This window comes from Providencia sp. UF-224 (assembly GCF_058245955.1).
In genome coordinates this window covers 1-55,692 of sequence record NZ_JBSICC010000027.1, presented here as the reverse complement: position 1 = coordinate 55,692, position 55,692 = coordinate 1, and the positions used below count along the sequence as shown (strand labels likewise).

52 protein-coding genes are annotated in these 55,692 nt (G+C 41.4%); 32 read left to right on the top strand and 20 right to left on the bottom strand.

The window, feature by feature from the left end:
* Positions 1-292 precede the first annotated feature (292 nt).
* Positions 293-1,414: a ribosomal protein uL16 3-hydroxylase gene (locus AC4IFO_RS18925; protein WP_490736742.1), complete on the top strand. Its 1,122-nt coding sequence runs from the start codon at positions 293-295 to the stop codon at positions 1,412-1,414.
* 109 nt (positions 1,415-1,523) lie between these two features.
* On the opposite strand, the gene AC4IFO_RS18920 is transcribed toward AC4IFO_RS18925, so the two are convergent.
* Positions 1,524-1,769, bottom strand: coding sequence for a DUF2543 family protein (locus tag AC4IFO_RS18920; RefSeq protein ID WP_490736740.1), 246 nt, complete (start codon positions 1,767-1,769; stop codon positions 1,524-1,526).
* Positions 1,770-1,941: 172 nt separating this feature from the next.
* A complete protein-coding gene (locus AC4IFO_RS18915; RefSeq protein WP_490736738.1) occupies positions 1,942-2,253 on the bottom strand; it encodes a cupin domain-containing protein in 312 nt (103 codons plus the stop codon).
* A gap of 379 nt (positions 2,254-2,632) precedes the next feature.
* On the opposite strand from AC4IFO_RS18915, the gene AC4IFO_RS18910 reads away from it, so the two are divergent.
* The 4 genes from AC4IFO_RS18910 (at position 2,633) to AC4IFO_RS18895 (ending at position 5,819) form a co-directional block, all read left to right on the top strand.
* Positions 2,633-4,261: a DUF4139 domain-containing protein gene (locus AC4IFO_RS18910; RefSeq protein WP_490736736.1), complete on the top strand. Its 1,629-nt coding sequence runs from the start codon at positions 2,633-2,635 to the stop codon at positions 4,259-4,261.
* A gap of 74 nt (positions 4,262-4,335) precedes the next feature.
* Entirely contained in the window at positions 4,336-5,085 is a 750-nt protein-coding gene (gene ydfG, locus AC4IFO_RS18905) for a bifunctional NADP-dependent 3-hydroxy acid dehydrogenase/3-hydroxypropionate dehydrogenase YdfG (protein WP_490736734.1), read from the top strand.
* Positions 5,086-5,166: 81 nt separating this feature from the next.
* Positions 5,167-5,541: a DUF1283 family protein gene (locus AC4IFO_RS18900; RefSeq protein WP_490736732.1), complete on the top strand. Its 375-nt coding sequence runs from the start codon at positions 5,167-5,169 to the stop codon at positions 5,539-5,541.
* A gap of 44 nt (positions 5,542-5,585) precedes the next feature.
* A complete protein-coding gene (locus AC4IFO_RS18895) occupies positions 5,586-5,819 on the top strand; it encodes a DUF1161 domain-containing protein (RefSeq protein WP_490736730.1) in 234 nt (77 codons plus the stop codon).
* Positions 5,820-5,889: 70 nt separating this feature from the next.
* Here the strand turns inward: AC4IFO_RS18895 and bioD are convergent, their stop codons facing one another.
* The 3 genes from bioD to AC4IFO_RS18880 all read right to left on the bottom strand — a co-directional run bounded on the left by bioD (position 5,890) and on the right by AC4IFO_RS18880 (position 8,920).
* Positions 5,890-6,564, bottom strand: a complete 675-nt coding sequence (gene bioD / locus AC4IFO_RS18890; protein ID WP_490736728.1) for a dethiobiotin synthase — start codon at positions 6,562-6,564, stop codon at positions 5,890-5,892.
* A gap of 142 nt (positions 6,565-6,706) precedes the next feature.
* Positions 6,707-7,918: an ROK family protein gene (locus AC4IFO_RS18885; RefSeq protein ID WP_490736726.1), complete on the bottom strand. Its 1,212-nt coding sequence runs from the start codon at positions 7,916-7,918 to the stop codon at positions 6,707-6,709.
* A 96-nt stretch (positions 7,919-8,014) separates the two neighbouring features.
* The gene (locus AC4IFO_RS18880; protein ID WP_490736724.1) at positions 8,015-8,920 is read right to left on the bottom strand and encodes a LysR family transcriptional regulator; all 906 of its coding nucleotides are present in this window, start codon (positions 8,918-8,920) and stop codon (positions 8,015-8,017) included.
* 114 nt (positions 8,921-9,034) lie between these two features.
* Here AC4IFO_RS18880 and AC4IFO_RS18875 point away from each other — a divergent pair, with 114 nt between their 5' ends.
* The 3 genes from AC4IFO_RS18875 to tus all read left to right on the top strand — a co-directional run bounded on the left by AC4IFO_RS18875 (position 9,035) and on the right by tus (position 11,991).
* Complete coding sequence (locus AC4IFO_RS18875; RefSeq protein ID WP_490736722.1) at positions 9,035-10,306, top strand: MFS transporter; 1,272 nt, start codon at positions 9,035-9,037, stop codon at positions 10,304-10,306.
* 82 nt (positions 10,307-10,388) lie between these two features.
* Positions 10,389-10,967, top strand: coding sequence for a lytic polysaccharide monooxygenase (locus AC4IFO_RS18870; protein WP_490736720.1), 579 nt, complete (start codon positions 10,389-10,391; stop codon positions 10,965-10,967).
* A gap of 115 nt (positions 10,968-11,082) precedes the next feature.
* Entirely contained in the window at positions 11,083-11,991 is a 909-nt protein-coding gene (gene tus / locus AC4IFO_RS18865; protein WP_490736718.1) for a DNA replication terminus site-binding protein, read from the top strand.
* A gap of 56 nt (positions 11,992-12,047) precedes the next feature.
* Here the strand turns inward: tus and fumC are convergent, their stop codons facing one another.
* Positions 12,048-13,445, bottom strand: a complete 1,398-nt coding sequence (fumC, locus tag AC4IFO_RS18860) for a class II fumarate hydratase (RefSeq protein ID WP_490736716.1) — start codon at positions 13,443-13,445, stop codon at positions 12,048-12,050.
* A gap of 179 nt (positions 13,446-13,624) precedes the next feature.
* Here fumC and manA point away from each other — a divergent pair, with 179 nt between their 5' ends.
* The 3 genes from manA to add all read left to right on the top strand — a co-directional run bounded on the left by manA (position 13,625) and on the right by add (position 17,747).
* Positions 13,625-14,800 carry a mannose-6-phosphate isomerase gene (manA, locus tag AC4IFO_RS18855; protein ID WP_490736714.1) on the top strand — a complete coding sequence of 392 codons (1,176 nt, stop codon included), beginning with the start codon at positions 13,625-13,627 and terminating at the stop codon, positions 14,798-14,800.
* 106 nt (positions 14,801-14,906) lie between these two features.
* Positions 14,907-16,553: a YdgA family protein gene (locus tag AC4IFO_RS18850; protein ID WP_490736712.1), complete on the top strand. Its 1,647-nt coding sequence runs from the start codon at positions 14,907-14,909 to the stop codon at positions 16,551-16,553.
* 192 nt (positions 16,554-16,745) lie between these two features.
* Positions 16,746-17,747 (top strand): adenosine deaminase, encoded by a 1,002-nt coding sequence (gene add, locus AC4IFO_RS18845; RefSeq protein ID WP_490736710.1) that lies wholly within the window; start codon positions 16,746-16,748, stop codon positions 17,745-17,747.
* Between the two features lie 241 nt (positions 17,748-17,988).
* On the opposite strand, the gene AC4IFO_RS18840 is transcribed toward add, so the two are convergent.
* The gene (locus AC4IFO_RS18840; protein ID WP_490736744.1) at positions 17,989-18,963 is read right to left on the bottom strand and encodes a bile acid:sodium symporter family protein; all 975 of its coding nucleotides are present in this window, start codon (positions 18,961-18,963) and stop codon (positions 17,989-17,991) included.
* A 393-nt stretch (positions 18,964-19,356) separates the two neighbouring features.
* Between AC4IFO_RS18840 and AC4IFO_RS18835 the strand changes: the two genes are divergently transcribed.
* The 12 genes from AC4IFO_RS18835 to nadS all read left to right on the top strand — a co-directional run bounded on the left by AC4IFO_RS18835 (position 19,357) and on the right by nadS (position 29,766).
* Positions 19,357-19,797 carry a DUF2569 domain-containing protein gene (locus AC4IFO_RS18835; RefSeq protein WP_490736708.1) on the top strand — a complete coding sequence of 147 codons (441 nt, stop codon included), beginning with the start codon at positions 19,357-19,359 and terminating at the stop codon, positions 19,795-19,797.
* A gap of 88 nt (positions 19,798-19,885) precedes the next feature.
* The gene (rsxA, locus tag AC4IFO_RS18830; RefSeq protein WP_490736706.1) at positions 19,886-20,467 is read left to right on the top strand and encodes an electron transport complex subunit RsxA; all 582 of its coding nucleotides are present in this window, start codon (positions 19,886-19,888) and stop codon (positions 20,465-20,467) included.
* On the top strand, positions 20,467-21,081 hold the full coding sequence (gene rsxB, locus AC4IFO_RS18825) for an electron transport complex subunit RsxB (protein WP_273804840.1): 615 nt from the start codon (positions 20,467-20,469) through the stop codon (positions 21,079-21,081). The genes rsxA and rsxB overlap by 1 nt, the downstream gene beginning before the upstream one ends.
* Positions 21,074-23,392, top strand: coding sequence for an electron transport complex subunit RsxC (rsxC, locus tag AC4IFO_RS18820; protein WP_490736704.1), 2,319 nt, complete (start codon positions 21,074-21,076; stop codon positions 23,390-23,392). The genes rsxB and rsxC overlap by 8 nt, the downstream gene beginning before the upstream one ends.
* An 11-nt stretch (positions 23,393-23,403) precedes the next feature.
* Positions 23,404-24,483 carry an electron transport complex subunit RsxD gene (gene rsxD, locus AC4IFO_RS18815; RefSeq protein WP_490736702.1) on the top strand — a complete coding sequence of 360 codons (1,080 nt, stop codon included), beginning with the start codon at positions 23,404-23,406 and terminating at the stop codon, positions 24,481-24,483.
* Positions 24,484-24,492: 9 nt separating this feature from the next.
* Entirely contained in the window at positions 24,493-25,122 is a 630-nt protein-coding gene (gene rsxG, locus AC4IFO_RS18810; RefSeq protein WP_490736700.1) for an electron transport complex subunit RsxG, read from the top strand.
* The gene (locus tag AC4IFO_RS18805) at positions 25,122-25,835 is read left to right on the top strand and encodes an electron transport complex subunit E (RefSeq protein ID WP_490736698.1); all 714 of its coding nucleotides are present in this window, start codon (positions 25,122-25,124) and stop codon (positions 25,833-25,835) included. The genes rsxG and AC4IFO_RS18805 overlap by 1 nt, the downstream gene beginning before the upstream one ends.
* Before the next feature lie 20 nt (positions 25,836-25,855).
* Positions 25,856-26,497 (top strand): endonuclease III, encoded by a 642-nt coding sequence (gene nth, locus AC4IFO_RS18800; protein ID WP_219247821.1) that lies wholly within the window; start codon positions 25,856-25,858, stop codon positions 26,495-26,497.
* 132 nt (positions 26,498-26,629) lie between these two features.
* Entirely contained in the window at positions 26,630-28,573 is a 1,944-nt protein-coding gene (locus AC4IFO_RS18795; protein WP_490736696.1) for an exoribonuclease II, read from the top strand.
* 200 nt (positions 28,574-28,773) lie between these two features.
* Positions 28,774-28,992, top strand: a complete 219-nt coding sequence (gene osmB / locus AC4IFO_RS18790; RefSeq protein WP_472533844.1) for an osmotically-inducible lipoprotein OsmB — start codon at positions 28,774-28,776, stop codon at positions 28,990-28,992.
* A gap of 155 nt (positions 28,993-29,147) precedes the next feature.
* The gene (locus AC4IFO_RS18785; RefSeq protein ID WP_490736693.1) at positions 29,148-29,480 is read left to right on the top strand and encodes a type II toxin-antitoxin system RelE/ParE family toxin; all 333 of its coding nucleotides are present in this window, start codon (positions 29,148-29,150) and stop codon (positions 29,478-29,480) included.
* A 1-nt stretch (position 29,481) separates the two neighbouring features.
* A complete protein-coding gene (nadS, locus tag AC4IFO_RS18780) occupies positions 29,482-29,766 on the top strand; it encodes a NadS family protein (protein ID WP_273839553.1) in 285 nt (94 codons plus the stop codon).
* 57 nt (positions 29,767-29,823) lie between these two features.
* Here nadS and yciH read toward each other — a convergent pair whose 3' ends face one another.
* From yciH to AC4IFO_RS18755, 5 genes are all read right to left on the bottom strand, one after another.
* Positions 29,824-30,150, bottom strand: a complete 327-nt coding sequence (gene yciH, locus AC4IFO_RS18775) for a stress response translation initiation inhibitor YciH (RefSeq protein ID WP_490736690.1) — start codon at positions 30,148-30,150, stop codon at positions 29,824-29,826.
* Complete coding sequence (gene pyrF / locus AC4IFO_RS18770) at positions 30,147-30,872, bottom strand: orotidine-5'-phosphate decarboxylase (protein ID WP_490736688.1); 726 nt, start codon at positions 30,870-30,872, stop codon at positions 30,147-30,149. The genes yciH and pyrF overlap by 4 nt, the downstream gene beginning before the upstream one ends.
* Before the next feature lie 45 nt (positions 30,873-30,917).
* On the bottom strand, positions 30,918-32,090 hold the full coding sequence (lapB, locus tag AC4IFO_RS18765; protein WP_490736686.1) for a lipopolysaccharide assembly protein LapB: 1,173 nt from the start codon (positions 32,088-32,090) through the stop codon (positions 30,918-30,920).
* A 6-nt stretch (positions 32,091-32,096) separates the two neighbouring features.
* The gene (locus tag AC4IFO_RS18760; protein WP_490736685.1) at positions 32,097-32,414 is read right to left on the bottom strand and encodes a LapA family protein; all 318 of its coding nucleotides are present in this window, start codon (positions 32,412-32,414) and stop codon (positions 32,097-32,099) included.
* A 127-nt stretch (positions 32,415-32,541) separates the two neighbouring features.
* Entirely contained in the window at positions 32,542-33,282 is a 741-nt protein-coding gene (locus tag AC4IFO_RS18755; protein ID WP_490736683.1) for a phosphatase PAP2 family protein, read from the bottom strand.
* 218 nt (positions 33,283-33,500) lie between these two features.
* On the opposite strand from AC4IFO_RS18755, the gene ribA reads away from it, so the two are divergent.
* Together ribA and hemB are read left to right on the top strand one after the other, a co-directional pair.
* Positions 33,501-34,097, top strand: a complete 597-nt coding sequence (ribA, locus tag AC4IFO_RS18750) for a GTP cyclohydrolase II (protein WP_219249412.1) — start codon at positions 33,501-33,503, stop codon at positions 34,095-34,097.
* Between the two features lie 183 nt (positions 34,098-34,280).
* On the top strand, positions 34,281-35,258 hold the full coding sequence (gene hemB / locus AC4IFO_RS18745; protein WP_490736680.1) for a porphobilinogen synthase: 978 nt from the start codon (positions 34,281-34,283) through the stop codon (positions 35,256-35,258).
* A 110-nt stretch (positions 35,259-35,368) separates the two neighbouring features.
* On the opposite strand, the gene AC4IFO_RS18740 is transcribed toward hemB, so the two are convergent.
* The 5 genes from AC4IFO_RS18740 to cysB all read right to left on the bottom strand — a co-directional run bounded on the left by AC4IFO_RS18740 (position 35,369) and on the right by cysB (position 40,936).
* Entirely contained in the window at positions 35,369-35,812 is a 444-nt protein-coding gene (locus tag AC4IFO_RS18740; protein ID WP_490736678.1) for a hypothetical protein, read from the bottom strand.
* A 270-nt stretch (positions 35,813-36,082) separates the two neighbouring features.
* Positions 36,083-38,755: an aconitate hydratase AcnA gene (acnA, locus tag AC4IFO_RS18735; protein WP_490736676.1), complete on the bottom strand. Its 2,673-nt coding sequence runs from the start codon at positions 38,753-38,755 to the stop codon at positions 36,083-36,085.
* A 214-nt stretch (positions 38,756-38,969) separates the two neighbouring features.
* Entirely contained in the window at positions 38,970-39,482 is a 513-nt protein-coding gene (locus tag AC4IFO_RS18730; RefSeq protein ID WP_490736674.1) for a GNAT family N-acetyltransferase, read from the bottom strand.
* Positions 39,479-39,778, bottom strand: a complete 300-nt coding sequence (locus AC4IFO_RS18725; protein WP_490736672.1) for a type II toxin-antitoxin system TacA family antitoxin — start codon at positions 39,776-39,778, stop codon at positions 39,479-39,481. The genes AC4IFO_RS18730 and AC4IFO_RS18725 overlap by 4 nt, the downstream gene beginning before the upstream one ends.
* 183 nt (positions 39,779-39,961) lie before the next feature.
* Positions 39,962-40,936 (bottom strand): HTH-type transcriptional regulator CysB, encoded by a 975-nt coding sequence (gene cysB, locus AC4IFO_RS18720; protein WP_206086092.1) that lies wholly within the window; start codon positions 40,934-40,936, stop codon positions 39,962-39,964.
* Positions 40,937-41,246: 310 nt separating this feature from the next.
* On the opposite strand from cysB, the gene AC4IFO_RS18715 reads away from it, so the two are divergent.
* Positions 41,247-43,280 (top strand): M13 family metallopeptidase, encoded by a 2,034-nt coding sequence (locus AC4IFO_RS18715; RefSeq protein WP_490736670.1) that lies wholly within the window; start codon positions 41,247-41,249, stop codon positions 43,278-43,280.
* A gap of 433 nt (positions 43,281-43,713) precedes the next feature.
* Here AC4IFO_RS18715 and sodC read toward each other — a convergent pair whose 3' ends face one another.
* The gene (gene sodC / locus AC4IFO_RS18710; protein WP_490736668.1) at positions 43,714-44,238 is read right to left on the bottom strand and encodes a superoxide dismutase [Cu-Zn] SodC; all 525 of its coding nucleotides are present in this window, start codon (positions 44,236-44,238) and stop codon (positions 43,714-43,716) included.
* Between the two features lie 516 nt (positions 44,239-44,754).
* Here sodC and AC4IFO_RS18705 point away from each other — a divergent pair.
* Both AC4IFO_RS18705 and AC4IFO_RS18700 read left to right on the top strand, forming a co-directional pair.
* On the top strand, positions 44,755-46,107 hold the full coding sequence (locus AC4IFO_RS18705; RefSeq protein WP_490736666.1) for an MFS transporter: 1,353 nt from the start codon (positions 44,755-44,757) through the stop codon (positions 46,105-46,107).
* A gap of 78 nt (positions 46,108-46,185) precedes the next feature.
* Complete coding sequence (locus tag AC4IFO_RS18700) at positions 46,186-47,031, top strand: phosphatidylinositol-specific phospholipase C domain-containing protein (protein WP_490736664.1); 846 nt, start codon at positions 46,186-46,188, stop codon at positions 47,029-47,031.
* A 69-nt stretch (positions 47,032-47,100) separates the two neighbouring features.
* Here AC4IFO_RS18700 and topA read toward each other — a convergent pair whose 3' ends face one another.
* Positions 47,101-49,707, bottom strand: coding sequence for a type I DNA topoisomerase (gene topA, locus AC4IFO_RS18695; protein ID WP_490736662.1), 2,607 nt, complete (start codon positions 49,705-49,707; stop codon positions 47,101-47,103).
* Positions 49,708-49,997: 290 nt separating this feature from the next.
* Between topA and AC4IFO_RS18690 the strand changes: the two genes are divergently transcribed.
* Positions 49,998-50,255 (top strand): DUF2498 family protein, encoded by a 258-nt coding sequence (locus AC4IFO_RS18690; RefSeq protein WP_273803175.1) that lies wholly within the window; start codon positions 49,998-50,000, stop codon positions 50,253-50,255.
* A 92-nt stretch (positions 50,256-50,347) separates the two neighbouring features.
* Here AC4IFO_RS18690 and sohB read toward each other — a convergent pair whose 3' ends face one another.
* Positions 50,348-51,394: a protease SohB gene (sohB, locus tag AC4IFO_RS18685; protein ID WP_490736660.1), complete on the bottom strand. Its 1,047-nt coding sequence runs from the start codon at positions 51,392-51,394 to the stop codon at positions 50,348-50,350.
* Between the two features lie 178 nt (positions 51,395-51,572).
* On the opposite strand from sohB, the gene AC4IFO_RS18680 reads away from it, so the two are divergent.
* The 3 genes from AC4IFO_RS18680 (at position 51,573) to AC4IFO_RS18670 (ending at position 55,560) form a co-directional block, all read left to right on the top strand.
* Positions 51,573-52,337, top strand: coding sequence for a YciK family oxidoreductase (locus tag AC4IFO_RS18680; protein ID WP_490736658.1), 765 nt, complete (start codon positions 51,573-51,575; stop codon positions 52,335-52,337).
* Between the two features lie 6 nt (positions 52,338-52,343).
* Entirely contained in the window at positions 52,344-52,934 is a 591-nt protein-coding gene (cobO, locus tag AC4IFO_RS18675) for a cob(I)yrinic acid a,c-diamide adenosyltransferase (RefSeq protein ID WP_490736656.1), read from the top strand.
* Between the two features lie 478 nt (positions 52,935-53,412).
* The gene (locus AC4IFO_RS18670) at positions 53,413-55,560 is read left to right on the top strand and encodes a two-partner secretion domain-containing protein (RefSeq protein WP_490736654.1); all 2,148 of its coding nucleotides are present in this window, start codon (positions 53,413-53,415) and stop codon (positions 55,558-55,560) included.
* The last annotated feature ends 132 nt before the right edge of the window (positions 55,561-55,692 follow it).

Below are 55,692 nucleotides of genomic sequence, written 5' to 3'. Positions count from 1 at the left end.
GGTCAACAGCAACCCCATTCTACCGCAATCACTCAGAACCCTTTTTAACATAGCGACATATCTATTATGCGAACCTAGGTATGAAATGAAGAAATCCAGCGTTCTGGCTGGTTAATCGTGTTGGTTCTTTTTCGGCTTTAAACTTAGTTTTATCTAATAAATCTTTCATTACCTTCGATATGCGCATTTATCTTCCCCTAAAGTTATTGACTGGCACTTGACGCCAAACAAAAATATGACGGTGCATTACCTCTATAATTATCAGCTTATTTACTCATATAGATGTGGTCACATGGTTAACAAACTAAATCTTAACTGGCCTGAATTTTTAGAAAAATACTGGCAGAAAAAACCCGTTGTATTGAAAAATGCATTTCCTGATTTTACTGACCCTATTACGCCAGATGAACTGGCCGGCTTGGCGATGGAGCCGGAAGTTGACAGTCGCTTAGTTAGCTTCATTGATAACAAATGGGAAGCGAGCCATGGCCCGTTTGAGGATTACAGCGAATTAGGCGAAAAAGGATGGTCATTGCTGGTACAAGCCGTCAACCATTGGCATGTTCCTGCCGCTGAACTGGTGAAACCATTCCGTGTGCTGCCTGAGTGGCGTCTTGATGACTTGATGATCTCCTATTCGGTACCCGGTGGTGGCGTTGGGCCACATATTGATAACTATGACGTTTTCATCATCCAAGGAATGGGACGTCGGCGCTGGCGTGTGGGTGATGCCCTTCCGATGCGTCAGTTCTGCTCACATCCAGCATTATTACATGTCGATCCGTTTGAGCCGATTATTGACGTGGAAATGACTCCCGGAGATATTTTGTATATTCCGCCCGGATTTCCTCATGATGGTTTCACCTTCGAAGATACCATGAATTATTCTGTTGGCTTTCGCGGGCCAACTGGACGTGACCTGCTGAGTAGTTTTGCTGACTACGCACTTGAACAGGATTTGGGGGGAATAAATTATGGCGACCCCGACCTGACCGTGCGCGAAAATGCAGGAACTATGGAAACTTATGAGGTTGAACGTCTACGCGCCATGATGATTGAAATGATCAATAAACCCGGTGATTTTGAGCAGTGGCTAGGTCGTTTTGCAACCACCCCACGCCATGAACTGGATATTGCTCCTCCAGAACCACCGTATCAGCCTGAAGAAGTATTGGGTGCGCTGAATGCAGGTGAAAAGCTAATACGGCTGAACGGATTACGCGTTATGCGTACCGGAGATTATTTCTTCGTTAATACAGAAAGCTGGATTACTACAGAAGTGAAAGGCGCAGATACATTATGCCAGTTTACAGAAGTTGGAAAGAATGAACTCGGTGAAGCACTGAAAAATCCTGATTTTGTCGCAGAATTAACCGAATTTATCAATCAGGGATTTTGGTATTTCGAAGAATAAGTCACATCTGCCTGACAAGATAAAACACCTGCTGACGGGTGTTTTATCCCTCTTTGAATAACACCAAAGAACTTCGATTAAATGGTGTGATACTTCCCTGCTCCGTTTTTTAGTCATTACCCCAGCTATTCAAAAACTCAGCTATATCATCAATATATTTTTTGTTGATACCTGCTTCTTTTGCCATTTCTTTTTGCATCTCTTCACTAATTTCTTCGTTATCAGCCAAACGGGTAAGCAATAACTGAAAATAGTGAGCCAGAGGGTCGAATTCCTCTTCAGTGACTGGAACTGCGGATTCCAGTGAATATTCTTCCACCATGTCATAATATTTAAATGGTATATAATGAGCCATTAAAAACCTCTGAAGTTAATCTGTACGTCCATATCTTATTGTTAGCCATATCTTACATGAGGAGTGGCACAAACTAAACACGATGCCGCAGATATGCTGATATTAGCCTCATACAGGTAATTCAGTTGTTTAGGCCATTTTATTTAAAAAGCGTTAGATAATGAAATGATCGTCACACTGAACCTTCTTTTTCGATAACTAAAATTCGAGCGGTACCAATCGGGTGTGCAACATGCTCACAACCTACATTGGCATAAAAAATATCACCTGTATTTAGGATCGCTTTTTTAACTTCGTTATTCTCTTTGTAGTGCATTTCTACTGAACCATCCATGACAGCGAAAACTTCTTGCCCATCATTGATGTGCCATTTATAAGGTTTATCAGTCCAATGTAAACGGACAGTTGTACCATCAAAATTAGCAATATCTTGAGCTTCCCACGCTTTTGAAGCTGTAAAACTAGCGCTGTTAAATATTTTCATTTTAACCTTTGAACTATTAATGATAGATTAATATAGCTTTACTTCTTTTTGTTTTACAAGGAAATTTCATGAGGTTAGAAACCATTTAATAAATATTTTATGGCTCATAACTGCTTCCTAATACTCCTCTAGTTTCACCGCCATCAATACTAGTCGCAATCCCTGCCATTCACCTTTGCCATATTTATTCAATTTTAGGCGGCATAATAATTCAACTTAAATTAAATAAAAATAGTCGAATAGATTACTGTTTCCTCTAAGAATTTGCAAAAATAAGCTGATTTTTAGGCTTTATCTGTTATCAAGTGGCAAGTGGATAAAATATGATGAGGAAATCGCCCATTTACCCAGTTTTGGTCTTTATACTTGGAGTTGAACTATGACGGTTTCCATTCGTATTGCAAGTGGCTTACTTTTGACATCACTTCTTGCCGCTAACCATGCGCTTGCGCAAGCAGAAAGTAATTTAAATCAAAGTGTTAAATTAAACCATGCGACAATATTTCTGCGTGGGGCTGAGTTGGATAATAATGTGACGCTGTCACTTAAACAAGGCCAAAACGACATCGTATTAACCAATATTGCAGCAAATATTGACCCGCGCACATTGTCAGTTAGCCTGAAAAATTATGATGTTATTATCCGCTCTATCAATGTTCAAAAAGTCGCTATATCCCCTGTTTATTCCCCTGAAATAATTGCCCTTCAAGAACAACAGAAACAGAATAACCAGCAAATTGAAAACTTGAATATTGCAATTAAAGTGGGTGAGGAACAATTATCTTTATTGAAAGATCAGCGTTTTTTTGGTGAAAGTAACAGCCAAACAATTGAGCAATCATCGCAGAAATTGAGTTTTATCCGCCAACAGATGACGCAAATACTGCAAGAACAGCAGCAAAACCAAACCTCAATTGATGCACTTGAAGAAAAAAATGCCTTACTACAAGCGCAGATTGACGAAAATACACCCGCTGTTGTCGGTCAGCAAACCCAAGTCGTTATGGTCATTGATGCTAAAAATGAGACCACAGCACAGATGCAACTTTCTTACCTTACCCCTGATGCTGCATGGTCCCCAAGTTATGATTTTCGTAGCCAAGATGCTGAATCCCCTATTGTTCTTACCTACAAAGCTAATATTGTGCAAAATACAGGGATTGATTGGAAAGACGTCAATTTAACCTTATCCTCGGTTAATCCGTCTAAAAATATTACACCACTTAACCTGCAACCGTGGCGATTATCGGTTTACGATGATAGCGTGCAGTATGAATCCCGAGCCCTAATGCAAGCGGCTCCGGCTCCTATTGCAATGGCAGAAACCAGTATGAGCGCAAGAAAAAAGCGTGATAGCTCAGGCATTGCCGATTTTGTCACTGCATCAAACAATGGCATTAATTTAAATTACGATATTTCATTACCTTATAGCCTAAAAAGCAGTACAAAACCCAACTCGTTAACCATCAAGCAAGCGGATGTGACAGGGAAGTACCAATACACAACGACACCAAAATTGGCTGAAGACGTCTTCTTACAAGCTGATATCGATAATTGGCAGGCGCTGAATTTACTCAATGGTAATGCCAACATTTATTATGGAAATACCTATATTGGTAATTTCCAAGTTGATACCAATCAACTGAGCGATACCCTATTCATTCCTTTTGGCATCGATAAAAATATTCAGATTTCTCGTGAAAGTAATGAAAAAATGAAGAAAAAACCAAGTTTTATTGGTTCGACTATTGAGCAGAAAGAAGGTTATTTAATTAAAGCCAAAAACATGCATGCGAAGCCAATTAATCTGACCATTATTGACCAATTACCGGTTAGCCAAGACAGTGAAATTAAGGTATCTGAAATAGATAATAAACAGGCGATAGTAAATAAAACAACAGGAGAATTAACTTGGAAAGTTGCTATAGAGCCCAACCAACAGATTGAAATTCCGTTTAATTATACGTTGAGCTACCCAAAAGATAAGCATATTTTAGGCCTTGAATAGTAACTTTTGTAGTTCCCTTTCGAAGGCGTTAGAATAAATTTACGCAATACAACAATAACAACTCAGAGGTTTCCATGATTATATTAGTGACAGGTGCATCATCCGGATTTGGTGAGTCTATCGCGCGTAAATTTATTCAGCAAGGTCATACCGTTATTGGCACTGGGCGCAGAACAGCGCGCTTAGTTGCTCTACAACAAGAATTAGGCGATAACTTTCACCCACTGACATTAGACGTTCAAGATAGAAAAGCAATTCAAGCCACTGTTGCTAATTTACCCTCTTCTTTAAAAAATATTGATGTTCTCGTCAATAATGCAGGGCTGGCATTGGGCTTGGAACCTGCTTTTGATGCAAATCCTGATGATTGGGAAGTCATGATTGATACTAACACCAAAGGATTGGTCAATATGACTTATGAAGTACTGCAAGGTATGGTGGCAAAAGATCATGGTCATATCATTAACATTGGCTCGACTGCGGCAAATTGGCCCTATAAAGGTGGAAATGTATACGGCGCCACTAAAGCGTTTGTTAAACAATTTTCATTAGGTTTACGCGCTGATTTACAAGGTAAAAAAATCAGAGTCACTGATATTGAACCTGGTTTAGTTGGCGGAACAGAATTCTCTAATGTGCGTTTTAAAGGTGATGACGATAAAGCTTCAAATACCTATAAAGGTGCAGAAGCCCTAACCCCTGAAGATATCGCAGAAACCGTCTTTTGGGTGGCAACACTTCCAGCCCATATGAACGTTAATACGCTTGAGTTAATGCCAGTTTGCCAAACATTCGCTGGTTTAACCATTCATAAACAACTTTAATTTTCGTACTATTCTCTACAGACGAAACAGTTTATTTTTGGCTATACTCAGTCTATAGACCCTGTTTAGTAAGGAATTTACATGAGCACACAGAATATTTTGAAGAAAGGCATCGCAGCAGTTTGTGTTTGTCTGCCATTACTTTGGGCTACAGCTGCACCAGCGGCTCAGGGGAATACCACAACCTCATGTACCGCGGGCAGTACTTGTGTTTCTGTTGGCAAAGGTGATGACACCTTAAACAAAGAGCAAGCCCGACAAGAGAAAGAGCAATGGGATAATACCCGCATGCTGCGTAATAAGGTCAACACACGTACTGAAAAAGAGTTCGATAAGATTGATGCGGCATTTGATGCAAAAGACAAATGTGAAAAAAGCTTAAATCTTAATGCTTATTGGGAGCCGAGTACAAAGCGTTGTTTAGATGTAGGTACTGGACGCCCAATTAACCCATAAGTTTTGATTTGTACTTTGTGGGATCATTTAATCAAGGAGGAAAGATGCAAAAGAAATTATTAATTCCATTATTCTTAGTGATGTTAGTACCGGCTTTTGCTCAAGCGTCATGTGAAAGCGTGATAGAGGAAATTAAACAGAAAATTATCAATAATGGCGTACCTGCCGATAATTTCAGTTTAGTTGCAGTTCCTAATGATGAAGTTGACCCTGCTAAAGGGCAAGTTGTCGGTCACTGCCAAAATGATTCATACAAAATTATTTATACTCGTCACTAGAGTTGAATAAACAACAAAATAAAGGGCGACTTCATAGTCGCCCTTTTTACTTGTCTTGTTATTCAATCGATTATGCAGGTACTGTGATAAATTCCTGCAATTTTTCGATATGCAAATAATGCCCTAAATCACGCTCTTCTGGTCGTAATAAATACGGAATTTCGCCAATCAATGGTGCCTTGATATGGTGCTGTAAACGTTCAATAATTTGCGCATAATGTGCAAGACCAGGATTAATTCGGTTAGCCATCCAACCAATTAATGGTAAACCATCCGCCCTAATTGCATCCGCAGTTAACAGAGCATGATTGACACAACCATGTTGAATTCCGACAACTAAGATGACACCAACTGATTGCCCTTTTAGCCAGTCTGTATAAAATGTATTATCATCAAGCAAATAACGCCAACCGCCATTTCCTTCGATGACCACCATATCACACTGATTATGCAAGTGTTCTAAACCTTGTTTTATCTTACTAAAATCTATGCTGTTCTCATGACTGTAGTTATCCGTAATACGAACAGGATTAACTTCATCATAAGAAACAAGGTCTTTAGACACGCTATGGATCAGCAAAGCATCTTTATTCCTGACTCCTTCAGGGGTATCAATGCATTGATCGGCAATAGGTTTGTATCCTACTGCTTTAATTCCTTGCCCATTGAGTGCTTGCAAGATTGCAAGCGTCGATACTGTCTTCCCGACATCTGTATCTGTCCCGGTAATAAATAGATTGATCATGGTCTTTTTCTATCCTGAAGTGACAGACTCGCACAGCAATAAGCTGCAAAAATGATATGGATTCAGTTTATGGGAATGGGAAAGTGATAAGTTTGCGTTAGCTCAATTTTGTGGTCGATAGTCAAAAGTTTATCGAATTGTTTTAACCTTGTAGCAATTGTAGCAATAGTGAACCATCATACAAAGCACGCTGAATTAATGTAGATTCACTCTCTACTATGGAAAAATTAGATTTTTCTATCAATAAATTAGCACTATACAGAGGAGATGCATTTTGTTGTATGTACTGATGTAACTGTTCAAATAATACCGTTGATGCAACATTTAAAGGTGAATTAATAAGGATTAATTCTGTACCAAGCAAATTCATCATAAGTGCCAATGGCTTTGCGAGTTGTTTTGCGACATCTTCCATTAGATAAACACAAAGGTCATCGCCCAATATTGCGCCAGCGCAAATTTTATCAATTGAAATTTCACTTTGGTGTAAAACGGTATTCGCGTAGTTATCGAGTAAAATATTAGCTTTTTGTTCGATAGCCGAAATAGAAACTTCCCTTTCTAAGCAGCCTTTGCCACCACAATAACACGTAACTTGGTAGGACTCATCAGATTGACTGTGCCCAAAAAGAAGAGGCTTTCGCGTGTTCGCATCTAAGGTTGACCCTTGGTTGAGGACAGTTACATTAACAACATCATGGAGTTGCAGGTAAATAATATTTTTTACCTGCCGTTTGGCGGAGAACGCGAAATGATCCATTAGCGCTAATGCATCTACTGTTGGGTGCAAGTAAACGGGTAACCCTGTTTGCTTCGTGAGGTGTTCAGAAATTGGCAGTGCTTTGATATCAAACCCCGCTAATTGGTGGATGGTGCCTTGGTACGGGTCTAAAATCCCTTCAGCTAAAATACTGATGGCGGTAAGTCGTTCAATTAAAGGTTGATGATCGGCAAAAAACTGGCTGATGAGCTCAAGTAACGCATGAATAAAAGCATCGTTACCCTTTACATCAAAAGGGTATTGGTTTTGAGCTAACGTCGTGCCGTTGATTTCCTTCAATGAAACAGTGATTTTACGTGGCTCAATAACCATTGAAAGAAATTGCCACCCTTCACTCTCAATCACCAGCCCCACAGCAGGACGCCCGCGTAACCCCAATACTGGGAATTCTAACTCTTTAATTAAATGAGCATCCATGAGCTCACGCGTGATTTTTGTAATGCTGGCAGGGGCGAGAGAGGCTTGCTTAGATAAGGCAATACGAGAGATAGGACCATGCTGATCAATAATTCGATACACGATACCCGTGTTTAATTGTTTAATTTGGTCAATATGGCCTGTTTGATTCAGCATGGTTATTGTTAAATCCTTTATAAAGCAATCAGTTATTATGCCTTATTATGTATATTAATGATTTCATATACATATTAATTGTGATGTTAGTCACGATTATTTACCCACAATATTGGAAATCAAAAGATGGGTGAGTTTTTTGGCCACCGCTGGCAACGTTCTACGGGTATTATAAACCAACCACACTTCAGATGATGCCTCAATATTAGTGAGTTTTACATACCTGACACCATCAACTTTCATGCGAGTGAATGACTCTGTAATAATCGAGATCCCCATTCCTGCGGAAACGAGGCCAAGTATTGTCATTGCTTCACCCGCCTCTTGGGAAATTTTTGGCACAATACCCGCAGAAGTCAATAAACGGTTAATTTCATCATAAAGAGCTGTACCAACTTCTCGTTCAAAAAAGATTAATGGGTAGTTTGCAAGCTGTTGAATATCAATGCCTTGCTTCTCATATTCGAGTAACGGATGCCCCTCATAAACAGCGACCATAAATGACTCTTTAAAGAGTAATTGGTAGTCAAGTTGCTCGGGCAAAATGGTATTTCGCATGATCCCCATATCAATTCGCCCCGTGATCAACGGCGCAATTTGCTGTTTCGTATTCATTTGGTGCATGTGTATTGATACTTCCGGGTAGGCTTCACGATATTGACGTAAACTCATCGTGACTTTATGCATAAATGGCGTAGTTGAAGTGAAACCAATTGAAAGTTCACCTAATTCACCTTTCTCCATTCGTGCTGCTTTTGTTGCCGCAGCGTCTACTTGAGAAAGTATCTGATAAGCTTCCTTTAAAAACATGTTACCTGCGGGGGTTAGCGCAACATTTCGATTATTTCGCTCTAATAATTTTGCATGTATATGTTCTTCAAGTGCTTGTATTTGCTGGCTTAAAGGTGGTTGGGAGATATGTAGGCGTTCTGCTGCTCGGCCAAAATGAAGCTCTTCCGCAACTGCAATAAAATAACGTAAATGTCTAAGTTCAATGTTCATTGGCTATTGATACTTTTAAAGTATTATTCGACATAATTAATATATTAGACAAAAAACATAGGAATTTCTATTCTTTGATCGAAATCAAACGAGTTGGTATGACAAGGAATACATATGGAACACTCATCTAATAGCCTAACTACTGAGCAACCTACTGAAAGGGAAAGAACCGACTCGGCAGTACATGTATCACCTAAAAAACATTATATTCAAAGAGATGATGCATTATATTTACGCGTAACACTTTCTTTTTTTACTGTAGGCTTTGCAACGTTTGCCTTGCTCTATTTTGTGCAGCCTATTTTGCCGTTGTTATCCGCTGATTTTAATGTTTCCCCTGCAACAGCCAGCCTGGCACTCTCATTAAGTACAGGGTTAATGGCTTTAGGCTTATTAATCACAGGGCCAATATCTGATGCGATTGGACGTAAAAACGTGATGGTAATCGCCTTAACCTGTGCGGCGTTATTTACATTATTAAGTTCAGTGATGCAAAGCTGGCAAGGCATTTTGATTGCTAGAGCCTTAGTTGGCTTGTCGTTAAGTGGTGTTGCGGCCGTTGCGATGACCTATTTAAGTGAAGAAATTCACCCAAGTTATGTGGCTCTTTCCATGGGACTTTATATCAGCGGTAACTCAATTGGTGGGATGAGTGGTCGCTTAATGACTGGGGTGGTTGCTGATTATTTTTCATGGCGTGTGGCTGTAGTGATTTTAGGTACTTTAGCGTTGATCGCAGCGATCGGTTTTTGGCGCTTATTACCCCCTTCACAGCACTTTCGTGCCAGTTCGTTAAAACCGAAAAACTTATGGGTTAATCTACATCTTCATTTTAGAGACAAGGGTTTACCTTGGTTATTTGTTGAAGGCTTCGTTCTGATGGGTGGCTTCGTCACAATGTACAACTATATTGGCTACCGTTTGTTAGAAGCCCCTTATAATTTTTCGCAATCTACCGTTGGATTTTTATCTATTATCTACTTAACAGGGACATACAGTGCAACGAAAACAGGTAGCCTAACCCAAAAATACGGTTTGGGTAATATTTTGATTGCCGCTATTGGCATGATGTTATTAGGTATTTTAGTGACACTGCATTCGAATGTGTGGGTTGTTTTATTGGGTATGACCTTACTAACAACCGGATTTTTCGCTGCACATTCTGTTGCAAGTAGCTGGGTTGGACGCAGAGCTAAACGAGCTCGCGGGCAGGCATCATCACTGTACTTATTCAGTTACTATGCAGGCTCAAGCATTGCAGGGACCGTTGGTGGCTTATTTTGGGCTTATTATGGTTGGAATGGTGTTGCTTTATTCATTGCAGGGATATTATTGGTTGGCGTTATTATTGCATACCGTCTAAAATCAGGCTGTTACGATCATTAGCTTAGACGCTGATAAAGGTTAAAATTTTCCTCACCTCGTTATTACTGGATGATATTACTTCTTTTAATAACGAGGAGTCCGTATGAAACAGATGTTGCTTGTCCCTATTCTATTCAGTTGTAGTTTCCTTGCTTGGTCTCATGGATATGTCGAATTTCCCGAAAGTCGTGCGTATTATTGTCAAAAAGGCGAAAATACCAATTGCGGCCCAGTGCAATATGAACCTCAATCTCTTGAAGGCCCTAAAGGTTTTCCTCAGGCAGGCCCAGCTGATGGTAAATTAGCAAGTGCGGGAATTGCTCGTTTTAGCCAACTTGACGAACAATCTGTAACTCGTTGGAAACGTTCAAAATTAGAGTATATCTCTATTGATTTTAGATGGAAAATAACAGCAAAACATAAGACAACAAAATGGGAATATTTTATTACTAAAAAAGATTGGAATCCAAACGCCCCCTTAACGCGTAACCAGTTTGAATCAACCCCTTTTTGTAAGGTTGACCAAGTAGGACCTGTGAATGATCAGGAAAGTCATAGCTGTCGTTTACCAGTGCTAAATCATGGGCCGCAAACTGTTTTAGCTGTTTGGACAATAGCAGACACACCAAATGCGTTCTATCAAGTAATTGATTTAAATATAGTTCTCACGCCTGTTAGTTAGAAATCATGTTAGAATAAGGGGAATAGCACTCCCCTTCCTTTTTTAGCCTCTTTTGTTTGTTTTAACTGGATGCGGATGTTATTCTAATTTAAACACATAGAATGTTGTAACTAATATGAATAAAAAACAGATATTACTAGAGTCATTTAACTTATTAGAGCTACAAATTAAACAACTTTCACACTTACTATCAGAACAAACCCACTATATTGCCCATGTTTTTACATTACCCGATACCGCTAAAGGTGACGAAAACAATGAGATAAGCGAAATTATTGTCGATAAGATTTCAGGAAAAGAAGCCATTGATAAAGTCATTACCCTACTCAATCTGTTATTTATTCACCATAAATCCGATGAGCTGAGTAATAAAACAGCAATTCGTTTACCGGGTGTTGTATGTATCCAAACAGATAATCAAGGCTACCAACAGTTTCATCAGTTAGTTACCGAAATAAATCAATTAAAGAGCACAATTAAAAATATTGTAACCCAGGTTGATGAAGCTCAGCGCTTTGATTTTATTCGTGAAAGTTTGCACGGCCTACTCACCCTCAATACTTATCGCACACTGACTGATTTAGTTGATATAGACACCTTGGGCTTTGGCTGGGCTAATAAAAAAGTGATCAATAAAATCACCAAAGAGGCTTTACTCGATAAATTACAATATAGTTTAGAGAGTGGCCGTTGCCCCGCGCATCTACCGAGAGAACATTGGCAGTTGCAGTTAAAAACAGAAATACAATTGATTGAGTCCCTTCCCCATGATGCCATTTTAAAAACACAGCGCCCGGTAAAAGTGCAGCCAATTGCGCGGGTTTGGGATAAAGCACAGCAAAAACAAACGCAATTTGCCTGTGCAACACCATTATTTGTTTTTGCCGTGGAGAAAACATTGGCAGAAATTAAGATTGGGGAGCTACCAGACTACCACGTGGACAATATTGCTTTACGTAATCGCCCTCGAGCGAAACCGGTTGAGTTATTGATCCCGCGATTAAACCTTTATATTGAGCGATAAAAAACACCCGCTGACTAATGCCACCGGGCGTTATAAATTTAATCTTAACGTTTAGTTTAAGATTTCATACTACCAACCATGTCCTCTGGACGAACCCAGTCATTAAACTGCTCTTCAGTTAAGTAGTTCAGTTTTAATGCAGACTCTTTCAGAGTTAGGCCTTCTTTATGTGCTTTTTTCGCAATTTCAGCGGCTTTATCATAACCAATGTGTGTATTTAGCGCGGTCACTAGCATCAATGATTCATGCAGTAATTTTTCAATGCGCTCACGGTTAGGCTCGATACCTACTGCACAGTGTTCGTTGAAACTGCGCATACCATCTGCTAATAAACGAACAGATTGCAGGAAGTTATCGATTAACATTGGGCGGAAAACGTTTAACTCAAAGTTACCAGAAGCGCCACCGATATTCACTGCTACATCGTTACCCATGACTTGAGCACACAGCATAGTTAATGCTTCACATTGTGTCGGGTTAACTTTACCTGGCATGATAGAACTACCCGGTTCGTTTTCTGGAATTGAAATTTCACCTATACCACAACGAGGACCAGAAGCTAACCATCTTACATCATTAGCGATTTTCATTAATGATGCCGCTAGACCTTTTAACGCACCGTGTGCATGAACTAAGCTATCACACGTTGCAAGTGCTTCGAATTTATTCGGTGCAGTAATAAATGGTTGCCCAGTTAATTCAGCGATTTTTTTCGCGACACGAACAGCATATTCCGGATGAGTATTCAACCCCGTACCGACCGCTGTACCGCCTAAAGCTAATTCACAGACATGAGGAACTGAATTTTCAATGTGCTTTTCACTGTGTGCTAACATCGCAGCCCACCCAGAAATTTCTTGGCCTAAAGTCAGCGGTGTTGCATCTTGTAAGTGGGTACGGCCAATTTTAACAATGTCTTTAAATTCTTTAGCTTTTGCATCTAAGGTTTTATGCAAAATTTTCAGTTCTGGGAGCAGATGTTCACGAATCGCTACAACAGCAGCGACGTGCATCGCAGTTGGGAAGACATCATTTGAGCTTTGGCTTTTGTTAACATCATCGTTTGGGTGAATAAGACGGTCATTACCTCTTTGACCACCTAAAATTTCACTTCCACGATTTGCTAACACTTCATTCATGTTCATGTTACTTTGTGTACCAGAACCCGTTTGCCAAATAGCCAGAGGGAATTCTGTTGGGTGTTTACCAGCTAATACTTCGTCAGCGGCAGCAATGATTGCATCGCCACGCTCTTTAGCCAGTAAACCCAAATCCATGTTAACACTTGCAGCGGCTTTTTTAGTAATCGCAAGCGCGTGGATAAGTGCAACAGGCATTTTTTCTACAGATATACGGAAATGTTCTAAAGAACGCTGCGTTTGCGCGCCCCACAATTGGTCAGCAGGTACTTCGATGGGTCCCATTGAGTCTTTTTCAATGCGAGTGGCTGCCATTACTATCTCCTTAGGTACATACACAGAATAATTGATTTTAGAATCATCTGCTTGCAGGTAAGCAAATAACCGAGCAGTATAATGCCACAAATTGAATTTCATTTATGAGACTTGGTCGAGCTTATTGTGTCCCGATGTTAAGGAAATGAGTTGATTTTTACAAAAAAGAGAATTTTGCTATGCTTAAAATGATAAACAAAGTCCAAAATTATGATTGGGGCAGTAAAACAGCCCTAACCCAACTCTATGGCGTACCAAATCCAGACCATTTACCAATGGCTGAGCTTTGGATGGGCGCACATCCCAAAGCAAGTTCAGACGTCGTTGATAGCCAAAACGGTCAAACAACGCCCTTAAATACGCTAATTGAAAGCAATCCAGAAGCCTATTTGGGCAAAAAGGTTGCTCAAGCCTATCACCGATTACCGTTCCTATTTAAAGTGCTTTGCGCTGCTCAACCTTTGTCAGTGCAAGTTCATCCCAATAAGGCGTATGCCGAAGTGGGATTTGCTAAAGAGAATGCAGCGGGTATTCCATTGGACTCCCCCATCCGTAATTACAAAGATGACAATCATAAGCCTGAGTTAATTTATGCGTTAACAGCATTTAAAGCTATGAATGCATTTCGACCACTAGGTGAAATTGCGGCTTTACTTGATTTTGTTTCTGCTGCTCATCCTGATATTCAGTTATTTGTACAGTCACCAACTGAAGAAAAACTTGCGCGATTATTTGCACAAATTCTTAATCTGGCAGGAGAACAAAAAGAGTTAGCACTAGGTGTATTAAAAGCAGCGTTAAATAGCCGCCAAGGAGAGCCTTGGGATTCAATAAAGCAGATGGTCAGTCTATATCCAGAAGATAATGGCTTATTCACCCCTCTTCTTTTAAATGTTATTGAACTCCAACCTGGCGAAGCTATGTTTTTGTACGCAAGAACACCACATGCCTATTTAGAAGGTGTTGGTTTAGAGGTAATGGCTAATTCGGATAATGTGTTACGTGCAGGTCTCACAAATAAACATATCGATATCCCTGAATTAATTGCCAATATCGATTTTAAGCCTACAGCTGCTCATAATTTGTTAAATACGCCCGAAAAATCTGGAAATATCTGGAAATATCATATTCCAGTAGAAGATTTTTCATTTAATATATATTCTATTAACCACTCGGGAGTTACCCTAACTAATGATACAGCCTCAATTTTATTCTGTATTGAAGGCGAGTTAGTTTTAAACTCAGGTGACAAAGAAATTAGCATTGATTCTGGTGAGTCTGTTTTTCTACCTGCGTATGAGGAAAGTGTTACCATTAAAGGTAATGGTAAACTAGCCCGAGTATTTAATCTTTAGTGTCATATTCTGTATTAACCGCCTTATGCAGGATTAAGGCGGTTATATAAAACTTATACAAATTTATAAGTGCGTTAAAAACGTGCTGAAAGGATGGATGTTTATAATGAAAAAGTCATTAGTCGCGGTTGGTGTTATCGTTGCTCTGGGCGCAGTGTGGACCGGTGCATCATGGTATACAGGTTCTAAAGTTAAAGATGAACTTGATAGAGTCATCCTGAAAACCAACGATTTTTTTGCTGTAAATGTACCTGAATCAGGTGTGAACTTTAAATTAGAAAACTACAAAAAAGGTGTTTTCTCTTCACAAGCAGATATCGTAATTACCTCTGCGGATTCAGCGACACCTGATGAGTCAATCGTATTTAAAGCGAACATCGACCATGGTCCATTCCCTATTTCACAGGTTGCTAAGTTTAATTTAATGCCTAAATTAGCTGCGACCCAAGTTGAATTAGCGAACAACGCGACAACTAAAGAATTATTTGAAGCAACCAAGGGTAAACCATTTATTCATGGTAATGCCGTTATTGGTTACAGCAAAAGCATTGACACTAACTTAGAGTTAATTCCTGTTGAATACACTAAAGATGATGCAACCGTTTCTTTCAGTGGCTCTAAGTTTGATGTTTCAACAACAGCTGATCTTGCTGCGGTTGATGCATCTTTAATTACTGATAGCTTAGTCATTGGTAAGAAAGATAAAACTGAAACCATGACATTAAAAGGCTTAAAACTCGTCTCTAATGTGACGAAATCTCAGTACGGTTTCTACACAGGTAAGCAAGAGTTTGTGATTGCTGACACTGACTTTAACATCCCTGATACCAAATTCTCATTTAAAGATTTCAAAATCTCAAGTGATACCTCTATTACTGGGGAAGATGTTAAAGGAAACATTTCTTACAGTATCGCAGACTTAAAAGCGTTAGAGCAAAACTTAGGCTCAGGTGCATTAACGGTTGCGATTGAAAAATTAGATGCAAAAGCATTAGGTAAATTTGTTGAGCAATACAACGAAGCATTAGCGCAAGGCTTAGCAAGTGGCGATCCGACAGAAGCTACTGAGCGTTTAGCTATGGAAATGATGTCTACGACATTGCCTGAGCTGATGAAAAGCAAGCCTGTTTTCTCTGTTAGCCCGTTCTACTGGAAAAATGATGCTGGCCAAAGTTCTGTTGACTTAAATATCACATTTAACAAATGGAACCAAGACGAAATCACTGCATTAGCTATGTCTAACAAAGTTGATGAAGCAATCAAACAACTGATTTCTTCTTTTGATTTCAACCTGAAACTGAACAAACCTATGTTGATTGAATCCATGACTCAAACCATGATCATCGACCAAGGTGTGCCAGTTGATGCTGATACGAAAAAAGAAATGAAAGGCATGGTCACGTCTGAGTTTGAAGGCGTACAGCAAATGTTAACGTCTGACATGTTCTCTTCCCCATTTGAAGAAATGTTCATGACTGACGAAGAACGCGCTGAAAAAGCAAAACAGAAAAAATCACCTTGGATGATTGATAGCGAAAATGATTTAACTATGACTATCAAGTTTGCAGGTAATGACCTGACATTCAACAACGATAAATACACCTTAGCTGAATTCTTGACTAAGATGAAAGTAATGTCTAACCCAGATGATGCTTTAGAGTATGAAGCTGAGCCAGCACCTGAGGCTGAACCAGCTCCAGAAATGGAAACTCCAGAATTAGCACCTGCTCCGCAAGAAGCGCCAGCTAATTAATTTCTAATATCTGAAAAGATTAAAAGCGCCAGTCAATTTGATTGGCGTTTTTTTTATCCCATGGAATTAACGTGATATTTATCACATTTTCAATGTAATAAATAAACACGTTTCACATTTTTCGTGATTTAAAATTGCTTTTGCCGCTATTACCGCCAAAATAAGGAAAGAAAATAGAAAAAGGATCATTCCGTGATAAAAACAAATCTCCCTTTAACCGACTTACATCGCCACCTTGATGGTAATATCCGTCCAGAAACCATCCTTTCCTTAGCGAAAGAACACAATATTCAGTTACCTGCCACTGAACTTGAAGCACTTCGGCCTCACGTGCAAATTATAGGTCAAGAAGCTGACTTAGTTGGTTTCTTAACAAAATTAGATTGGGGTGTGGCTGTTCTTGCTGATTTAGATGCGTGTCGTCGCGTTGCGTTTGAAAACGTAGAAGACGCCTTCAATGCAGGTATCGATTACGCAGAATTACGCTTTTCACCTTATTACATGGCCATGAAGCACCAGTTGCCAGTTGAAGGTGTAGTGGAAGCGATTATTGATGGTGTGCAAGCGGGTTGTCGCCAGTATGATATTAAAATTAATCTCATTGGTATCTTGAGCCGTACATTTGGGCAAAAGGCCTGTACTACTGAGTTGCAAGGCTTACTTGCACATCGTAATCAGTTATGTGCTTTAGATCTTGCAGGCGATGAGTTAGGTTTCCCTGGTGCACTATTTGAAGAACATTTTATCAAAGCTCGTGATACGGGGTTAAATATTACGGTGCATGCAGGTGAAGCCGCGGGTGCTGCCAGTATCTGGCATGCAATCAAAGAATTAGGTGCACAACGTATTGGTCATGGAGTAAAAGCCATTGAAGACCCTGCTCTAATTGAATATTTAGTACAGCACCAAATTGGTATGGAAAGCTGTTTAACGTCGAATATCCAAACGAGTACCGTGCCTTCATTAGCACAGCACCCTCTCAAAACCTTTTTACAACACGGTGTTTTAGCATCGATTAATACTGATGACCCTGCCGTACAAGGTATTGAGCTGCGCCATGAATATGAAGTTGCAGCGCCGCAAGCTGGTTTAACAGCAGCCCAGATTGAACAAGCTCAACGCAACGGATTAACAATGGCATTTTTATCTGATAGCGAAAAAGCAGCTTTAACACAAAAAGCCGCTAACCGTTAATCAGTAAAAAATAATGATTTGGGCATCGAATGATGCCTTTTCTTTGAGTTCTTCCTTCAATACCATTCACACTTTGCTCCACTTCACCCTATTAAGCCATTAAATATCTATTTCGATGCTAAAGTAGGTTATTGAATAAAACATATAGTATGTTGTAACTAAACTCATCAAAAAGATAAAAAGAATAAATATAGGTAAACAGCTTAAATAAACGTCTTATTCAAGCTGTTTTTTACAACATTTACTTTGTTAAACGTTTTGCATAACGCTGGGCTAATACCGCGCTCACCATTAATTGGACTTGGTGGAATATCATCAACGGCAGCAAAATTACCCCTACCGTTGCCGCTGGGAATAATACATTAGCCATCGGAACACCATTTGCCAAACTCTTTTTCGACCCACAGAAAACAATCGTAATCTCATCTTCTTTGCTAAAGCCAAATAAACGCGCCGCTAACGTATTCACCACTATGACAATAAATAAAATAATGCATGTCACAACAACAATCATCAACAGCGAGTATGCATCAATTTTCTGCCAAATTCCCTCGACTACAGCTTCACTAAATGCCACATAAACGACGAGTAATATCGAAGATCGGTCAGTCATATTCACTAACTTACGATGGCGATTAATCCAATTAGCAATTAATGGACGTGATAAATGCCCTACAACGAATGGCAACATTAACTGCATGAGAATAGAGCCAATAGCATTGAGTGTGTCCATTGCTTGGCTACCATCTGCATCCATCAAAAGCCCAACTAAGATAGGTGAAAGGAAAACGCCTAAAATACTTGATGCGGAAGCACTGCAAATTGCCGCGGCAATATTCCCACCGGCGACGGAAGTGAACGCAATAGCAGATTGAACCGTTGCGGGTAATGCGCACAAGTAAAGGAAGCCCATATAAACCGTCGGTGACATCCATGCAGGCACAATAACGGCTAAACCGAGACCAATAATGGGGAACAAAATAAACGTACTTGCAAATACAAGTAGATGTAAGCGCCAGTGCCCTATCCCTGCCATGATTGATTCACGCGATAATTTAGCACCATGCATAAAGAACAATAATGCTATCGCCGCAGTAGTGAGGTATTGGAAGCCTGTTTTAATATCACCTTCACAAGGAAATAGGCTTGCCACAATCACAACACAAATCATGATCAGTAAAAAAGGGTCAATTCTCAGTTTTGCCAGTAAGTTCATTTGCTTGTCCATAACAAAAGCCAGCGTTTTAGTTGGCCTTAAAATCGGTTTTAGCCTTAAAAGATAGCCGTAATAATTCATTTTTCAATGGAAAAAATCTCAGCATCCCAGAATCCATAAAAGTGACAGCGTCACATGCCTTTGGCAGCGTAACAACGTCAATTTAGTAAGTTCGGGATAAAAACGCATTTGCAATATAAAACAGCCATCTTTAATGAAGATCCTCACTAGATCTTTAAAGATCATGAGCTCATCATCATTATGCCGAGTTTTTTTAATCACTGCGGATATTAATAAACATCGAAAAGTAGCATTAGAAGGAATGAGTTGGCAAATAAATCTATGATAGAATTGTGAAATCTATTGCGATTGGCTAAAAATGGATAATTATTTATGAGTTCAGTTTATGACGCTAACCGCCTGACGGGTTGGCTTTTGGTTCCTGCAATCTACTTGCTGCTAACCTTCTTAGCGGTTTGTAGCATGACGGTAATGTATTGCATCAAGCTGTATGAAATCATTACCACAGTCGATGGTTGGACAAGTTTTATTCCTGCCGCGTGGTCTTTGTCATTTGCCATCTCGATTGGTATGACAATCTTTAGTGTTCATGTGCTTCAGCTAATGTTTTCTCGTTCAAAGCACTTCCCCCGCCGTTTCACGATTTGGCTGCTTATCTTATTGTTATTAGGCCTGAAAACATTTGCCTTTTCACCGATTGATGACAACACTGCTCTGCAAGTCCTTGCTTGGCCCCTATTAGGTGCAGGCTTCTTTGTCCCTTATTTAAAACGTTCTCAACGAGTTAAAATGACTTTCACACAAGATCGATAAGCATCACAAAAATTGCTTGATATCATAATGGCAGTTTAACTGGCTTCGGCCAGTTTTTGTTCTTTATATTTTCATTTCAGGCAATAGCATGACTGATTATCTATTACTCTTTATTGGTACGGTGCTGGTTAACAACTTCGTCCTTGTTAAATTCCTCGGGTTATGCCCATTTATGGGTGTATCAAAAAAACTTGAACCTGCCATTGGTATGGGGCTTGCAACTGCGTTTGTTATGACGCTGGCTTCCATAAGTTCATGGTTAATTGATACGTTAATTCTTATTCCTCTTGACCTTCTCTATTTGCGCACGCTGAGCTTTATCCTTGCGATTGCTGTTGTGGTGCAATTTACAGAAATGGTTGTGCGAAAAACAAGCCCTACCTTATACCGGTTATTAGGTATTTTCTTACCCTTGATCACAACAAACTGCGCGGTTTTAGGTGTCGCACTGTTAAACATCAATATGTCCCATAGCTTCTTGCAATCTGCGGTGTATGGGTTTGGTGCTTCAGTGGGCTTCTCTCTTGTTATGGTCTTGTTTGCCGCTATCCGTGAGCGACTTGCTGTTGCCAATGTCCCTGCCCCATTCCGTGGTTCTTCCATTGGCCTGATCACTGCAGGGCTGATGTCCCTTGCATTCATGGGCTTTAGTGGTTTGGTGAAATTCTAATGATGTCTGTCTGGATTGCCATCGGTATATTAGCTGTATTTGGCTTAATTTTTGGCCTAATTTTAGGCTATGCCTCATTACGTTTTAAAGTGGAAGCCGACCCGATTGTCGAGCAAGTTGAAGCGATTTTGCCTCAGAGCCAATGTGGCCAATGTAGCTACCCTGGTTGCCGCCCTTACGCTGAAGCGGTGGCGAATAATGGTGAAATGATCAACAAGTGCGCCCCTGGTGGCGAGCAAGTTATGCTAAAAATAGCAGAATTGCTGAATGTCGACCCGCAACCTATTGACGGTGATGAGGCCGCGCAGAACCCTGTTCGTAAAGTTGCCATTATTGATGAAGAAAATTGCATCGGTTGCACAAAATGCATCCAAGCTTGTCCTGTTGATGCCATTGTTGGTGCCACTCGAGCCATGCATACCGTAATTGAAGATTTATGTACCGGGTGCGATTTGTGTGTCGCGCCCTGCCCAACTGACTGTATTGAACTTGTGCCCGTGAAAACAACGACTGCAAACTGGAAGTGGGACTTAAATACCATTCCTGTGAAGAATATTTCGGTTGACCCTATTGAACAACCTGTGATGCCAGCGAGGGAGAACTCCCATGCGTAAATTATTCAACTGGTTGAAAAAAGACAATATCTGGGATTTTGACGGCGGTATTCACCCGCCTGAAATGAAGTTGCAATCCAGCCGTACTCCTATGCGCGTTGCAACAGTACCTAATGAGCTGATTATCCCGTTGCAACAGCATTTAGGCCCGGAAGGCGAGCTTATTGTGCAAGTGGGTGATACCGTACTTAAAGGCCAGCCGTTAACACGTGGCCTTGGCCGCACAGTACCTGTTCACGCGTCAACGTCAGGAACAATTACCTCAATTGAACCCATGGTGACAGCGCACCCTTCTGGCTTAAAAGAATTATGTGTACGCATTGAATCTGATGGCCAAGACGCTTGGTGCCCATTAACACCAGTTCCAGATTACCAACAGTTAACCAAAGCAGAATTACTGCATAAAATTGAGCAAGCTGGGATTGCTGGCTTAGGCGGCGCAGGCTTCCCGACGGCATCTAAATTAGCCGGCGGTAAAGATGCAATTAAAACATTAATTATCAACGCTGCTGAATGCGAACCTTATATCACCGCCGATGATAGGTTAATGCAAGAGCATGCCCAAGAGGTGATTGAAGGCTGCCGCGTCTTACAACACTTATTAAATCCAGACCAAGTATTGATTGGTATTGAAGATAATAAACCAGAAGCTATCCAAGCTCTGAATAAGGCCATTACAAGACAAGATGACAAAATTTTTGTTCGCGTGATCCCCACTAAATACCCTTCAGGGGGCGCTAAGCAGTTAACAAAAATTTTAACGGGTAAAGAAGTGCCATCTGGCGCTCGTTCATCCCAAATTGGGGTATTGATGCAAAACGTGGGGACAGTTGTCGCCATTAAACGGGCTGTGATTGATGGTCAGCCATTGATTGAGCGTGTTGTGACAGTAACAGGTGAAGCAATTTCCCAACCGGGTAATTTCTGGGCGCGTTTAGGTACGCCAGTGAAACACTTACTGCAACAGTCGGGATTTAACCCTGAACCGGAACAAATGGTGATCATGGGTGGCCCACTGATGGGCTTTACCCTACCCGACCTCAATGTCCCCGTAGTCAAAATTTGTAACTGCCTTTTAGTGCCAACAATGGAAGAAATGGGGCCAACAGCCCTTGAAGAAGCCTGTATCCGTTGTGGATTATGTGTTGATGCCTGCCCTGCGGCTTTATTACCTCAACAACTATACTGGTTCAGCAAAGGTGATGAGCATGAAAAAGCGCAAAAACACAATTTATTTGATTGCATCGAGTGTGGTGCTTGCGCTTATGTTTGCCCAAGCAATATTCCACTAGTCCAATACTATCGCCAAGAAAAAGCAGAAATTCGCGAGATCGCACAAGAAGAACGCCGTGCGGCAGAAGCAAAATTACGCTTTGAGGCGAAACAACAGCGGATGGAGCGAGATAAACTTGCTCGCGAAGAACGCCATAAAAAAGCAGCCGTTCAAGTTGAAAGCGCAGATAAAGACGCAGTAAATGCGGCATTGGCGCGAGTGAAAGCAAAACAAACAGCCAGCCAAGAACCAATCAAAATTGTTTCAGGCGAATTGCCAGATAACAGCGCAGTTATTGCAGCCCGTGAAGCGCGAAAAGCACAAGCTCGAGCCAAACAAGCTGAAAAACAGGCTAATGAGCAAGTTAATGTTCCTGTTAGTGAACCTGATGTTGACCCACGCCAAGCGGCCGTTGCGGCGGCAATAGCGCGTGCAAAAGCCAAAAAAGCGGCACAGGCGCAAACTGAGCCTGCGGTTGAAGCGCAAGTTGAAACCGACGTCGACCCACGTAAAGCGGCTGTAGCGGCTGCCATTGCCCGTGCGAAAGCCAAAAAAGCAGCGCAGGAGCAAACTGAGCCTGTGGTTGAAGCTCCAGTTGAAACCGACGTTGACCCGCGCAAAGCCGCTGTAGCGGCTGCCATTGCCCGTGCGAAAGCCAAAAAAGCGGCACAGGCGCAAACTGAGCCTGCGGTTGAAGCACAAGTTGAAACCGACGTCGACCCGCGCAAAGCGGCTGTAGCGGCGGCAATAGCGCGTGCAAAAGCCAAAAAAGCGGCACAGGCGCAAACTGAGCCTGCGGTTGAAGCTCCAGTTGAAACCGACGTCGACCCACGTAAAGCGGCTGTAGCGGCTGCCATTGCCCGTGCGAAAGCCAAAAAAGCGGCGCAGGCACAAGCGGCAGTTGATGAATTATCGCCTGCGGCTGACCAACCCATTGAGGAAGAGACCGACCCTCGCAAAATTGCAGTTGCTGCTGCGATTGCCCGCGTCAAAGCGAAACAAGCTGAAAAGCACAATGAACAAACGATAACAGAGTAAGTGATAACGAAATGAAATTTAGGCCAATTGATGCGAAAAATCGCCGACTAAAAATTGCAAGCGCACCATTTACTCATAATAACCAAAGCACCAGCTTAGTAATGTTTTGGGTACTTCTTGCTGCCATTCCAGGAATTGCGGCACAAATTTACTTTTTTGGTATCGGTACGCTCTATCAAATTGTTTTAGCTATGCTCACAGCGCTTGTCACTGAAGCTGTTTCCATACGCTTACGCAAGCAGCCTGTTGTTCCTGTTCTTAAAGATAATTCTGCCATTGTCACGGCTCTATTACTTGGGATCAGCCTACCGCCGTTATCACCTTGGTGGTTGATTGTATTAGGAACATTCTTTGCAATTACCATTGCCAAGCAATGTTATGGTGGATTGGGACAAAACCCATTCAACCCAGCTATGGTTGGCTACGTTGTATTATTGATATCATTCCCTGTGCATATGACCAACTGGCTACCCCCGCAAGAATTGCAAAATATGCATATCTCCGCCATAGATAGCTTGTCAGTAATCTTCAGTGGGCACACCTCTTCGGGGGTAACGCTTGATCAGTTGCGAACAGGCATAGATGGCATGAGCCAAGCCACGCCTCTGGATAGCTTTAAGACGGGCTTGCTAACACACCCTATCTCTGATGTATTGCAACAACCTATCTTGCAAGGCTCATTAGCGGGTATTGGCTGGCAGTGGGTAAATATTGCGTATCTTATTGGTGGTTTGATCATGATTAACCGCCGCATTATTAGTTGGCATATTCCGCTATCATTCTTAGGTACACTGGCTGTTTTCGCAGTAATCAGTTATCTGATTGATGATAGCCGTTATGCGCCTCCGTTGGTTCATTTATTATCAGGTGCCACCATGTTAGGTGCGTTTTTTATCGCAACCGACCCGGTTACTGCCTCAACAACACCAAAAGGACGGATTATTTTTGGTGTGATTATTGGTTTCTTAGTGTGGGTGATCCGCGTCTATGGCGGGTATCCTGATGCCGTTGCCTTCGCTGTATTGCTGGCCAACATCACCGTGCCGTTAATTGATTATTACACTCAACCGCGTGCCTACGGACATAAATAAGGAGCCAACATGTTAAATACAATGCGACGTCACGGAACAATCCTTGCCATATTTGCCGCAGGAACTACAGCCTTGAGTGCAGCGGTCTATACTTTAACGAAAGACATTATTGCTGAGCAAGCCGCTATCGTTCAGAAGAAACTGCTCGATCAAGTCGTCCCCAGTGACCTCTATGATAATGACTTAACGAAAGAATGTTATCTCGTCACAAATGAAGCGATATTAGGCAATAAACAGCCGAGGCGTTTGTACATTGCCCGTAAAAATGGTGAGCCTGTTGCCGCAGCGCTAGAAACCACAGCATTGGATGGCTATTCAGGCGCAATTCACTTGTTGGTAGGTGCCGATTTTAACGGTACCGTTTTAGGTGTCCGAGTCACTGAACACCATGAAACGCCGGGGCTTGGCGATAAAATTGAAACGCGTATTTCTGATTGGATCACCCATTTAAGTGGAAAGAAAATCGAATCGCCAAATGACCCCAAATGGGCAGTCAAAAAAGATGGGGGTGAATTCGACCAATTCACCGGTGCCACCATCACACCAAGAGCAGTGGTCAATGCCACAAAACGAACTGCGGTCTTCATGCAAACTGTTCCGCAAGAATTAGCAATTTACCCAACTTGTGGGGAAGAATAATGAGTGAGTCTAAAGATTTATTAGTTCAAGGGTTATGGAAAAATAACTCTGCTTTGGTACAGCTATTAGGGCTTTGTCCACTATTAGCGGTTTCATCAACAGCAACCAATGCACTTGGGCTTGGCCTTGCAACAACACTGGTATTAATATGTACAAACGTTGCTGTTTCTGCCCTGCGCCGTTGGGTGCCCTCTGAAATTCGTATCCCAATCTATGTGATGATCATTGCCTCGGTGGTGAGTGCTGTACAGATGTTAATCAATGCTTATGCCTTTGGTTTATATGAATCACTGGGGATTTTTATTCCGTTGATTGTGACGAACTGTATTGTTATTGGCCGTGCAGAAGCTTATGCATCCCGTAATCCCGTCTCATTATCTGCAATTGATGGCTTTGCGATGGGCTTAGGGGCAACGGCGACCTTGTTTGTTTTAGGGTCTATCCGTGAAATTTTAGGTAACGGCACCTTATTTGATGGGGCGGATTTACTGTTAGGCTCATGGGCAACCTCATTACGCATTGAAGTTATTCACCTTGATTCTCCATTTTTACTCGCTATGCTACCACCGGGTGCCTTTATTGGCCTTGCCCTATTGTTAGCAGCAAAATATTTAATTGATGAAAAAATGAAAAAAAGAGCGGCTTTGCAAGCCGATCATCAGCCCGTACGTGAATATGAAAAACAACAAGGTTGCGGCGGTCATCTTTCTTAATCTATAAATTAATGTGAGCAATGAACAAATCAAAACGTATTGAAATTTTAACTCGCCTTCGAGACGATAACCCGCACCCAACGACGGAGCTAGAATTTAGCTCCCCGTTTGAGCTATTGATCTCTGTGTTATTATCCGCCCAAGCGACGGATGTCAGTGTCAATAAAGCGACCGCTAAGCTTTATCCTGTGGCAAATACCCCAGAAACAATCATGGCGCTCGGTGTTGATGGCATTAAAGAATACATTAAAACCATTGGCCTATTTAATACCAAAGCCGAAAGTGTCTATAAAACCTGCAAAATACTGATTGAAAAGCATAATAGCCAAGTCCCCGAAAACCGTGAAGCCCTGGAAGCCCTTCCGGGAGTTGGTCGTAAAACCGCCAATGTCGTTCTTAATACGGCCTTTGGCTGGCCAACCATCGCCGTTGATACCCACATATTTCGCGTGTGCAACCGTACCAACTTTGCCCCAGGTAAAGACGTTGTGGCCGTCGAAGAAAAATTACTGAAAGTCGTCCCTGCTGAATTTAAAGTTGATTGCCATCACTGGTTTATTCTCCATGGGCGTTACACTTGTATCGCACGCAAGCCGCGCTGTGGCTCATGCATTATCGAAGATCTCTGTGAATTTAAAGACAAAGTTTACCCAGAAGATTAACGATATCGTGCTTTCTCTGACGAAAAAGATAGGTCATCGTGCTAATCATAAGCACAACGCATTTTTTCCTTGCTCTAAGACTTTGTCTTACGTAACAATAGAGCCAAACTCAAACTTAATAAAACGGTAAGTATGTTTCAAGACAACCCACTGCTCGCGCAACTTAAACAAACATTACATGCCCAAACACCTCGTGTTGAAGGGTTAGTAAAAAGCACTGAAAAAGGTTTTGGCTTTTTAGAAGTCGATGGCCAAAAAAGCTATTTTATTCCACCTCCGCAAATGAAAAAAGTGATGCACGGTGACCGTGTTATCGCTGCTGTTCATACGGATAAAGACCGTGAGTTTGCTGAGCCTGAAGAGCTAGTCGAGCCTTTTTTAGACAGATTTGTCGGTAAAATTCAGAAAAAAGAAAACGACAACCGCTTATTTGTTATCCCCGATCATCCTTTACTGAAAGACATGATTTTATGTCGCCCTGTTAATGGCATTACCCACGAATTTAAGCAAGATGATTGGGTCGTTGCTCAAATGCGCCGTCACCCTTTAAAAGGCGATAAAAGCTTTTACGCAGATATCACTGAATATATCACTGAAGGCGATGACCACTTTGCGCCATGGTGGGTAACGTTACGCCGTCACCAATTAGACCGTGATGAGCCGCAAATGGTTGAAAGTGAGCGAGATGATCAAGGCATTGAACGCGTTGATTTAACTGACTTACATTTTGTGACCATCGATAGCGCTAGCACTGAAGATATGGATGATGCGCTGTATGTTGAGAAAACCGCTGATGGCGACCTTAAATTATTTATCGCTATCGCAGACCCAACCAGCTATATCCAAGAAGGCAGTGAATTAGACAAACTGGCTCTTGCACGTTCTTATACTAACTATTTACCTGGTTTCAATATTCCAATGTTGCCGCGTCAATTGTCAGATGATTTATGTTCCTTGCGCCCAAATGAACGCCGCCCTGCTTTAGTGTGTGTGACGCAAATTCATGCAGATGGCAGCATTGATGACAATATTGAGTTCTTCAGTGCTTGGGTCGAGTCAAAAACCAAATTAGTGTATGACGAGGTCTCTGATTGGCTTGAAGAAACTGGCACTTGGCAACCGGCCAATGACGCCGATAAGCAACAAATTTTGCTATTAAAAGAAATGGCAGATAAACGCTTACACTGGCGTGAAACCAATGCATTAGTCTTTAAAGACCGCCCTGATTACCGCTTTGTGCTCGATGATAAAGGCAATGTCATTGATATCGTCTCAGAAAGTCGCCGCAGTTCTAACCGCATTGTTGAAGAAGCGATGATCACCGCTAACCTTTGTGCAGCCAGCGTGTTAAAAGAAAAATTAGGCTTTGGTGTTTTCAACGTGCATATGGGCTTTGAACCGCTGCAAATTGAGCAGGTTGTTCAAACTTTAAAAGATAATGGTATTGAAACCACCGCAGAATCGCTGTTATCGTTGGAAGGTTTCCGCCAACTGCGTCGTAAGCTTGATGCAGAGCCTACCCAATTCTTAGATAGCCGAATTCGTCGTTACCAAACCTTTGCGGAAGTTAAAGCCGATCCTGGCCCTCACTTTGGCCTTGGTTTTAACGCTTACGCAACCTGGACATCACCTATTCGTAAATACACCGATATCGTTAACCATCGGTTACTGAAATCCATTATTGCTGGCAAGCCTTCAACGGATAAGCCCACTGAAGAGCTTTCCATTAAATTGGCAGAGCGCCGCCGTGCAAACCGTATGGCTGAGCGTGATGTGGGTGATTGGCTCTATTCTCGCTACCTAAAACCATTTGAAGGTACTGACACAAAATTCCCAGCAGAAATCATTGATATTACCCGCGGTGGTATACGTGTTCGCTTAGTCGATAACGGGGCTGTAGCGTTTGTCCCTGCACCATTTATTCACAGTGTTCGTGATGAAATTCAATGTAGCCAAGAAACCGGCAGTGTTCTGGTTAAAGGCGAAAAAGTGTATCAACTCAATGATATTATTAATGTCACCATTGCGGAAGTTCGTATGGAAACACGTAATATCGTAGCTCGCCCAGCAGAATAATACTTTTTATGCTATCTTTAAAAGACCATAAGTGAACGCTTATGGTCTTTTCTTCGTTTGAGATCTAGTCTATAGCGATTAATTCGCATTTAACGTTAAATTTCATCCATTATTCGCTATTTTTTCCTGATTATTCTTATTCGTAAACTTACCTAACATGCTAATTTATGATTTGTTTAATACGTGTTAAGGATTAAAAAATGAATACTGTCAGCAAACGCATTTTATCATTTATGGTTATCGCAACTGTCGCTATTAGCGTGAGCGCATGTTCCAACATGTCTAAGCGCGATAAAAATACCGCCATTGGTGCAGGTGTCGGTGCTGTCGGAGGCGCTGTACTTACCGGGGGAAGCTCACTTGGTACGGTAGGCGGTGCTGCTATTGGTGGGATCATTGGTCACCAAGTTGGCAAATAACTCACAATAAACTCTCCCCACATTCTCTAAATAGCGCCATTCTTTTGGCGCTATTTTATTTTAAGTTACCTAAAACTAGTCTTATCAGAGATAATACTTGACCGCTAAAAGTGTACAAAGTACACTAATTAAATCTATTTTAGGGAGGGAGCCCGATGAGCCATGCTATTGAATTTATTGAAACCACTTTTTTCACCAAACAAATACAAACCATTGCCACAGCGGAAGAACTTAGAGCACTACAAAATCAACTCATTGCATGGCCAGACAAAGGCGACCTCATCCAAGGAACGGGTGGGCTACGCAAAATTAGAATGGCGGTGGGTAATCAAGGAAAAAGTGGCAGTGCAAGGGTCATTTATTTTTTAGCTACTAAAGAAATTATATATTTTATAATGGCTTATCCTAAAAGTGAAAAAGACACACTCACTGACAAAGAAAAAGCAGAATTAAAAAAACTCACAATAATACTTAAAGGAGAGGTATAACATGAGTATTTTCAATGAATTAAAAGCCTCTTTAGAAGAAGCGGTTGAAATCAAAAACGGTACGAAAAAAGCTGCTAAGGTCACCCGTTATGAAGTGGCTGATGTCAAAGCGATTAGAGAACAACTCAATGTTTCACAAAGCGAATTGGCTCACGCATTAGGAACTAGCGTCGATACCATTAAAAGCTGGGAATTAAAGCGACGTAACCCAACAGGGCTAGCGGCAAAAGTGTTAGTCGCGATAAAAAGAAACCCTGAATTATTCAAAGAACTTGCTGCAATTTAAACCATAAAAAAACGGTGATTACATCTGCAATCACCGTTTTTTCTTTAATTATTTTAATCAGCCACCAGCTAATTTGACTTGCATACCTTTTGCTTCAAGAAGTTGCTTAATGACATCTCGCTTATCCCCTTGAATTTCAATATTTCCATCTTTTACTGCGCCACCACAACCACATTTTTTTTTCAATTCAGCCGCAAGTTTTGTGAGCTCTGCATCATCAAGGTCAAGCCCCGTTACCACACAAACCCCCTTGCCTTTACGGCCTGATGTTTCACGGCGAATTCTAACAATGCCATCACCTTTTGGCCTTTCTACTTTGGGTTTTTCTTCATCAATACGCCCAATGTCTGTGCTATACACAAGACGGCTGTTTGAATCACTCATACGAGGCCTTTAATAGATTGGTTGATTTGCTGCAAGGTTAACGCTGGGTTTTCGCTACGAGTGATTGGACGACCAATCACCATATAATCCACCCCTGCTTTAACGGCATTTTGTGGTGTCATGATGCGGCGCTGATCGCCAACATCACTGCCTTCTGGACGAATACCCGGTGTGACTAATTTAAAATCTTTACCGCATAAGCTTTTTAAGCGCTGTGCTTCATGTGCCGAGCACACAACACCATCAAGGCCACATTGCTTCGTCAGTAATGCAAGACGCTCAGCATGAACCGCAGGTGAATCATGGATCCCCACACCCACCAAATCGGTTTCATCCATACTGGTCAACACAGTCACGGCAGTTAATAAAGGTGCGTCTTTGCCATAAGCTTCAAGCGCTTGGCGTGCAGCTTCCATCATTCGAGCCCCGCCGCCTGCATGCACATTCACCATCCACACGCCCATTTCAGCAGAGGCAGCAACAGCCCGAGCAACGGTATTTGGAATATCGTGAAATTTTAAATCTAAGAAGATATCGAAGCCGCGGTCATGGAGCGATTTGACAAATTGAGGACCATTGAACGTGAACATTTCCTTGCCCACTTTAAGGCGGCAATCACGCGGGTCAATACGGTCAACAAACGCCAGTGCGTCATTGGCATCTTCATAATCAAGTGCCACGATGATTGGCGAGTGTGTCTGGTTCTCAGTTGAGGAAATCATTTCATAGCCTTTAATGAGTTGTTATGAGGTTAAAAAGTGACGCTGTCACTGACCATCTAACCCGCGAATGGGTTTGATCGTATCCCAAGAACGACAAGATGGGCAGTGCCAATATAATGAACGAGAAGTAAAGCCACATTTATGGCAACGGTAATCAGGTTTTGTGCGGATTTGCTCACCCACCATTTTTCTTAGCAAAATCAAGCTTTCTTTTGCTCGGCCTTCTTCCGCTTCTTCAAGGTGATAATCCATTAAACGATAAAACAAGCGCATGGTTGGATGGCGTTGGATTTGGTCATTAATATAATTAGCAGCAGCTTCATGATTTTGCTTTTCAACAATAATATCGGCTAGATACAACTCTGCAATCGCGCCTGAATTACCTGCTACACATTGACGCAAGTAATCTTCCCATGCATCCAATTGGCCTGTACGTTGATAGCAATCATGGAGCAGTGGTAATGTTTCCGTGACCAATTCCCTATCTTGCTCATACACTTGCTTTAAAACATGAATGGCCTTTTCATACGCAGCTTGCTCAATAAAAATACGCCCTTTCATAATGGAAACCCGCGCACAGTTTTTATCAGCTTGTTCAGCTTTATTTAATAAGGTTTGTGCATCATCAAGGTCATCACTCGCCAATTGTTGGGTCGCGAGTTCGCAATAAAAATGGGCAATTTGCTCACGTAATTCGTTATGGCCAAGTTTAACTAATTTACCTGCAACATCGATTGCTTTTGTCCATTCACTGGTTAACTGGTAAATATTCAGTAAAGATTGCAAAGCGCTTTGCTTAAAGTCCACTTCATCAGTCAATTGTTGGAACATATTTTCAGCGCGATCGTACACTCCCGCCGTCATATAATCACGGCCAAGTTGTTGAGTCGCTAAAAGACGTTGTTCGAAAGACAAAGACGCACTTTCCACCAGCGATTGGTGAATACGAATGGCGCGTTCAACTTCGCCACGAGAGCGAAATAAGTTACCTAAGGTAAGATGCGCTTCAAATGCTGAGCTATCATAGTTTTTAAGCATATCTAAAAACAAATCGACAGCTTTATCTTGTTGATTTGACAAAAGGAAATTCACGCCTGTCACATAATCACGGGACAAGCGGTTAGCATGCTGCTGCTTATCTTGTTGAGCACTTCTGCGCCCCATATACCAACCATAAGCGGCAGCCACAGGAAGCAACAGAAACAGCAACTCGAACATACAGGATTATTCCTTGTTCTGAGTCGTCACTAATGAGGTTGAGTCAGAAATATTATCATCTCCAGCACCTAATTGTGATTCTAGACGTCTAATTTTACGACGTGCATTTTTCAGGCTAACGATTGTACGTAAATAAAATGCCGCACACACCAGCCATCCTAGCACAAAACCGACACCAAAAAGTGATGCAAGAAGGGTTGATAAAGAAAAATCCCCTTTTGCTATCAGGTAGTTAAATGTAATAACCTGATCATTGCTCGAACCTAGCGTAATCGAGATGATAAAAAACGCGACCGCCAGTAATAAAATCAGAAAGTATTTCACATTTGTTCCCGTTATCAGTTCATTTCCATTCAATAATATCTACCTGATAAGGTAGCATTTCCCGCGCATCCAGACAAAGTAATTTATTTTATACCAATCCGAAATTTCACACGTTTTGACGCAACAATCACTCTATTGATGAAAGATTAACCGGCTTTTTGTTTCGTTTTAACAACAGAAATACACCATAAGCCAATATAGCGAAAACAGCACTGATAAAGACAGATGTAATAACATCGATTGGCCAGTGCATACCGAGCAACATGCGACTAAATGCGATCCCTTCAGCCCAGAGCGCTAAGCCAATCGAAAGCCCGTAATAGCCTTTTTGCCAAAAAAAGGCGATAAACAGCAGAGCCCATCCCGCGGCAAACAGCATATGCCCTGATGGAAAGGAATATCCCGTTTCTGCCTGCCAATGCTTGCGTTGCCACTTAGCAATATCTTCATGTTGTTTAACGACTGTTTTAATTAGCTTGGCACGCGCTGACCGTGTTAATTCATAAAAATCCGAGTGCGTCACATCGTATTGTTCTTCGAGCCAAACGACATAAGGCCGCGGGTCTTGGAAATGGTTTTTAAGCAATGTCTTAGTGCCCTGTTGCAATAATAAGGCACAAATAACAATCATCACGACCTTTAATACAATACTTTTTTCTGCACGTAGTCTGAATACAATAATACCAATAAGCGCCAGTGACGTAATAATGCTATATGGAGCACCCGCTGTATCGGTAAGCCATAATAACCACTTCATTGATTTAAATTGGTTTTCAGGCGCCCACTGCCACCCCAAAATTAGCATTATTATTGGTGGCAATACCAATAAAATAGCGAACAGGCTGACGATTGAAATAGTCTTTCTCATTCAATGTATTCCATAAATATTAATTCCGTCTTATAAATAAATATTCCATTCACTCGCGATTAACTCTGTTATAGTAATACAGCGCTGGTCGTGTGCAAAGATTACCAGCCCCCTATATGCAAAACGTCATATAGCATCGATATATTATACTTGCCGTACCTTATATCGATTTACGTTATTACATTAAGCAAGAGTTACTTTAACTAATGAATGAAAAAATGCAGCTAAAACGTGTTGCTCAAGCAAAACTTCCAACACCTTTCGGTGAATTTCTAATGGTGGGTTTTGAAGAAATTGCAACTGGTCATGACCATGTCGCTTTAATCTTTGGTGACATTTCTGGGGGTACCCCCGTTCTCAGCCGTATTCACTCTGAATGTTTAACGGGTGATGCGCTCTTTAGCCTACGTTGCGATTGTGGTTTCCAATTAGAAGCGGCGCTTTCTCAAATTAGTAAAGAAGGTCGCGGGGTATTACTTTATCATCGCCAAGAAGGCCGTAATATTGGCTTGCTAAATAAAATTCGCGCATATGCATTGCAAGATCAGGGCTTAGACACCGTTGAAGCCAATCTTAAATTAGGTTTTAAAGCGGATGAGCGTGACTTTACGCTGTGCTCAGATATGTATAAATTACTGGGGATCAACGAAGTTCGCTTGTTAACAAATAACCCGAAAAAAATTGATATCATGCGTGAGGCCGGAATTAATGTGGTTGAGCGTGTACCACTGATAGTGGGCCGTAATCCAAGTAACGAACACTATCTGGATGTTAAAGCCCAAAAAATGGGCCATATGCTGTTTAAACATCAATAACGCCCATCACTAAGGAAGAGTGCCTGCGCTCTTCCCTTTTCTTTCTCATCTTCGTTCAATGTGTGCCATTTCTTAATGGTTATATTCACTTTCTTTCTATAAGGTTTATACTGTTCCCAATATTATTACCTTGATGAATAACACCCAATCTTTCCCTTATTCATCAAACTACAAGGAGATACTGTGAACAACCTGCATTCTATTCAACGCATGAGAAGACTGCGTAAAACTGAAAAACTCCGCACTTTATTCCAAGAAACTCACCTGTCAGTAAATGATCTTTGCTTGCCCATTTTCGTTGAGGAAGAGCTTGACGACTACATGCCTATCAACAGCATGCCGGGGGTAATGCGTATTCCTGAAAAACGCTTAGCGTATGAAATTGAGCGTATCGCAAATGCGGGGATTAAATCCGTCATGACCTTTGGTGTTTCCCATCACCTTGATGACAACGGCAGTGATGCATGGCAAGAAAATGGCTTAGTTGCTCGTATGTCCCGTATCTGTAAAGACACCGTGCCTGAAATGATTGTTATGTCTGATACCTGTTTTTGTGAATACACCTCCCACGGCCATTGTGGCGTGATGCATAACCACATTGTTGATAACGATGCCACTATTCACAATTTAGGTTTACAGGCGGTTGCAGCTGCTCGTGCTGGTGCAGACTTTATTGCCCCTTCTGCGGCAATGGATGGCCAAGTTGCTGCCATTCGACATGCGCTAGATGAAGCTGGATTTACCGATACTGCAATTATGTCCTATTCTACGAAATTCGCTTCCGCACTGTATGGACCATTTCGTGATGCAGCAGGTTCATGCTTAAAAGGTGACCGTAAAACCTACCAAATGAACCCAATGAACCGCCGTGAAGCGCTGCATGAGTCGCTGATTGACGAGCGTGAAGGTGCCGATGCGTTGATGATCAAACCCGCTGGGGCTTATCTCGATATTATCCGTGACTTACGTGAACACACGCAATTACCTATTGGGGCATATCAAGTCAGTGGTGAATATGCACAAATCAAATTTGCAGCGCAAGCCGGTGCAATTGATGAAACACGTGTCGCATTGGAAACATTAGGCTCAATTAAACGCGCAGGGGCTGACCTAATCTTCACTTATTTTGCCTTACAACTGGCTGAAAGTAAGGTTTTATAGTCTTTTCGCTTATAACAAAACCGCGATACTGGATATAAACACAGTATCGCGGTTTTTTGGCATTTTAGATTAAAAAATAAGCCGCTAGAGCCTAAAAATAACCCAATTGATTATTTCCCACGCTGAATATCAAGCTGATGGGTTAATGTTTTTGCATAATGCTGAGCCACTTCTGCCGATGGCAAGCCCGCTATCAATAAATCGTCTTTACCCGCTGTTGTTTTAGCGACAACGCCCCAAAACTCCACCTCAAAATCAATACTCTCCGGGTTTTGATCCGGCATTGGCACAATATCAAAATACTCTTTTAATGGCGCAATGGTAATTGCCGTGTAATCCGCATTTAAGCCAAGTGGGAATTCTTTGTCCGCATACAGACGTAAGTCATGAACTTCTGTTTCCGGTGTTCTCATCACAATAGAATACAAATTAGGAATATGTTCTAAAATATCGCGAACTTCTTCATTCGAACCATCAAAATGAGAAGTTGTTAATAAGATATCTGCTGCCCACAATGCCCCTTTATAGAAATCGGTTTCATTGATATCTGCCATATATATTTCCTTTACGTTGTTTTCGATAAATTTAGCGAGTCCGAATCCATTACATGGATATTAATTCAAACAAAGAAACTGATTTATGGCGAACTTCATCCAGAAGTGATTGGATAAAGAATGGTTTTCTCCCTCACATTTAACCATCTACCTAACACCATAACGTAGATCCACATCGAAAATATTGAGAAAAAACAAGATTAAGAAATAAGATAGGAATAAAAAACGCCTGTAAGTATTAACCAAACAGGCGTTTTTCATTAGCGTAAGTTAGTGAAGCATTTGCCGAATGACATAATGCAAGATACCGCCATGGCGGTAATACTCCATTTCGGTGCCTGTATCGATACGGCAACGCGTGGTGATCTCTTTGACCTCACCGTTTCCAGACGTAATTTTCACTTTTAAGTCTTGCCCCGGTGTCAGTGATTGTAGGCCAACGACGTCAATGCGTTCATCCCCCTTCAATCCAAGGGTTTTACGAGACATGCCCTCTTTAAACTCCAAAGGCACAACCCCCATACCAATTAAGTTTGAACGGTGAATACGCTCATAAGATTCGGCAATCACCACACGAACACCTAATAAATTGGTTCCTTTTGCCGCCCAGTCACGACTCGAACCTGAGCCATATTCCTTACCTGCAATAATGGCTAATGGGCGTTTTTCCTGCTGGTATAACATCGCCGCATCATAAATCGCCATTTGCTGACCAGTCGGAATATGCAAGGTATAGCCGCCTTCAACGCCAGGTACCATTTCATTACGAATACGGATATTGGCAAACGTACCGCGCATCATCACTTCATGGTTACCACGACGCGAACCATAAGAGTTAAAATCAGCAACCGCAACACCATGCTCTTGAAGGTAGCGCCCTGCTGGACTGTCTTTCTTGATATTCCCCGCAGGTGAAATATGGTCAGTAGTCACCGAATCACCCAGAATGGCCAAAATATTGGCACTATGAATATCTTTAACTGGCGCAGGCTGTGCTTTCATCCCTTCAAAGAATGGTGGATGACGAATATAGGTTGAGTCCCCCTGCCAATGATAGGTTGACGAGCTTTCAACTTCGAGGGCGCGCCACGCATCGTCACCTTCAAATACGGCATTGTATTCTTTGCGGAACATATCCGTTTTAACTTGCTGTACTGCTTGAGCAATTTCAGCACTGGTCGGCCAAATGTCTTTCAGATAAACATCATTACCTTGTTTATCCACGCCAAGTGGTTCATTTTTCAAATTAATATTCATATTACCCGCAAGGGCATATGCCACAACCAGCGGTGGTGACGCCAGCCAGTTGGTTTTCACCAAAGGATGGATCCTTCCTTCAAAGTTTCGGTTCCCAGAAAGCACAGCACCCACGGTTAAATCGGTTTGTTTAATCGCCGCTTCGATTGGTTCAGGTAATGGTCCTGAGTTACCGATACAGGTGGTACATCCATACCCGACAAGGTTAAAGCCGAGTTTATCTAAATAAGGGGTTAAACCCGCAACGGCAAGATAGTCCGTTACCACTTTGGAACCCGGTGCAAGGGACGATTTAACCCAAGGTTGACGAGACAACCCTTTTTCAACAGCTTTTTTCGCTAACAGCCCCGCTGCCATCAAAACACTTGGGTTTGAGGTATTGGTACAAGATGTAATCGCAGCAATCACGACTGCGCCATCGGTAAGCTCAAACGTTTTATTTTGATATTTCACTTCAGGATGCGCGTTTTTATCTTGTTTATTGACTTCGAGTTCAACCGCACCGCGAAACGCTTTAGGCACTTGGCTCAGCTCCACTCTATCTTGTGGACGTTTCGGGCCAGCAAGGCTGGATTCAACAGTAGACATATCCAATTCAAGGGTACTGGTAAAGATAGGTTCATCGCCTGAATGGCGCCATAAACCCTGCTCTTTACTATACGCTTCCACCAGCGCCACTTCATCGTCACTGCGCCCTGTTAGTCGCATGTAGGACAAGGTAATTTCATCGATGGGGAAGAAACCACAGGTTGCACCATATTCTGGTGACATATTCGCAATGGTTGCACGGTCAGCTAAAGGCAAATCCGCCAAACCATCACCGTAGAATTCGACAAATTTACCAACGACGCCGTGTTTACGTAACATTTGAGTGACGGTTAAAACAAGGTCAGTCGCCGTAATACCTTCCGATAATTTACCCGTTAACTTAAAGCCAACCACATCGGGGATTAACATAGAAACAGGCTGACCTAACATCGCCGCTTCAGCTTCTATTCCCCCCACTCCCCAACCCAACACGCCGAGCCCGTTGATCATGGTAGTATGGGAGTCGGTGCCGACAAGGGTATCAGGGTAAGCATATAACTTACCGTCAATTTCCTCATGCCAAACCGCTTTACCGAGGTACTCTAAGTTAACCTGATGACAAATCCCCGTACCCGGTGGCACAACTTGGAAACGGTTAAAGGCTTTTTGCCCCCAACGCAGGAATAAATAGCGCTCGTGGTTACGTTCCATTTCAATTTCGACGTTTTCACCAAACGCAGCTTGCGTGGCAAATTCATCCACCATTACCGAGTGGTCAATCACCAGATCAACAGGGGATAATGGATTGACTTGGTTAACATTTCCCCCTAACGATTTCACCGCTTCACGCATTGCTGCAAGATCAACTACCGCAGGGACACCCGTAAAATCTTGCATCAGCACACGAGCGGGACGATAGGCAATCTCCCTATCTGCATGGGCATTTTTTTGCCAATCAATAATCGCTTGTAGGTCTTGTTCAACAACAGATGTGCCATCGACATGGCGTAACAGGTTTTCGAGTAATACTTTGAGGGATTTTGGCAGCTTTGAACCGTCGCCGATTTTTTTCGCGGCTAGTGCCAAACTGAAGTAATTATACTGCTTGTTTCCGACAACAAGTGTTGAGGCACTTGTTGTTTTTAGACTCAACGACATAACTCCTCCTTGGTTTTTATGGCTATGGCAATAATATTTATTTACCGCCATTATTTTTTGTTAACCAATTGTAAGCATAGTTGCTTTATAAATTTGATTTATAGATTTTGTGCCAAATTTGCAGTTTAGACCTATTAATCATAGGGAATTTAAGATAAGAAGGGAAAGGATAAGCGTGAATGAGGATAAAAAAGCGTAGAGATGGTAATTATTTTCAGTTTGGGTGAGCGCCTATTGCGAGCTGAAGATCCGCTATAGTGATCATTAACATCATGGGGTCTAGAGGTGAAGGCACAAAGCCAACATGTTTATAAAACCGTTTAGCATCATCCGAAAGTGCATGAACGATCATTCCTCGAATACCAACTAGCCCTGACGCCTGAACAACCCTCTGCGCAGCATCTTTCACCAGCGCCCTGCCAATGCCTAAACCTTTCGCGTTTACGTCCACTGCCAGACGACCAAGTAAAACAACGGGGATATCCGTTGGCATATTTCGCCGAAACTTACCCACGGCTTGGCTCGTGGTTATAATGCCTGTAGAAAGTGCGTAATACCCCACCACCGTATTATCAGATGTGGTAACAAAAGTACGGGATGCGCCCGTTTTCTGATTTCCCATCGCGCGATTTTTTAACCAATGATCCAACGTTTCCTCACCTGAAGATAACGTATCCAGACGGTGGTTTAAATTAAGAGGCTCAGGGGCTGTCAGGTTCAATGTCATTTTTCCCACGGGGATTTGGACATCATGGTTTTTCTGAGCGCCTCATTATTACTCGGAGGGGCATCTAATTGAGCAACAAATTCCTGATAAACTTCAGGGCTCACATTAATCACACGGAGATCGGCTAATGCTTCTTCCGCAGCTCGACGAGCGGCTTCGAGTACAAACTCTGTACGGTTTTTTCCGGTAGCATTAGCAGCACGGTCAATCAGGATTTTATCTTCTAATTTAATGCGTATATTCAATGATGAGCGTGTAACTGCCGTATCATTATCACGTGTATTTTGCGCCGCCATGGTTAACTCCTAACTGATGACTTATGTTTTAAGCATACCGCATTGTAATGACAATGGCATTACGCATAACAAAGGCAAACATATAACACACAGTTTTGTTAGCATTTGCAGTAACAAGATGATTAATGGTAGCCACATAATTAATAGTGGCTACCAAAAGGTGGGCGGGCAATAATACAAAAATTAAATAATCGGTAACTGAATGTCTTTAAAAAACGCTTCAATTTCATCATTATTACGAATGGCAATCGCCTTATCCACCACATCTCGAGTCAAATGTGGCGCAAAGCGCCATAAGAAATCATACATATAGCTACGCAAGAAACTGGTGCGTTTAAAGCCAATTTTGGTAGTGCTATAGCTGAACTTATCACGCATATCAATAACAACAAGGTCAGAGTCATTCACTGCATCAACCGCCATACTAGCGATAATACCAATACCCAGTCCCAGTCTGACGTAAGTTTTAATAACGTCCGCATCTGTTGCTGTAAAAATAATTTTCGGCTCTAAGCCTATTTTTTGGAAAGCGACATCCAGTTCAGAGCGACCTGTAAACCCATGGGTATACGTTACAATTTGGTATTCCGCGATATCTTCAATAGTCACATTCTTTTTCGTCGCCAGCGGGTGATCCTTTTGCACGACCACACAGCGGTTCCAGTGGTAGCAAGGCAACATAATAAGGTCGCTATACAGATGAAGCGCTTCCGTGGCGATTGCAAAGTCACTGTTACCTTTGCATACCTCTTCCGCAATTTGGGTCGGCGTACCTTGCTGCATATGCAACGACACATGGGGATAACGCTCAATAAAACCTTTAATAACAGGGGGTAACGCATAACGAGCTTGCGTATGAGTCGTTGCGATATTCAACGTACCGCGATCTGGGTAGGTATGTTCACCCGCCACTGAGCGTATCGCTTCAATTTTCGACAGTACTTCTCTTGAAATGCGAACAACCTCTTCCCCTGCAGGTGTGACATGCGTTAGGTGCTTACCACTGCGAGCAAAAATTTGGATGCCTAGCTCATCTTCCAACATCCGCACTTGTTTACTGATACCCGGTTGCGAAGTAAAAAGCCCCTCCGCCGTAGAGGAGACATTTAAGTCATGGTTAACGACTTCAACAATATAACGTAATTGCTGCAATTTCATATTTCTGCCTACCCCTTACTGGACCACGATATATTCGCTATAGCTAAAAAACATTAGTTATAACCAAAAATTATATATGAACGATTCGATATAACCAATATAACATTATTTCAACCAGAATAAACAGTATGATGATAAAATTTCATCTAAGCTCAATGATGCTCATTGTCAGGGCGTAAGGTATTGCAAAGACGAGTTATCTTTAATTCGTGATATGTTTCAATAAATAAAACGTAATTTGATGGATTTCCACTTCAAGGTAGACTAAACCAAGTGGAGTTTTATATTCTCAACGAAGAGAGGTTTTTACATGCGTATAAATGTGTTGGCGCTGCTTATTGGTATGTCGACAGTTTCCTTTGCACCTCAGATGCTTGCAAAAGAAGTGACTTATGGACAACAAAAAATTGTGTTATCCGACACAATTAATCCAGGAAATGATTTCTACCGTTATGTGAATGAAGACTGGATAAGCAAGGCAAAAATCCCAACGGGTATGCCTCGCATTAACTCTTTTGTTGATTTGTACTTAAATACCGAAAAACAAACTCAGGCAATTATTGATGAGCTTCAGAAAAAATCTGAACGCGAATTGGATCATAATCAACGTAATATCCGTAACTTATACCAGAGTTTCCTGAACGAAGATGCCATTGAGAAAGCAGGCCTTTCCCCTATCAAACAAGATTTAGCTGAGATTGCAAACGCAAAAAATCATCAGGATATCAGCCAGCTAATGACTAACCCAAATTTCAATTCCTTGATTTCTTATTGGGTCGATTTAGATGCAAAAGCCCCTGAAACGTATGTATTGTATGTTGGCCAAGGGGGCTTAGGGTTGCCAAATCGAACTTATTACCTCGATGACACCCCGCAGATGCAAGATATACGAAAAAGTTATATCGCCTATATCGCAACAATGTTAAAACTGGCGGGCGAGAAAGACGTTGAACAAAAAGCACAAAAAATCTTCGAGTTAGAAAAAGCCATTGCGACAGTGCATTGGAGCCCTGAAGCACGCCGTGACACTATCAAAAACTACCATGCGATGTCACTGCCTGAAATGAAAAACTTCACCCAAGGTTTTGATTGGAATGGCTTTATTAATCACTACAATCTTACCGATAAACAGCTTGAAAAAGTGGTGGTAGAAACAGATAGCGCTGTTGAACAAACTGCAAAGATTTTCGCGAAAACACCCGTTTCCACATTAAAAGATTATTTAACATTCCAATATATTAGCGACCATGCACGCTATTTAAATAAAGCAGTTTCTGATGCCAATTTTGATTTTTATTCGAAAAAACTCAACGGGGTAGAAAAACAACGTACCCGTCAAGAACGTGCTTTACAAACAGTAAACTCGTTACAAGGTGAGCCATTAGGGCAGATTTACGTTGAAAGATATTTCGACCCACAATCAAAAGAAAAAATTAAAGATTTAGTCAGTTATGTTCGAGGTACATTTAATTCACGTTTGAAAGATAACGATTGGATGGATGAAAATACCCGCCAAGAAGCCCTGAAAAAACTGGAACAATTCACCGTAAAAGTAGGCTACCCCGATAAATGGAATGATTTTAGCAGCATTAATTTAAAACCAGACTCGTTATTGGATAACTACAAGCAAGTCGTTGCATGGTCTTACAACGATATGTTGAGCAAAATGGGCCAACCTGTACGCAAGTGGGAATGGGGAATGACACCACAAACGGTAAATGCCTATTTCAACCCTGTACAAAATGAAATTGTTTTCCCTGCTGCAATTTTACAGGCGCCATTCTTCGACCCAAATGTTGACCCTGCATATAACTATGGGGCTATCGGTGCCGTTATTGGTCATGAAATGGGCCATGGCTTTGATGACCAAGGCAGTTTATACGACGGCACAGGCCAGCTTCGCAATTGGTGGAGCGAAAGCGCCAAAAAGCATTTTAAAGAAAAAACTGAAAAATTGGTCGAACAATACAATGCATTTGATGTTGATGGCTTAAAGGTTAATGGGCAATTAACCTTAGGTGAGAATATTGGCGACTTAGGCGGGTTAAATATCGCGTTGAGTGCCTATAAACAATTCGCCAAAGAAAATTATCCTAATGGTGAACCACCGATTATTGACGGTACAACAGGTTTACAGCGCTTTTTCATCGCATGGGCACGTACATGGCAAGAGCTGTCGAATAAAGAGTCTGAGCGTAATAAAATTATGACTGACCCGCACAGCCCAAACCAATTCCGCGCCAATGGCGTTGTGCGTAATATCGATGATTGGTACCAAACCTTTGGCGTCGATAAAGACAACGCCCTCTACCTAGAACCTGAAAAACGTATTCGTATCTGGTAATCGATTGATAAATAGGAAAAAAGAAAGCTCGGCATTTTTCCGAGCTTTCAAACTACATCATCAGTTAAGTATTACTTTGAACAATTAAGATCTTGCTCTAAATAGTTTACGTTGTGGTTAGGCGGCAAGTGAAGCTAAGCCCTAGGAGCATACACCAGTATGTGACTAGGGTTAGCAAGCGCAGCCAACAACGCCACAGCGTAAAATACGGTCAGTTAAGGACTTCCCCTTAACAGGCAAGCACAGCCAACAACGCCACAGCGTAAAATACGGTCAGTTAAGGACTCCCCTTAACAGTTTAGACCTTGCTCTAAATAGTTTGCGTTGTGGCTAGGCGGCAAGTGAAGCTAAGCCCTAGAAGCATACACCAGTATGTGACTAGGGTTAGCAAGCACAGCCAACAACGCCACAGCGTAAAATATGACGAGCAAAATTATTTGATGACACCACAGGCCATCCTCGCCCCACCACCACCTAACGCTTCTGGATTATCAGAATAATTATCGCCACCCACATGCACCATTAGCGCACGGTCTTGCACATCTTTCAGTGTTTTTAAGCGTGGCGCTAAAACCGCATAATCGGCATTACCTTGGCTATCTGCGACTAGACCCGGTAAATCCCCCAAGTGACCTGAATTATCATATGGTCCTTTGTGAACACCCGTTTTTGCTGGGTCTAAATGCCCCCCCGCTTTAAGTGCAGGAACGGGTTTGCTGTCTTTTTCTCCTGGCTCACAGCTTGGATTTTCGTGAACATGGAAACCATGAATACCGGATTGTAAACCTGAAAGTTTTGGCGTGAACAGTAATCCATACTCAGTTTCAGAGATAACCACCTCACCAATGGTTTTGCCATCACCGGTTGGTGTTGCTTCTTTTAATACCACTGTGGATTGTGCCGCATAAGCTGTGCCCGCGGTCAGTAAAGCGGCGAGTAAACACATTTTTAACTTCATATTGCCTCCAGTAGATAACATTTATAATCATTCCATCGACTTACCTTAAGATAATCAAGGCAAGAACTGTTACTGTTTCTGCATTAGTGTCAATGACTGTACTTAAACTAACATAAATTTGTTATCACTTTGGTGCTGGATTTGGCTTTAGTTAATAAATGATAGTTATATCACAATCAACCTCGTTAATTTGCTACTCCTAAATGGCTTTAATGAGAATGATTATGCCGTTATTAATTTATAATAAAAATTTCATTTCAGTATGTTTACGTAAAATAACCTATTGATAAAAAATGTTAACATGCTGTGAAAACGATCACAGTATATTATTTTTATTTCGCCTACATTTCAGACTATTCATTTCACATGAAATAAATAGGAAACAAAAATTTCATAAAGTCCCACCAAGTTAAAAAGCAACTTAAATAAAAAGAAGCGTTGTACCTTACAAATAAAACGAGCTATCAAAAATAACACTATGTTTTCTTAAACTTTATAATAAGTGGAAAATAGATTATGAATACTCTTGCCAAAAAGTTTGGTTTTTCAGCACACACCATTATTCAACTTATTTTTATTACCGCAAACGCCCAGTTATTGTATGCCTTTTGGGATTTGCGGAACTCCTTACCACTCGGCTTTCCTGTCGCAATGGGCATCACTGACGCACAAGCAGGCCAACTCTATTCAATGCAAGGATTAGTAATTTTACTGGGTACCCTGGCTCTCGGTTGGGTCGGTGATAGGTTTAAAGTCCGTGTGATTATGTTAATCACTACACTCGGCGTTGGCTGTATTTCCCTTTTCATCGCCTTAAACTCACCCGGCTTAAGCATGCCGACCCTACTGCTGTGCTTTTTCTCTATGTTGTTACTCAGTGAGGTATTATTTAAACCCGCCAACTTTAAAGCCGTCAGCTTATCAACCACCAAAGAGCACCAAGGTGTCGCATTCGGTATGTTTGAGTTTGGACGAGGTTTATTGGCATTTTTGATGAGTTTATTATGGGCAGCAATGGTTTACTACGAAGCCAGTAGCCGCACCATGATGATCACGTCATCAATTATTGTACTCGCCACTGCGATACTCATTTTTTTAGCTGTACCGAAAGACGCCCGAGTCAGTGAAGATGCGGATACCGTAAGCTCAGTAAAAGAAGCCCTGCTTGGGGTATTAAAAGTCATTAAGTTACCGATTGTTTGGGTAACAGGCCTTAATGTTTTTTGTATTTACGGCACCTTTGTGGCAGCTGGCACTTACTTTGCTCGTTTCTTACAGGCAGGTTATGGAGCATCCGCAACCGTCGCAGCAGTATTTGTATCCGTGGTGATTGCGCTGCGAATGTTACCGTTATTATCCACATTGCTGGTCACTTTAGCGTTTAAATCCACCGCCCATTTTATGCGTTTTATGTCGTTTGTTCTGGTGATTTTACTCGCGGCTATTGGTACTTTATTCTACATGAACCCCGCCTCAATCACGGAGTTTATGGCGGGTCAAGCACCTGACAATATCATTAGCCCAGCGGTTCGTAACTCCATAATGATCCTGATGTTATGTGCCTCTGCATGCTGCTTTATGATCCGAGGCGTCTACTATGCCCCGATCGGTGAGTTTGGGATTGATAAAAAGCATGCTTCCGCGGCAATGTCTTTGGCTATCACAATTGGCTACCTCCCTGCACTACTGGCGCCATTAATTTTAGGTAAAATCATTTTTAGCCCACAATTAAATGAACAAGGGCAAGTCGTCAAAGAAATTCTCACACCAACAAATATTATTGGTAATGTTTTTATTGGCTTATCCGTCTTAACGTTAATCGCTGCTTTACTGTCTTGGACCGTGATTAAAATGAAAAAAGCACAATAAAACATTGATATGATAACGACAATGAGCCGTTACAATAACGGCTCATTGCCTATTTAGAAAATGGACTAGGTAAGCACTATGCACAATAATAATTATATTGATTGGCTAAAGTATGTCGCAGATGAATTGTCCGTAACGGATTTATTGCTCCCGGGGACTCACGATGCCATCACATCAACTTGTGATCAGCCCTATTACCAAACCCAGACATTATCGCTCGCAGAGCAGCTTAACTGTGGCGTTCGTTTTTTTGACTTAAGGCTAACTCGCAATCTGAATATTGCGCACCGTGAATGGCACAGTGACATCAAGGCAGAAGACCTTTTCCAGTGTTTTATTTCTTTCCTTGATACACACCCTACTGAATTTGTCATTTTACGTATTCAAAATGCCAATGAGAAAAAAGATGATTTTGAGGATTATAAACAAGCCCTTATCCCATTTATTGTGCCTTACTTAAAACATATCTTACTGCCTGAAAAAATTGATGAAAACATCTTTGCTTGGCCAAGCGTAAAGCAGCTTAGAGGAAAAATATTGGCAATTGAATGTGCTCCACCAGAATTGCATGTTTCAACATTAGAGGATGGTACTCGTTGGGCTCATAATTGGCATCAGAATCCCTTGATTTCATTACAAGATAATTGGAATGGCCCTGAGGTTCAGGAGAAAATTAATGACATCCTAGCATTAATTCACAGTGATGAAGATACCAATGACCAGCAACTCGTACTTAATCATATTAGTGCGACAAATGGTCATCTGGGCAGCCCAATGGCGTATGCAGACATCATTAACCCTATTATTCGCAATGAATTAGTGACGTTAAACCAGGCTATGCAAAAAGGCATATTAATCTTTGATTTTATTGATGAAGATTTAGCAAAGAAAACGATTAAAGTGAATCAATTACAAATCGCTTAACACAAAAAAAATGCCAATCAATAATAGATTGGCATTCCTATTTTTAACCTGAAAAGTAACCTTAACGAATTACTTCTCTTTCACTTCCCACTTACCGTCAACGTAGAAAGCACTCCAGCCGGTTGCTTTACCGTCTTTTTCCGAAGAAACATATTGTTGCTTGGTTTTACGGCTAAAACGAACGACGGTCGGGTTTCCTTCACCATCTTCCGCTGGCGCTTCTGCTAAATAAGCAAGCTTTTCAGGTAGCCTATCTTTAAAGCGTTGCAATTCAGACACTAATGGTGCGCGTGTTTCTCTGGATTTCGGGAAGGTATTGGCTGCAAGGAACACCCCAGCAGCACCATCACGTAATACAAAGTAAGCGTCAGATTTTTCACACGGTAATTCAGGTAGCGGAACAGGATCCTCTTTCGGTGGCGCAACTTCACCACTTCTTAAGATCTTACGTGTGTTTTTACACTCTTCATTGGTGCAACCCATGTATTTACCAAAACGCCCCATTTTCAGGTGCATTTCAGAGCCACATTTGTCACATTCAATGACAGGGCCGTCGTAGCCTTTAATACGGAATTCGCCTTCTTCGATTTCATAACCTTCACATGCAGGGTTATTACCACATACATGTAATTTACGTTGGTTATCAATCAAGTAGCTATCCATCGCTGTGCCACATTTCGGACAACGACGTTTCGCTCTCAGCGCGTTAGTTTCCGCATCATCCCCTTCTAGTACGTTAAGTACCTCATCTTCAGGGATCAGGTTGATGGTTTTCTTACAGCGTTCTTTCGGTGGTAATGCATAACCGCTACAACCCAAGAATACCCCTGTGGATGCCGTACGGATACCCATATGACGCTCACAATCAGGACAGGTTATTGATGTAATAACCATTGGATTGGTGCGCATCCCTCCTTCTTCTGGGTCTTTTTCCGCAACATCAAGTTGGGTACTAAAATCAGAGAAGAATTCATCAAGAACCGCTTTCCACTCGGCATCATGGTTTGCAACATGGTCGAGTTGGTTTTCCATTCGTGCAGTAAAATCGTAGTTCATTAAATCGTTAAAGTTTTCTTCTAAACGATCCGTGACGATTTCACCCATTTTTTCTGCATAGAAGCGGCGGTTTTCAACTTTGACATATCCTCTATCTTGGATAGTCGAAATAATGGCTGCATAAGTTGAAGGACGGCCAATTCCACGTTTTTCGAGCTCTTTAACCAGTGATGCTTCACTAAAACGCGCTGGCGGCTTAGTAAAGTGCTGACTTGGCAATAATTCGATTAATGATAGTTCCGTGCCTACTTGAATAGGTGGCAAGGTTTTATCTTCATCATTTTTGCGCAGCGCAGGCATCACTTTCGTCCAACCATCGAAACGCAACGTGCGCCCTTTGGCTTTCAGTTCAAAGTCTCCCGCTTTCACGGTTAAGGTCGTAGAGTCATATTTCGCAGGCGTCATTTGACACGCAACAAACTGGTTCCAAATTAATTGGTACAACCGTTTTGCGTCATTTTCCATATCTTTTAGTGAATCAGGTAAGACATCTACACTAGAAGGACGGATGGCCTCATGAGCCTCTTGAGAATTATCTTTGCTGCTATATACATTGACATCTTTCGGCAGATATTTCGCCCCAAAATTATCATTAATATAGCCGCGAACCATATCTAACGCATCTTGGCTCAAGTTTGTTGAGTCAGTACGCATATACGTGATGTAACCCGCTTCATATAGACGCTGAGCCATCATCATGGTTTTCTTCACTCCAAAACCTAAGCGTGTACTTGCCGCTTGTTGCAGTGTTGAAGTGATATAAGGTGCGCTTGGTTTACTTGATGTTGGTCGGTCTTCGCGGTCAATGACCTCAAAGCGCGCTTTTTCAAGTAGCTTTACCGCCGCAGTCGTTTGCGCCTTATTAACAGGCTTGAACGATTTACCGGCTTGTGACGTAACTTCCATGCGCAAATTCGCAATGTCTTTATCTGCTAAATCTGCATGTAATTCCCAATATTCTTCAGGAACAAATGCTTTAATTTCGCGTTCGCGCTCAACAATCAGTTTTACTGCAACCGATTGAACTCGTCCCGCAGATAAACCACGTGCCACTTTTTTCCACAATAATGGGGATACCATGTACCCCACAACGCGGTCCATAAAACGACGAGCTTGCTGGGCGTTAACCCGATCAATATTTAGCTCACCAGGGGTATCAAATGCTTGAGTGATGGCATTTTTCGTGATTTCGTTAAAAACAACACGACTAAAACGCGAATCATCACCGCCAATCACTTCACGCAAATGCCATGCGATCGCTTCTCCCTCGCGGTCCAAGTCCGTTGCGAGGTAGATATGATCGGCATCAGCCGCCAGAGATTTCAGCTCAGAAACCACCTTTTCCTTACCCGGTAGAATTTGATAATTCGCCTTCCAACCATGATAAGGGTCTATACCCATGCGATTCACTAATGCATCACGTGGATCTTTTTTAACTTTCTTTGCTTTCTCGGTAGATGAGCCTGTACTCTTTTGTGAGCCGGTTTGTGAACCAGAGCCGCTTTTCGGCAGATCACGAATATGGCCGACGCTGCTTTTCACAACGTAGCCACTGCCAAGATACTTGTTAATTGTCTTGGCTTTTGCCGGGGACTCCACGATAACAAGAGCTTTACCCATATTTACCTTTACCTAAATATCAACAATGACACACTTTTACATAAAAATGCGCAAAATGAGAATCTGTTTTTTATATTGCGACACAATCACAATATATCAATATATTTTCAATCAATTATTTGTGTTGAAACAAAACTTATAATCTCAGTCACGTTATTCTACAAGCCATACAAAGTCTTCTAGCTGACTGATTTTAACCATATAAAGGCATTAAGCCATAATTGAAAACCACACACTCTACCTGATAAAATGCTAGAAGCAACCAATTATTTTTTCAAGGGAGCCCTATTATGCAAGACAATCTTCAGTACATTACAAAAACAGAGTTACTTGAAAAAGCTAACGATATCATAAAGAAGCATGACGAGTATATTCACGGGATGTTTGTAGACACCGTAGAACAGCATCGTGGCACACTGGTTTTTAAAGGGGAATTTTTTCTCGATGAAAATGGTATCCCAACATTAAAAAGTACCGCTGCTTTTAATATGTACAAACATCTTGCGCATGTTCTTTCTGAACAATACCAATTACGTGAAAATGACTAATTAACATTCAATAATTGATAAAAAATTACCGGCATTCGTGCCGGTAATTAATAGTAGAATTAAAACAGAATATTTGCGAGGCGACTATTCATTTATAACATCGGTTTTTGACCACGCTGCCACCAGCGCAATAAAAGGTTATCGACGCTGTTTGCTGCACTGCCCATCACTTTGTCCATCATTTTTTTACTTAGGACATAACGAACACCGACAATCTCTTTTGCGTCAATGGCATCAATAATAATATCATCACTTACGCCAATGCTATCCACTAGCCCTTTTTCGAGTGCCTGTGAACCGTACCAGTATTCACCCGTTGCAACCTTATCAATATCTAACGAAGGCCGATTTTGATGAACAAACTGCTTGAAAAGGTCATGCGTTGAATTTAAATCTTCCACAAACTTTTTACGACCTTGCTCAGTATTTTCACCTAACAAAGTCAGTGTTCTTTTATATTCACCGGCAGTATGAAGTTCAACATCCACATCGTGTTTCTTTAATAGTCGATGAATATTGGGAATTTGTGCCACAACACCAATAGAGCCAATAATCGAAAATGGTGCTGCGATGATTTTATCCGCAATACAGGCCATCATATAACCGCCGCTTGCCGCCACTTTATCCACCGCAACTGTGAGTGGAATGTTCTTTTCTTTTAAACGGCGTAACTGTGATGCCGCCAGCCCATAACCATGAACCATACCACCAGGGCTTTCCAAACGAAGTAAAACTTCATCTTGTGCGTCAGCAACTGCAAGAACTGCACTGATTTCTTCTCTTAAAGATGCTACTTCACGTGCATCCATACTGCCTTTAAAGTCTAAGACATATAAACAAGGCTTTTTAACAGAGGTTTGCCCAAGTTTCGCCCCAGTTTTCTCACTTTTTGATTTTGCTTTTTGCTGTTTTTTGAATGCCTTGAGCCAAGCTTTATGCTCAGATTCATTCATTTTCACTTGTTGCATTTGGCGTTGACGTTCACGATAATTTTCACCTAAATCAGTGAGTTTTAGCGAGCCTTTAGCGCCTTGGCGACGCATACCTACACCAAAGACAAAAACTGCCAGCAAAACAATCGCCACCACAATAGTGACGACTTTTGCTAAAAATAATCCATACAAAGAGAAATACTCCACAACATGATCCTTCTGATATTTATCTTCAACGCAAAAATAATCTCACGATTATGGCTAAACAACCAGAAAAAAACGTATTTGACGCCATAAACTACGTAGATATCTATGTTAGATTAGCCAAAAACTCGAATCAGTGCGATGATACTGTTACATTTAATTCACAACCATAGGAAAGAATATGCTTCAATATCAGCCTAGACAAGACCTATTGAAAGGCAAAACGATACTCGTCACTGGCGCAGGCGATGGCATTGGTCGTGAAGCCGCCCTAACCTATGCCCGATTCGGTGCAGCATTGATCCTTGTCGGCAGAACACAGCATAAATTAGACGCTGTTAGCCACGAAATCACCGCAATTTCAGGCAAAAAATCGCCATGCTATGTTTTGGATTTATTAACCACAACTGAGGAAGATTGCCTTGCATTAGCCACGCAAATATCTAAGAACGTTCCATATCTGGATGGCGTCTTACATAATGCGGGTATTCTTGGGGTCATTGCCCCCATTGCAGAACAACCGACCCAGCTTTGGCACGATGTCATGCAAATTAACGTGAATGCGACTTTTATGCTCACGCAATCCCTACTCCCCTTACTATTGAAAGCGCCAAATGCGTCATTAGTTTTCACCAGCTCCAGTGTCGGAAAACAAGGTCGCACTGGTTGGGGAGCTTACGCCGTGTCTAAATTCGCAACAGAAGGCCTAATGCAAGTGCTCGCTGAAGAGTATAAAACTAGCCATTTGCGCGTAAACTGCATTAATCCAGGGGGAACTCGAACCAGCATGCGTGCAAGTGCATTCCCTGAAGAAGACCCACAAAAACTCAAAACTCCTGCAGATATTATGCCGATTTACGTTTACTTAATGGGTGATGATAGCATTCGAAAAACGGGGAGCAGTTATGATGCACAACCGGGTCGTAAACCGGGCGCAGCGGAGTAATCGACTATGTCACAAAGCCGACATGAAGAACGCCAACAACGCTTAAAAGAAAAAGTGGATGCGCGTATAGAAGCTGCTCAAATTGAACGCGGGATTATCATTGTCTTCACTGGCAATGGTAAAGGTAAAACCACTGCGGCATTTGGTACCGTCTGTCGAGCAATCGGTCATGGTAAGAAAGCCGCTGTTGTGCAATTTATTAAAGGGGGCTGGGATAACGGTGAGCGGGAACTCTTAGAACCACTCGGCGCACCTTTTTTTGTGATGTCCACGGGTTTTACGTGGGAAACACAAAATAAAGAAACCGACACCCTTGCCTGTCTTGAAACATGGCATCATGCCAAGCGACTGTTAAGTGATCCTCAGTATGATTTGGTTGTGTTAGATGAGCTGACCTATATGCTTAGTTACCACTACCTTGGATTAGATGAAGTACTGCAAACCTTGCAAGGACGTCCAGCCAATCAGTCTGTTATTATTACAGGTAGAGGGTGTCACCGTGATTTGATTGATTTAGCGGATACGGTCACTGAAATGCGCCCTATTAAACATGCTTTTGATATTGGAATTAAAGCGCAAAAAGGCATTGATTGGTAAATTAGATAAATTCAACTTAGCAATAGCAAATTTAAATCATGCTATTGCTAAGTTTTTATAATCTGAAAATTAACGCAGGGTCACATTATTAAAATCCAATATTTTCCGTTTATTTCAATTTCAGTGTTAAATTATTTCGGTAATTTTTATAATGCATATTTAAATCATAATAAAACCTAATGATTAATTCCCGATATTTTCTTTTTAATATTTATAACTACGTGTTCACCCTTGAGTAAACACACTAATTAATTCATTTTCAAAACAACCCTAATCCGTTGTTTTTATACTGCATTTTATTTTTAATATACATTTACTCTAAATTTATCCTCAAGTGGCCATTCTTTGATAGTCGATAATGTTTTAACCCACGTTAACATTATTAATTTTATTTAAATTTATATTTCAGCATAATTAAACTGCAATAATGGATTGTTCGTTATTTTAGATATTGTCTATTTTAATTTAAGGGATATATATGCAAAACGTTTCAATGACTAATTTTAATGTTCCTACATTGAAATTCAAACCTTTATTTCTGTGTGTATCAATGATTGTCGGTTCAACAACGATTGCACAAGCAGCAATCACACCAACAAACGGCGCGGGTGTTATGGTTCAAGGGAATGGCCCAACCGTTGTTTACATCAATAAACCATCTGAAGGTGGGGTATCTCACAATATTTATAGTCAATTTGATGTCGACCAAAAAGGGGTTATTTTAAATAACAGCGCAGGTATGTCTAATACGACGCTAGGCGGTAAAATTGGCGGAAATGGTAATGTTGCTGGTAATCGTGCCAAAGTGATCCTAAATGAAGTTAACTCCAATACAGCGACCACATTAAATGGCATGATTGAAGTTGCAGGCGGTAAAGCGCAGGTCATCGTCGCGAACGCGTCCGGTATTACCTGTAATAATTGCGGATTTATCAATACCAGCCGCAATACATTAACCACAGGAAAAGTTTCCATCGGTGGTAATGGCTTAGTCAATGACTACAGTGTACAACAAGGAAAAATTACCATTAATGGTAATTTCAATTCAAATTCTCCTACTGACCTAATTGCACGTTCAGTCGCTATCAACGGTGCAGTTTCAGCCCAGCGTTTAAACGTGGTTGCAGGGAATAACCGAGTCAACGCAGCAGGTGAAGTCGTCGGAACAACAACGGCTGTCGGAACTAAACCAAGTGTTGGTATTGATGTTTCTGCTTTAGGCGGAATGTATGCAAATAAAATTTCGTTAGTTGCGACCGAAACAGGTGTCGGCGTTTCAAACTCGGGTGATATCGTTTCCCAGAATGGTGCTATTACTCTGGATACTGCAGGTACTGTTAATAATATTAACGGTAATATTAACTCTGCAAATACCCTCGATATCAATGCTGCGGGTCTGACAAACAGCGGCACGATAGCTGGCACGAAAAACGTCAATATTAAGGCTGCTGGCACTGGTTCCGTTAATAACGACCGTGGCCGCATTAGCTCCCTCAATAATGATGTTAATATTACTACCTTAGGTACATTAGCGAATAATAACGGTACCATTGAAGCACTGCAAAATGTGACTACATTGTCTGATTCTTTCATTAATGATAATGGTGCAGTAAGAGCGGCGAAAGGAAACATTAAGGTTCATGCAACCAATGTTATTTATAACCGTGATTATTTAGCTAATCAAAATGATCCAAATAAAGGGTTTATCGCTGGGCAAGATGTCAATATTGATGCAGTGCGTATTGTGAATGAAAACTCCAATATCACCGCAGGCAGAGATGTCACTTTAAATGTTCAAAACTCGATTGAAAATATGGCAAACAGTAAGATTGTTGCCAAACGTCGTGCTGAAATCAACACGATGTATTTAACGCAATCTAATTCTGAGCTGAATGCCATCAATGGCCGTATGGATCTCGATGCTTCCGTGGCATTAACTAATGATTCACTATCTAAAATTCATAGTGGTAAACTGCTGAATATCAATGCAAATCAATTGACTAACGCAGGTTCAATTATTTCTGACAACGGTAAGTCTGAAATCAAAGCGAACATGATGAATAACCTGTCTGGTTATATCAAAAGCAAAAATTTAGCAATCACTGCACATTCAATTGAAAATCAATCTGGCCTTATCCACGCTGAAAATAATTTGGATATTCAAACAAGTCATTTAGGCAACAGTTACAGTTCTGGATTTAAACAAGTGAATGCAAAATTTGGTTTAACAGACCAAAACGGCGGTTTACAAACCAATGATGGCACCATCAAAATTAAAGGTGATAGCCTTTATGGCATCTATGGTTCTATTGCTGCAAACGTAAATAACAACGATGCTGCGCGTAATGATGTGGATATTAAATTAAAAGCATCCTTGAACAATAATTACGGCGAAATCACCAGTGCTAATAACCAGAAAGTTGATGTGGGTTCACTCGAAAACTATTCAGGTAAAATGGCTGCGGGTAAAAATATGACTATTGAGTCAAAGAATCGTGTGAATAACCAGTATGGAACTATTAGTTCTAACGGTACAACTAAAGTCACGAGCCCTATTGTGACAAGTGGAACAACAGGAACTATCACAGGTAACCGCGTTGTTATTGATGCAATTGTGAATAACTAATACTTATTTTAATGCAGTAAAAAAAGGCGACTCTTAAGTCGCCTTTTTCATATTCAATGACCCGTCCTGAATAAGGTTGACACTTTTTCAATTTAAAATTGGAGAGTGCAATGAAACCAATCACTAAACGAA

Bases quoted from the DNA above. Each gene is read 5' to 3' on its own strand.
- bioD (WP_490736728.1), bottom strand. From the start codon at position 6,564: ATGATCAATCTATTTATTACCGGGACAGATACAGATGTCGGGAAGACA.
- lapB (WP_490736686.1), bottom strand. From the start codon at position 32,090: ATGTTCGAGTTGCTGTTTCTGTTGCTTCCTGTGGCTGCCGCTTATGGT.
- osmB (WP_472533844.1), top strand. From the start codon at position 28,774: ATGAATACTGTCAGCAAACGCATTTTATCATTTATGGTTATCGCAACT.
- AC4IFO_RS18725 (WP_490736672.1), bottom strand. From the start codon at position 39,778: ATGGCGGCGCAAAATACACGTGATAATGATACGGCAGTTACACGCTCA.
- acnA (WP_490736676.1), bottom strand. From the start codon at position 38,755: ATGTCGTTGAGTCTAAAAACAACAAGTGCCTCAACACTTGTTGTCGGA.
- AC4IFO_RS18705 (WP_490736666.1), top strand. From the start codon at position 44,755: ATGAATACTCTTGCCAAAAAGTTTGGTTTTTCAGCACACACCATTATT.
- AC4IFO_RS18700 (WP_490736664.1), top strand. From the start codon at position 46,186: ATGCACAATAATAATTATATTGATTGGCTAAAGTATGTCGCAGATGAA.
- ribA (WP_219249412.1), top strand. From the start codon at position 33,501: ATGCAGCTAAAACGTGTTGCTCAAGCAAAACTTCCAACACCTTTCGGT.
- AC4IFO_RS18690 (WP_273803175.1), top strand. From the start codon at position 49,998: ATGCAAGACAATCTTCAGTACATTACAAAAACAGAGTTACTTGAAAAA.
- tus (WP_490736718.1), top strand. From the start codon at position 11,083: ATGAATAAAAAACAGATATTACTAGAGTCATTTAACTTATTAGAGCTA.
- cobO (WP_490736656.1), top strand. From the start codon at position 52,344: ATGTCACAAAGCCGACATGAAGAACGCCAACAACGCTTAAAAGAAAAA.
- AC4IFO_RS18885 (WP_490736726.1), bottom strand. From the start codon at position 7,918: ATGCTGAATCAAACAGGCCATATTGACCAAATTAAACAATTAAACACG.
- rsxB (WP_273804840.1), top strand. From the start codon at position 20,467: ATGATGTCTGTCTGGATTGCCATCGGTATATTAGCTGTATTTGGCTTA.
- AC4IFO_RS18715 (WP_490736670.1), top strand. From the start codon at position 41,247: ATGCGTATAAATGTGTTGGCGCTGCTTATTGGTATGTCGACAGTTTCC.
- AC4IFO_RS18850 (WP_490736712.1), top strand. From the start codon at position 14,907: ATGAAAAAGTCATTAGTCGCGGTTGGTGTTATCGTTGCTCTGGGCGCA.
- ydfG (WP_490736734.1), top strand. From the start codon at position 4,336: ATGATTATATTAGTGACAGGTGCATCATCCGGATTTGGTGAGTCTATC.
- fumC (WP_490736716.1), bottom strand. From the start codon at position 13,445: ATGGCAGCCACTCGCATTGAAAAAGACTCAATGGGACCCATCGAAGTA.
- AC4IFO_RS18925 (WP_490736742.1), top strand. From the start codon at position 293: ATGGTTAACAAACTAAATCTTAACTGGCCTGAATTTTTAGAAAAATAC.
- AC4IFO_RS18730 (WP_490736674.1), bottom strand. From the start codon at position 39,482: ATGACATTGAACCTGACAGCCCCTGAGCCTCTTAATTTAAACCACCGT.
- AC4IFO_RS18740 (WP_490736678.1), bottom strand. From the start codon at position 35,812: ATGGCAGATATCAATGAAACCGATTTCTATAAAGGGGCATTGTGGGCA.
- rsxC (WP_490736704.1), top strand. From the start codon at position 21,074: ATGCGTAAATTATTCAACTGGTTGAAAAAAGACAATATCTGGGATTTT.
- AC4IFO_RS18910 (WP_490736736.1), top strand. From the start codon at position 2,633: ATGACGGTTTCCATTCGTATTGCAAGTGGCTTACTTTTGACATCACTT.
- AC4IFO_RS18785 (WP_490736693.1), top strand. From the start codon at position 29,148: ATGAGCCATGCTATTGAATTTATTGAAACCACTTTTTTCACCAAACAA.
- nth (WP_219247821.1), top strand. From the start codon at position 25,856: ATGAACAAATCAAAACGTATTGAAATTTTAACTCGCCTTCGAGACGAT.
- manA (WP_490736714.1), top strand. From the start codon at position 13,625: ATGCTTAAAATGATAAACAAAGTCCAAAATTATGATTGGGGCAGTAAA.
- AC4IFO_RS18870 (WP_490736720.1), top strand. From the start codon at position 10,389: ATGAAACAGATGTTGCTTGTCCCTATTCTATTCAGTTGTAGTTTCCTT.
- AC4IFO_RS18795 (WP_490736696.1), top strand. From the start codon at position 26,630: ATGTTTCAAGACAACCCACTGCTCGCGCAACTTAAACAAACATTACAT.
- AC4IFO_RS18755 (WP_490736683.1), bottom strand. From the start codon at position 33,282: ATGAGAAAGACTATTTCAATCGTCAGCCTGTTCGCTATTTTATTGGTA.
- AC4IFO_RS18920 (WP_490736740.1), bottom strand. From the start codon at position 1,769: ATGGCTCATTATATACCATTTAAATATTATGACATGGTGGAAGAATAT.
- AC4IFO_RS18680 (WP_490736658.1), top strand. From the start codon at position 51,573: ATGCTTCAATATCAGCCTAGACAAGACCTATTGAAAGGCAAAACGATA.
- AC4IFO_RS18875 (WP_490736722.1), top strand. From the start codon at position 9,035: ATGGAACACTCATCTAATAGCCTAACTACTGAGCAACCTACTGAAAGG.
- AC4IFO_RS18915 (WP_490736738.1), bottom strand. From the start codon at position 2,253: ATGAAAATATTTAACAGCGCTAGTTTTACAGCTTCAAAAGCGTGGGAA.
- AC4IFO_RS18670 (WP_490736654.1), top strand. From the start codon at position 53,413: ATGCAAAACGTTTCAATGACTAATTTTAATGTTCCTACATTGAAATTC.
- AC4IFO_RS18880 (WP_490736724.1), bottom strand. From the start codon at position 8,920: ATGAACATTGAACTTAGACATTTACGTTATTTTATTGCAGTTGCGGAA.
- AC4IFO_RS18840 (WP_490736744.1), bottom strand. From the start codon at position 18,963: ATGAACTTACTGGCAAAACTGAGAATTGACCCTTTTTTACTGATCATG.
- sodC (WP_490736668.1), bottom strand. From the start codon at position 44,238: ATGAAGTTAAAAATGTGTTTACTCGCCGCTTTACTGACCGCGGGCACA.
- rsxD (WP_490736702.1), top strand. From the start codon at position 23,404: ATGAAATTTAGGCCAATTGATGCGAAAAATCGCCGACTAAAAATTGCA.
- rsxG (WP_490736700.1), top strand. From the start codon at position 24,493: ATGTTAAATACAATGCGACGTCACGGAACAATCCTTGCCATATTTGCC.
- AC4IFO_RS18835 (WP_490736708.1), top strand. From the start codon at position 19,357: ATGAGTTCAGTTTATGACGCTAACCGCCTGACGGGTTGGCTTTTGGTT.
- pyrF (WP_490736688.1), bottom strand. From the start codon at position 30,872: ATGATTTCCTCAACTGAGAACCAGACACACTCGCCAATCATCGTGGCA.
- nadS (WP_273839553.1), top strand. From the start codon at position 29,482: ATGAGTATTTTCAATGAATTAAAAGCCTCTTTAGAAGAAGCGGTTGAA.
- AC4IFO_RS18895 (WP_490736730.1), top strand. From the start codon at position 5,586: ATGCAAAAGAAATTATTAATTCCATTATTCTTAGTGATGTTAGTACCG.
- AC4IFO_RS18805 (WP_490736698.1), top strand. From the start codon at position 25,122: ATGAGTGAGTCTAAAGATTTATTAGTTCAAGGGTTATGGAAAAATAAC.
- yciH (WP_490736690.1), bottom strand. From the start codon at position 30,150: ATGAGTGATTCAAACAGCCGTCTTGTGTATAGCACAGACATTGGGCGT.
- topA (WP_490736662.1), bottom strand. From the start codon at position 49,707: ATGGGTAAAGCTCTTGTTATCGTGGAGTCCCCGGCAAAAGCCAAGACA.
- rsxA (WP_490736706.1), top strand. From the start codon at position 19,886: ATGACTGATTATCTATTACTCTTTATTGGTACGGTGCTGGTTAACAAC.
- AC4IFO_RS18900 (WP_490736732.1), top strand. From the start codon at position 5,167: ATGAGCACACAGAATATTTTGAAGAAAGGCATCGCAGCAGTTTGTGTT.
- cysB (WP_206086092.1), bottom strand. From the start codon at position 40,936: ATGAAATTGCAGCAATTACGTTATATTGTTGAAGTCGTTAACCATGAC.